The sequence below is a fragment of the Sphingobacterium kyonggiense genome (genome assembly GCF_039536825.1).
Classification (GTDB): Bacteria; Bacteroidota; Bacteroidia; order Sphingobacteriales; family Sphingobacteriaceae; genus Sphingobacterium; species Sphingobacterium kyonggiense.
In genome coordinates, this window is record NZ_BAAAZI010000006.1 from 783851 (window position 1) to 841521 (window position 57671).

Sequence of the window (57671 nt, forward strand, 5' to 3'; positions counted from 1 at the left end):
TGAATTTGCTGCAGGTACTGCTGAAGCAAAACGTATTCAAGATTTCCTAAAAGAAGATCTTTCAGTAGATTATAACTTTAATAATACCACCGGTGTCGGTGTTAAATTGGTTTCAGAAGAAGGCTCTAAACGTCTTATTCGCGCTGCTATTGAGCATGCTCTAGCAGAGAAGAGGAAATCCGTGACTATTGTTCATAAAGGCAATATCATGAAGTTTACCGAAGGAGCATTTAAGAACTGGGGCTATCAGGTAGCAGAAACTGAATTTGGAGATAGAGTTTATACCTGGAATCAATGGGAAAATACCAAAGCTTCTAAAGGTCAGGATGCAGCAAATGATGAACAGAAAGCTGCAGAGCAAGCAGGTAAACTAATCATCAAAGATATCATTGCCGATAACTTTTTACAGCAGATTCTATTGGCACCACAAGATTACGATGTCGTAGCGACTTTGAATCTGAATGGCGATTATATTTCCGATGCATTGGCAGCAATGGTAGGAGGGATTGGTATTGCTCCAGGTGCGAATATTAACTTTAAAACTGGACATGCCATCTTTGAAGCAACTCATGGTACAGCACCTCGATTTGCAAATACAGATACTATGAATCCTTGTTCTGTGATTCTAAGCGGTGTGATGATGTTGGATTATATGGGTTGGCATGAAGCCGCTCAAGCTATTGTAAATGCTGTAGCTGAAACAATTCAACAGAAAACAGTAACCGTCGATTTCTATAATCTTATGACTGATGCGACATTATTGAAGACAAGTGAATTCGCAGATAAAATAATCGAAAAATTATAAATCCTTAGGGATTATCATGAACTTAGCTGAACAATTTGTTCAGCTTTTTTTATACGTATGGTAAACATTCCAGCTTTCATTAAACAATCGGGAGTATTCACAGAAGAGGATTTAATTCAATTAGCAAATGCTGAAGCTCTTCCTTCAGAAGATGAAATTGATGCCTTTCAATATGATTCGGAAATTCAGGAACTACTGAATGCCTTCATTGGTGATGATACTACTCGATTGACACATCAATTACTCAAAGCAAAAGAGTTTATCGCGAATGGAGAAATTAACAAAGCTTGGAAAATAGCTTTGTTTTAAATAAATACTACATTTAGAAATTATAAACACCTAATATGTTCAGTTTACAACAGATACACCACGCTCATGATCAAGTGAAAACAGGAGCGGACTTCCCCAAATATATTCATGATTTAAAAAATCTAGGAGTGCTATCTTTCCGATTTCAAGTTTTAGATGGAATTGAATTATACCAAGGAAAAGATGGTTTCGAGCAGCAGACTGAACCGAAATACGAAGCATTGAACTTGGTCCAAGAAGTTGATTTGGCAAGTTTCAGTAAGGAATTGATTGATCATCAACAAGGGAAAACAGATTTTCCTCATTTCATTAAAATCTGTGCGGATACAGGTGTAAATTATTGGATAGTAGATTTAGTAGGACTTACTTGCACTTACTATGATGCATATGATGAGATCATTTTAAGTGAAGATATTCTTATGGATTCAATTTAAAATCAAATTAGAAGGAAAAACAAAGGCTGGTCGATCGACCAGCCTTTGTTTATATTTTATTTAAGATCAAATCGATCAGCATCCATGATTTTCGACCATGCTTTGGCAAAATCATGTACAAATTTATCTTGAGCATCCGCAGCAGCATATACTTCTGCAACTGCTCGTAATTCTGCATTAGAACCAAATACCAAGTCTGCTCTGCTACCAGTCCATTTTGGTTGTCCAGTTTTACGATCAGAGCCAATATATAGTTCCTTATCCTCAGAAGTTGCTTTCCATGCGGTATTCATGTCTAGCAAGTTCACTAAGAAATCATTGGTTAATTGACCTGGTCTATTCGTCCAAACACCATTTTTAGAACCATCAAAATTGGTATCCAATACGCGCATACCAGCTAATAGAACAGTCAATTCAGGTGCTGAAAGATTTAGCAACTGTGCTTTATCAATCAATAACTCTTCAGTAGAAGATGTATATCTTGCTTTTTTGTAATTTCTGAATCCATCAGCTATTGGCTCTAAATAACCCACAGATTCAACATCAGTTTCTTCTTGTGAAGCATCCATTCGTCCAACAGTATAAGAGATTTGAACCGGAGTTCCTGCATCTTGGGCTGCCTTTTCGATTGCAGCATTACCAGCTAATACTATTAGGTCTGCAATTGATACTTGCTTATTACCAGATTGACTTTGGTTAAAGTCGGATTGAATATTTTCTAAAACACGAAGTACTTTTTGTAATTGACTAGGATTGTTTACTGCCCAATCCTTTTGAGGAGCTAAGCGCACGCGAGCGCCATTAGCACCACCACGTTTATCAGAACCACGGAATGTAGAAGCAGAAGCCCAAGCTGTTGATACCAATTCGGAAATACTTAGGCCTGATGAAAGAATCTTAGATTTCAATTGGTCTACATCCGAAGCGTCAATTACCTCATGATTTAATTCTGGAATAGGATCTTGCCAGATCAATATCTCTTCAGGAATTTCTGGACCTAAATAACGAGATCTTGGTCCCATATCTCTATGCGTTAGCTTGAACCATGCACGCGCAAAGGCATCAGCAAATGCATCTGGATTTTCAAAGAAATGTCTAGAGATCTTGCCATACTCGGGATCAAAACGTAAGGAAAGGTCCGTAGTCAACATGGTCGGCTTACGCTTTTTATTAGGGTCAAATGGATCAGGGATAACATCATCAGCATCCTTAGCTACCCATTGATGAGCACCCGCTGGACTTTTTGTCAATTCCCATTCGTAGTTGAATAGGTTTTCAAAGAAGTTGTTACTCCATTGCGTAGGTGTAGTCGTCCAGATTACTTCTAATCCAGATGTTATGGCATCTTTTCCAACACCAGAATTGTAGCTGCTTTTCCAACCTAATCCTTGTTCTTCTAACCCTGCTGCTTCAGGTTCTTTACCCACATTATCTGCAGGTCCAGCACCATGTGTTTTTCCGAAACTGTGACCACCAGCAATTAGAGCTACTGTTTCTTCGTCATCCATAGCCATACGACCGAATGTATCACGAATATCTTTAGCAGCTAATATCGGATCAGGATTGCCATCAGGACCCTCAGGATTCACATATATTAAACCCATTTGCACTGCTGCTAAAGGATTTTCTAAATTTCTAGAATGTACATCGCCATCCGCATCATCATCTGCAGATAAAACTCCATGTTTCTCTACGACACCTTCAGATCCATGTGCATAACGAACATCTCCACCTAGCCAAGTAGTCTCAGAACCCCAATAAACATCTTGATCAGGTTCAAATGCATCTTCACGACCACCAGCAAATCCAAAAGTTTTAAAGCCCATAGACTCTAATGCCACATTACCTGTTAGTACCAATAAATCTGCCCAAGATAATTTACGTCCGTATTTCTGTTTGATTGGCCACAATAAACGTCTCGCTTTGTCCAAGCTAACATTATCAGGCCAGCTGTTTAGAGGCGCAAATCTTTGCTGCCCAGTACCAGCACCACCACGACCATCACCTACACGGTAAGTACCTGCAGAATGCCAAGCCATACGAATAAATAAACCACCATAGTGACCAAAATCTGCAGGCCACCAATCTTGAGAATCAGTCATTAAAGCATGTAAATCTGCTTTTACTGCTGCTAAATCAAGTTTTTTAAATTCTTCAGCATAATTGAAATCCTTATCCATTGGGTTGGATAAAGAGGAGTGTTGTCTAAGTAATCCAACTTTTAAGTGTTTTGGCCACCAGTCTTGAATGGTGGTACCTCCACCTGCAACGGTTAAATTCTTCTTCCCATTACCGTTGTGAAATGGGCATTTGCTGATGTCGTTCGATCCGTTTTCCATACTTGTTAATCTTTGAATGAATGGGAACTTATTTTCCTTGATGCTCCCTGAATTAATATTATCTCTCTTGTTAATTGTGGTAAGAGGAAAGTACCCTCTCTTTAATTTTACTGAAAGTTAGATAATAAAAATTGAATACGAGATTTATTTTAGATAGATTTTATCTATACTACATCAGCATATTTAATCAGTTTTTTTTAGTCTTTTACAGAAATATGTATATGAATTACAATTGGTTCCTATTGGGTTTAGGACCCTGTCGATTGAAAAAGGAAGCTCGACTTTAGCGGTTACTTGTCATGATTTTTTTGGATAACCAAAAAAGTAGATTATTTTGAATCTTTACGATTTTGAAGTAGCAGATTCTTTAGATATTTAAATAAAGAACGGTGCCCCTTTTCATTAAATTTTTCCATTTTAATGTTTGGGGATTTATATTCTTTTTTTAAAGAAATTTCAATTAGATCTTTCATAATTTAGTTGGCTTGTGCGATTTGCTATATTATTGATGAAATATAGATTTCTATGTTCTAAGGTAAAAAAATAATCTTAAAATTTTACGAATTAATAGGGGACAATTGGTGGACACTTCGAAATTTTAAAGCAGAAGAAAGCTCTTCGACTTATTTCGATTTAATTTTGTTGTTTCTTACTTGGATGATTCCCTTTAAAATAACCGGATCATTTAAATTTTCAATTAAATCAATTGGAATTATTAGCTCAACCATATCAATTTTTGGTGCTGCATAATCCTTCTTTGGTTTCTTTTCTTGCAATACTGGCATTAAATACGCTTCTAGTTAAAGATTGGTTTTTACATCCAATATGATTTTTTAGATGTTGCAACAAACATCTGTATTTTAAAGCGAACAAAATGTAATCAAAATCATATTTCTGCTGATTTATACTCCGACTATTTATATTTCAGTATCAAAATTCAGAAAATCTAAAATTAATGACTGTAGTAATAGTTTTTATTGCGTAGATAGTACTCATCATGTGAATATTACTGTAAGCTTATAATTTGAATTCTTTCGACAACAAATTTGATATTCATCTGTTATTCATTTGAACAACAAAAACAATAGTATAATATGCCTTGGAACCCTGAAACGTATAATGAATTTAAAGAGATAAGATATCAACCTTTCTATGATCTTATGGAAATGATAGATGATAGTTCGGAATTACAAGCTGTCGACTTAGGTTGTGGTACAGGTGAACAAACAGCTTTGCTAGCAGAGCGATTTCCAAATTCTACTTTTTTAGGTATAGATTCTTCAAAAGAGATGTTGCAAGGTTTGGAGGAGCAGGGAACTGACAGATTATATTATAAAGTTGAGAGCTTTGATGATTTTATTGAACGTTTGAGCCGTTGGGATTTAATCTTCAGTAATGCAGCCTTGCAATGGACAGATAACCATAAAGAATTAATACCAGCATTGATTAAAAAACTCAATCCTTCAGGTCAGTTGGCAATTCAAATGCCTTGTCAGACGGAAAACGAATTAAATCAAATACTTTATGATTTAGCCAATGAAGCTCCTTTCTCCGAATATCTTCATGGATGGAATAGAAAATCATCAGTTTTAACGATGGAAGAATATGCCGATATTTTCTTCCAGGAAGGATTAGTAAATATTAAGATTTCCAAAAGGATATATCCAATTATTGCGGAAGATGGGGAGACCTTTTTGAAATTTATTTCCGGATCTGCATTAATACCTTATATGGAACGATTGACAGATGCCCAGCAAGTCGTGTTTAAAAATGTTTTTCAAGAACGGATTAAAGAAAGATTCCCCAGCTATCCTGTTTTATATCCATTCCGAAGATTATTGTTATATGGAAGAAAAGCTTAGTTTTTATTAGGCTGTCATAATTAAAAAGACGTCATATTATTCATTTTCGAATATATGACGTCTTTTTTGTTAGGGGCAATTTATACGAAGGGCTCTACTTCGACAAGTAAATTATCATGAATTGCATCCCATAAAGCAATTCTTTTTTGCAAAGCCTCTTTAGCGACTATTTTCATGTCAGTCCACTTAGAGTCTTCATCCGATCCTAATTCTTGAATCATTTGCATCGCCAATGGCCCATGTTCATCGCCATCCAATTCGATATGTCGTTGGAAATAATAGATAAACTTAGATAAATCCGTTTCCGGAAAATTGTGCTGAATCTCCTTTAGAATAGAAGTAAACATAGCAGGTATTAAATCCTCTCTACCAAAAGTAAAAGCTGATGCTATTTTATGAGGTTCCTTAGTTGCTATAATATCAAAAGAAAACTTAAGGAAAGCTTTAATCCGATCATCTTCTTTAAGGGCATTAATAGCTTTGAATATCTCTTGATGCTGTTTAATGCTATCTAGGAAATCAAATATCTTCGAACAATCAGCTCCCATTGTTGACATGGCGTCGATATACATTTCAAAATGACTTAACCTGGACCCATCGATGTACTCATCGGACTCTTCAGCAAGGACAATCTCATTAATAAGATAACGCGTATTCGGGTAATCGGAAGCAAACCAAGGTGTACTAACACATGTTAATTCAATCTGCAATGCCTTTAATAAGGACATGAAATCCCACACAGCATATACATGGCCTTCGGTAAAACAGTTTAGGTCTTCAATACTTTTGATTTTCGCATAAAGAGGATGCTTTAAAAGCTCCTCTCGCTCCGGCAGAATATATTCGTTAATTTGATCTATGTAATTCATGGAGCAAAGATAAGGCAGGGGAATGTATAAATGGAAAGGCTAAATAGAAATAATTATTGTAAACCAATGTTAAGGTGAAATCCTTCTCAATTCAATATAATAGTTTTGTATCGCGGAAGTTAATATTAAAACAGGCTCTTTAAAACTTACTACATTATTATCCGCATATTAATAATTGGTATTATTTTGGTATTCATTAGGTGCTTTGTAAACTAAAACTTATCAAATTATGAATTCAGAATATTTGCAAAAATTAATGGGAGAGCAAGAGTGGAAGAAATTTGTTTCAAAATCAATAGATGATAAAAATGAATTAATTCAATACTTGCTAGAAAATGAAATACTGTTAATGGTTGATTGGAAAGGAGAGGAACAAGATGGGAATATTGGTGATTTCTTTAAATATCGTAATAATATTCTTGATTCAAATACTATGGTAGACTTTAGTTCAGTATACGATAAATTACAAGAAACAATAAGCAGAAATAATCTACAAACCGGTGATGCTGTCCCCTTTTTACTTAAAGAGTTTCAAAAACAATTAAAGCCTATAAAGCAAGTAGTTATATTACTGAATGTAGGTAATGATAATTATTACATAGGTTTGGCAAGACAGAAAGATTTAAAAGTCATAACTACTCCTTCATCTGATTTTTGGCAATTTTTGTCGTTTGGCTCAAAAACAGGTGAAGTGCTTTATACGGTAAAATGCGATTGCGGTAGTATGAATGTTTGGCAGCTTAAAAGAGGTGAGGTTCTCACAGACGATGTTTGCCAGGATTGTGGAAAGATTTTAGTAGATAAGGAAGGCAACTTTACCTTGCCAGTAGAAAAGGATTATATTTAAAAATTAACTCAATCTGCGATGCCTTTAATAAGGACATAAAATCCCACACAGCATATACATGGCCTTCGGTAAAACAGTTTAGGTCTTCAATACTTTTGATTTCGCATAAAGAGGATGCTTTAAAAGCTCCTCACGCTCCGGCTGAATATATTCGTTAAAATGATCTATGTAATTCATGGCGCAAAGATAAGGCAGGAGAGGGGGATATTCCAGCTTGTATTTTTGAATATGAAATAACGGTTGAGATTAAAATTAAATAGTTTCCAATTAATAATCTGTTGAATATTAGCGTAATATTCATGTATTTTCCTAACTTTCCATAAAATATAGAAATAAGAAATACAAGTATAAATTATGAAAGTTATAGGTAGATTATTCGGAATATTGGCCTTAATAGGTATGTTTTTAGGTATGTTCCCTTTTTTAGGTTGGTTAAATTGGTTTAATATTCCATTGGCAATTATTGGATTGTTATTATCCATAGTCGGTAAATCCAGAGGTGGAATTATTATTTGTACTATTGCTATATTTTTTGGGCTATTCCGATTATTACTTGGCGGGGGGATATTTTAACTTGAAATAACTTTTCAGATAGTTATTCCATATACTTCTTGAGATTAATTTGAGCTAAGGATTTTTAATGACTCAACATTGAAAATTAAGGTGTATTTTGCTTTTTTAACCTCCGATTCAGAAATATTGAAAACAAGTAGTGCTTTGTAATATTTCATACCATTTGACGCTCCAATGTCATATTGAAATTATATGGAATATTTATGGAAGTTGAAATGAAACTCATATTGGTTCAAATAAGCAATAGCTTATTTCAACAATTCGGTTATATTGTTTTCAAGTAATCGTTCTGTGTTTTGAGAAAATCCCGTTAGTATTTCTACAATCTTTCCATTTTTGTCAATAAGGAATGACTTAGGAATCGATCTAATTTTATATGCGGCTGCTTGCTTGCTATAAAGCCCTTTTAAGTCTGAAATATTTGTCCATGTAATATTATCTTCCATGGATATGGATTTCCAATTGTTATTATCTGTATCAATGGAGAAACTCAATATTATTAAACCCTCGTCCTTGAATTTTTGATATAGATTAGCTAAAGATTTATTGCTATATCTACATGGACCACACCAAGAAGCCCAAAAGTCCAAGAGGATAACTTTACCTTTATAATCAGAAAGATTCACTTTATTATTATCTAAGGATAAACCAGAAATATCTGGGGCAAACGAACCAACTTTTAGATCATTTGTAATGAGGTATTGGTTTATTACTTCACCATATTTGGTCTTTTTAAGTTTTTGCGGAAACATGTCAAAGAACATTTTCAGACTGTCTGTCGTAAGATCATTTCTTAGAAAATATAATTCATTTATTGTGATAAGTGAAGGTTTAAAAGAACTTATACTTTCAAGTCTAATTTTAAGTGTCTCATCATCTATTTTGTTTATTTCTTTCCAAATTATTCTAGATTTAGCATTATCAGTTTCCTTAATAGCTTGGTCCGTAAGACTATCTCTTAACTTGTCTAAGTGTGCATGTTTTTTTAAAACAGAAAAGTATATTTTATTTAGGGGAGAGCCTTTTACTTGTAAGTCTGAAAAGTTGTTTCTATCCCCCTTTACAGTGATTTTTTTGTTTTCAATCCATAAATTGAAATAAACATCATCATTTTCGGGATAGAGTCTAAAAGTAACTGGCTCTGATACACTACCATTAAAGACTAATTTTCCTTGGTTTAAATAGGTAGAATCAATGTTTTTTGTTGAATCAAGATTTACAAGATAAAACTTTGTATTATTTTTAAATCCAGTCAAACTAACATTTATAGAATATTTGTTTTGATTCTCCTGACCGAATATTTTTAAAAATATCAAGCATAATAATAAAGTAGTTGAAGTTTTTATTATTCTCATATTTATGGTTTATAATGTTTGGGGGCTAAGACTCAGTGGCGAAAATTAAAGCAAAGAGCTTTAAATTGTGCAACACACTAAGAAAAATGTTAGTTCATCCAATGAATTTAAGAAAAATAGTTAATGTAGATGAAATTAAGCTAATTTAATCGCTTTTACAATCTAAAAAGCCAAAACTTTAATTTTTACACTTAATCTGCCATTACACCAAAGCACCTAGTTATAAACAGTTATATATTATTTTTTTAGGAGGAAAAAAGTTTCCCCTTTTTCTTTATCATCATAAGTAACCATTCCCCTATTAGATGCCAAATAATTTAACAATGTGAAATCTCCACTACAGAAAATATTATGAATAAATAAAAAGATCATAGCTGTTAATTGAAATTCTACCGTTAAGAATGGAAATGTTATTATGGTACCTAATAATACGATTGTAAATGGTAAAAGAGCTATAAAAGTAAATTCAGATAAATTAGTTACAAATTTGTTAGCTATTGTTGCGAAATAGAATTTTTTAAAATTTGAAAAGAAAGACACCGATTTAGCTCCACAAATTCTATAAGCAAAATAGTGTATTATTTCGTGTATAGGAATAAAAACAATTGCTAATACAATACCTAAAAACACGGAAATTATACAATTAGTAATAGTAAGTTCTTTGGTGATTAAATTCTTAGTTATGGAATATGAAATTAGACCTAATGGACTTATTAAAAGTACCATATACATGTAGAAAAACCACTTTTTGCTAAGTTTTAATTTATCATTCAGGAAATGATGTAATTCGGAGTGCGTTAATTTGTCTTTTATTAAATAGTTATTTTTTTCTAATGCAGAAGTTTCAATATTCATAAATCTAATTTATTATAGGCTCAGAGTGATTTTAAATTGCAAACATTAAAAATACAAAAAGCTTCAATTAAGCAACTCGTTAAGCAAATGGCAATTCATTGATTAAAATTAAGAAAATATGAATGCTTTGGGAATAAAATTGATCTTATTGGTTTATTTCAATACAAAAGATGAATCCTCTTGATAAAATAAACCTATTCTTTCACAAAATTCTTTTCACGCCCCCAGGTCTATCTACTAAATACTATATACTAAAAAAGCTCGACTACTGTCGAGCTTTTTTCCGTACCTAGGGCGGGAATCGAACCCGCACTCCCTTAACGGGAACAGGATTTTAAGTCCTGCGTGTCTACCAGTTCCACCACCTAGGCAACTGAGCGAAAGACGAGATTCGAACTCGCGACCCCAACCTTGGCAAGGTTGTGCTCTACCAACTGAGCTACTTTCGCTTGACGTGCTGCAAATATAGAGAGAAAACTCATTCTCTGGAAATAATTCTAACCAAAATTCTGCAATGTGCTTTATATCTGCGTAATAATTTTATCACGAAGCTTTAAAAACGCTTAATTCATGGCTTTTGGCACGAATTTTCCCTACTTTTGCAGTAAAATGCTTTGATATGCAACTTAGACTTTTATGCCTGCTGGTATTATCTTGCTTTTTCTCTAAATCATACGCCGAATCCTATCCTGAGGTAGTTTTTGACAATAGCTTGGTTAAAGGGAGCTATGCCCGAAGCTTCGTCGATTATTCTGGACAAAGTTGGGTGGAGAATGTACATCGGAATCTATTGGTTTCCGACTCCCTATATTTCACACCAGGGAATGCCCTCTCGTTAAAATACATCTCCAATGATAATGGAGATTGGAATGTCAATATCCGTTATAGTCGACAGAAGTTCCTTTACCGCGTATCATCAAATGATGTATTGACCCTTAAGGTCTATGTTGGATCTGCTGAGACATCCCAAAAATTATTGCCTTCCATTTCGATACAGCAGGGAATGAATCAGACCATTAGCCTTTCTCTAGGAGATTATATTGAAGATTATAACCTCAATACTTGGCTTAATGTGCGGATTCCCGTAAAAGATTTCGCTGGATTTAATCCCGAGAAGTTAATTTCCGGAATTATTCTGAGACAACAAAATGGTAGCCCTGCGGTTCATCAGTTGTTCTTAGATCAAATAGAATTCCTCCCAGAAAAATATTCAACCGCTGCATTAACATCATCTGCTGTTCTTTCAAAAGCCACAGCTTATGGAAAGCATATTGACCTACAATGGCAGGTACCTTTATCGCCTAATATTCGATATGTCAAAGTATATCGTTCCTTAGATAATAAAGAATTTACACCGGTCGCAATTCGACCGACTTACATGTTGCGTTACTTGGATTTTGTACCGACGCTGGATAAAAAATATTACTATAAAATTGCCTGGGTAGATTACGATTATCGCGAGTCTCCTTTTTCCGATGTCAAAGAGGTGGAATCTAAGGCAATTAGCGAGAATCAATTATTGGATTTGGTGGAATTGGCACATGTCAATTACTTCGTGGAGAATTTTGATATTAATTCCGGTATGTACACGCCATTCCGCATGAAAGAAAAAGCAACTGTCTCTGTTCGAGAGACCGGTTCTGCTCTGTTGAGTTTATTGGTGGGTGTAGAGAAAGGATTTATCAGCAAACCTTTATTCATCAGTCGCGTTAAGCGTGTGGTTGAGTTTTTAGGCAAGGCTCAAAATAATAAAGGATTTTATCCGGCATTCTTTGATGGACGTAAAGGTTTACCGGAATACTTGAATGAACCACCAAAGTACGATGTACAAGCTACAACATCCATTATTGAGGCCTTGTTGATTGTTCGCCAATACTTAAAAGGCGATTCTCCTGAAGAGGCAAACTTACGATCTGAAATCACTAAACTATGGGATAGGGTAGATTGGACAGCTGCTGCTATGGCGGATGATCCTTTAGTGCTAAAGTCGGCCATTGGGATGATTGATGGTTATATCAAAAAGGATCCTTTGACCGGTATTAATACAGGCCTAAACAGCTATATGTTAGCTGTGGCATCTAAAAAATACAGTATTCCTGCTGTTGCTTTTTCCAATGCATTAGCCTATACCTATAAACCCCTTAAAACAACATCTACTATACAGAACCCAACCGATTCTGTTCAGCAAGTTGATTCTGTTCAACATGTGGGAATCAAAGAATTTGGATCAATGCGAAGAAATGAAGCTGATTCCATAATCAAGGTCTCTAGCCAATTTGATACCGTCATGTATGCGGTAAAAGTTCCATTTGGACCAATAAATTCCAGCTTGCTAGAGCTTTATCGGCCGTTTCTGACCATTAACCCTTCCTTGGCAAAAGTCGGAGGATACCAACTGAAACAAATCGCAGAAAACTATACCCAAGTGGTCAAACGCAGAGATAATGAAATAGGGGTAGGAACGACCAATTCTGACATCTGGGGATTTTATCAGCACTTTAATTCAGAGGGAAATTATCGTATGAATCCGGCAATTTCCATTAGTAGTATATTCTTAGACCAAGCAAGAGCAAAGCGATCTATCAATGCCTTGTATAACCTTTATTCGGAGACATTATTTTCGGAATACGGTTTTAGATCTTGGATGGATTTACGCAGCGATGACGTTTCAGATGAATATTTGGCCATGAACCAGGCAAGTGTAGCCATTATGCTTGAAAATGTCCGTTCCGGACTTATTTGGAAGCTTTATCAAGGTATTCCTGAGATTCAGGCTGCAGAACAAAGAATTTTTAAGAAATAATAATCCCTTATAATATCTTATATTTACGACAATTAACGAAACAAGCAATCTACAGAAAATATGAAGCAAATTAACTTTTTGACCCTTATTCTTTTAGCAAGTTTAACGTTGTTTTCTTGTAAACAACAGTCTATGGTAGTAAACCCAGGAGCTGTCGTTTCAAAAGATGGAACCAAAGATGGTCTAAAGAATGTTAAACGTGAATTTGAAACGGCAACAGAAACCAATGAAGGTATAGTGGTTTCCTTATCTTCCGATTTATTGTTCAATATCAATTCATCTTATTTGACCGAAGGGGCAAAAAAAGAGTTGAGCAAATTAGTGAAGGTATTAAAAGCCGATAAAGCAAATGCCAAAGTGCGTGTTGATGGCCATACTGATGCGACTGGTGAAGCAAATTACAACCAATGGCTTTCGGATAAACGTGCTGCTTCCGTGAAAACATTCTTAGTAGATGCGGGTATCTCAGAATCAAGAATCTCAACAAGAGGTTTAGGCTTGACTAAACCTATTGCAGATAACAAAACACCAGAAGGTCGTCAGAAAAATAGACGTGTAGAAGTGGTGATTTTGAATTAAGATAAATGTGTTTGAATATTTTGAGACGCGCAGTTGGTTAAGACCAGTTGCGCGTTTCTCTTTCTTCCAGATGGTTGCGAACAAAGAAAATATAAATTAAGGAACCAATTACGGGTAGCAACCACACGATAACTAAGTTGATCAATAAGTGGTTTCTATTATTGAATTGTTTATGATAAATGTCGAATAAGCAGAACAAAGGTAGTAAGGAAAAAATAACGCCAAAAGCTAAGACTAGTATAACTTCCAGCCCACCTAGATTTAAAAGTGCTAAATTCATCTGATATATTGGTTTTAATAATTGGTTGTTCTTTAAGCAAAACTAATAAAAATTTAATAGAATTAATCCAAAGGAATATTTTTTTCCAAAATAAGGTTGGTAGAGACTTTAGCTGTAAATCTATCCATGTTGTCCAGTACTTTTTCTAATCTACTCCCTTTAGTCTATCCACCATTCTATTTCTGATGTCTTTTGTCTGTTGTCTCATCGTATCTCAAAGGGGTTTGATTCGATACTCATACGGATCTCCTTCGGAACTTGTTCGGAACTCCTTCGGATCTCGTTCGGTTCCGACCGAACGAGATCCGAACAAGATCCCTATCAGATCCTTAGAAATTCCCTAAGAGTATCAAAGGAAATAAGGAGTAAATAGGGAGAATAGATGAGGAATAACTATGCTGCAACCCTACAGAATTAGTATTCATTAAGATTGCTAACCTTTAGTGTATATAAAGATCCATATTCCATGGAAATTTTTATTAATATTGATTTAGGCTGAAGATTAAAAACAAATCAAAATTTGATTTATAGGCTTTTAAAAAAGGATTTGCTTCATAATGATTGTGGTAGGTTGCAAGCTTGTCAAAAAATGCAGGATTGGGTTTCTCTTAAGGAATTATTAAGTAAATTTGTTAGTTCAGAAGGGAAAGTATATGTATATAATTTTTGATACGGAGACTACGGGATTACCAAAGCGATGGGATGCACCAATTACGGATACAGATAACTGGCCGCGGTGTATTCAGATTGCTTGGCAATTGCATGACGAGCAGGGGAAATTGATTGAGCATCAAGATTATCTGATTAAACCGGATGGATTTAACATCCCTTATGATTCTGAGAAAATTCACGGTATATCGACAGAGTTGGCAACCGAGAAAGGGGTGCCGTTGCAAGATGTATTGCACAAATTTAACGAGGCATTAGGCAAGGCTAAATTTGTGGTAGGTCAAAATATTGGTTTTGACCTTAATATCATGGGTAGTGAGTTTTATCGGTATGGGGTGGATAGTCCGATGGGTAATATGCCGATATTGGATACCTGTACGGAAGTTACTGCTGAACTATTAAAATTGCCTGGAGGTCGAGGTGGAAAATTTAAACTGCCTAACCTAACAGAATTACACAGCTATCTATTCGGTGTTCCTTTTGCCGAAGCGCATAATGCGACCGCCGATGTGGAAGCTACAACACGCTGTTTCTTTGAGTTAATCCGTCGAGAGGTTTTTACTCCAGCAGAACTTCAGGTTGACACCGGTTATTTTGTTGATTTTAAACAAGCTAATCCTGGCGTCATAGAGACTGTTGGATTAAAGCACATTAACTTAAAAGCTGCTTCTGATCGATTACGAAATAAGGAGGCTGTTGATGAGGATGATTTTGAAATTGACCCGGAGACGCTGATAAAATTCCAAGAAGCGGAGTTTGCGCATTTACATAACCACACGCAGTTCTCGGTTCTTCAATCTACTATTTCCATTGATAATTTGGTACAAGCAGCAGCAAAGCAAAAAATGCCTGCAGTAGCCATGACCGACCATGGGAATATGATGGGAGCCTTCCACTTTGTAAGTAAAGTGTTGGGTTACAATAAAGAACAAGACGGAAAGGTAGAAGAAGCAAAGGAAAAAGGCGAGGAGTTTACTCCGCAGCACATCAAGCCTATAGTTGGTTGTGAATTTTTCATTTGTGAAGATCGAAAGGATAAAAGCAGAAAAGATAATGGCTATCAGGTTGTCTTTTTAGCAAAAAATAAGGCAGGGTATCATAATATGGCCAAAATGGCATCTATTGCCTATACAGAAGGGTTTTACTATGTGCCTCGTATTGATCGTTCCGTTGTAGAGCAATATAAAGAGAACCTTATTGTACTAACCGGAAACTTAAACGGTGAAGTACCCAGCAAGGTGTTGAACATTGGTGAATCACAAGCTGAGGAAGCATTAATCTGGTGGAAGGAATTATTTGCAGATGACCTTTATGTGGAAATCATGCGTCATGGCCAAGAAGATGAGAATCGGGTCAATCAAACGCTGGTTGAATTGGCTAAAAAGCATAACGTCAAGCTTGTTGCTACTAATAACACGTATTACGTCAATAAGACAGATGCCCATGCCCATGACATTTTATTATGTGTAAAGGATGGGGAGAAGCTATCTACACCAAAGGGTAGAGGACGTGGTTTCCGTTTCGGAATGCCAAATCAAGAGTATTATTTCAAGTCGACGGAAGAAATGAAAGAGGCTTTCGCCAATCTTCCGGAGGCAATTATCAATATTCAAGAGGTTCTGGATAAGATAGAACCTTACTCTCTAAATCGGGACGTATTACTCCCGAAGTTTGAGATTCCTGAAGAGTTTCAATCGGAAGAGGATTTGGTAGATGGAGGTAAGCGCGGTGAGAATGCTTTTTTAAAGCATTTAACCTATGTTGGAGCTGAAAAGCGTTATGAAGAAGTTGATGATTCAATCAAGGAGCGCTTAGACTTTGAATTGGCGACTATTGAGAAAACAGGTTACCCTGGTTATTTCTTGATTGTACAAGATTTCATTGCGGAGGCAAGAAAGATGGGGGTTTCAGTAGGTCCGGGACGTGGTTCGGCGGCTGGATCAGCGGTAGCTTACTGCTTAGGGATCACCAATATTGACCCTATTAAGTACGATTTGCTATTTGAGCGTTTCTTGAATCCTGACCGTGTTTCCATGCCCGATATTGATATTGACTTTGATGATGAGGGTCGTGGTCGTGTCATGCAATATGTAATTGATAAATATGGTGCTTCACAGGTTGCTCAGATTATCACTTATGGTACCATGGCCGCTAAATCTTCGATTAAAGATACAGCACGTGTATTGGATTTGCCATTGTCAGACGCAAATGAGATCGCTAAGTTAATTCCGAACCTCAAGTTGAGCAAGATCTTCAATATGGAAGAGAAGGCTTTAAAAGAGGCTTTGAGAAGTGAGGAGTTAGAGGCTGTCAACAAGCTGAAGAACTTGGCGGACGGTGCAGGCTTAGAAGCTGAAACCATTAAGCAAGCTCGTGTATTGGAAGGGTCTATGCGTAATACGGGGATCCATGCCTGTGGTGTGATTATCACGCCAGATGATATTACGAATTTCGTTCCGGTTTCCTTAGCCAAGGATTCCGATTTATATGTTACCCAATTTGATAACTCCGTAGTAGAAAGTGCCGGATTACTTAAGATGGACTTTTTAGGCCTTAAGACCTTAACCCTGATTAAGGATACGGTTACCAATGTGAAACTACGCCATAATATTGATCTGGATCCAGATCATTTCCCTATTGATGATGAGAAGACGTATGAGCTTTTCCAACGTGGGGAAACTGTAGGTATCTTCCAATATGAGTCGCCGGGTATGCAGAAATACATGAAGGAGTTGAAACCTACTGTATTCGCCGACTTAATTGCGATGAACGCACTTTATCGTCCGGGACCTATGGATTATATCCCTGCCTTCGTAAAACGTAAGCATGGAATAGAGCCTATCACGTATGACCTGGATGCATGTGAGGAATACCTAAGTGAAACTTATGGAATTACCGTTTACCAGGAGCAGGTAATGCTTTTATCGCAGAAGTTAGCTGGATTCTCTAAGGGTGATGCCGACGTACTACGTAAGGCCATGGGTAAGAAGCAAAAGGCCGTTCTAGATAAGATGAAGCCAAAATTTGTTTCTCAAGCTGAGGCGAATGGTCACAATGCAAAGGTACTCGAGAAGATTTGGACCGACTGGGAGGCATTTGCAAGTTATGCGTTTAACAAGTCGCACTCTACTTGTTATGCTTGGATTGCCTATCAAACGGCATATTTAAAAGCACATTACCCAGCAGAGTATATGGCTGCGGTATTGTCCAACAACATGAACGACATCAAGCAGGTAACTTTCTTCATGGAAGAATGTCGCCGAATGGGATTGCCAGTATTGGGTCCAGATGTCAATGAGTCACATTATAAGTTTACGGTAAATGACGAGGGGGCAGTACGATTTGGAATGGGTGCTGTGAAAGGTGTAGGCGCAGGTGCCGTCGAGACCATTGTGCAAAGCCGTGCAGATGGACCTTACAAATCTATCTTTGATCTTGCAAAACGTGTAGACTTAAGGATGATCAATAAGAAGGCATTTGAGAGTTTGGCATATGCTGGTGGGTTCGATTCTTTTAAGGATACACATCGAGCGCAATATTTCAGTTCAGATACCGATAACAGTACCGGACTAGAGAAGGCAATAAAGTTTGCACATAAATTCCGTGAGAATGAGAATTCCGCTCAGGCAAGCTTATTTGGCTCAGGTGGAGCCGCAGAATTACCAGAACCAGTATTGTCGCCTACAACCCCATGGGGCTTAATTGAGAAATTGAAATACGAAAAGGATGTCATTGGTATTTATTTAACCAGTCACCCTTTGGATAACTATAAGTTTGAAATCAAGCATTTTTGCGCCAATAAGGTCAGCGAGCTGCAGATGATCAATAAGATGAAGGCCTCTGAGGTTGATCCTGAAGTAGCCTTAGCGTTTAATCGCATCAAGAATAAGGAAGTGGTTATTGGAGGTATTGTACAGTCTGCAAATCATCGAGTGGCAAAATCCGGAAAACCATTTGGGTCATTTATTATTGAAGATTATTCAGACTCCTATGAGATCATGGTTTTTGGTGAGGATTATGTGAAGTTTAAGGGCTATTTGCAGGAAGGATATTTTGTACAGATTCGTGGATTGGTTCAAGAGCGCTTTAAGCAAGTTGGCAACTGGGGCTTTGAATTAAAGAATATACAGCTACTTTCTGATTTACGGGAAAAGATGGCAAAGAGCTTCACGATTCAGTTCCCATTGCATGTTTTGGATGCTGATTTTATTCAGGAATTAGAACGATTGATCAATTGTACTTCGGTGGAAGGACAAGAGGCAAATTGTCAATTGAAATTCAAAATAATGGATGTTCAGGACGAATTAAGTATAGAAATGCCGGTTAAAAGACGCAAGATATTCATTACAAATGAGTTTTTGGATGGACTAGAGGAAATGGACGGTGTGAATTATAGATTAAATTGATAAGCTATAGAAATTTTGTTAAGTTCGTATAAATTGTAAAAGGTTTGTATTGTTTATATTTGTAAATACATACTTTTAATAAATCAAAAAATAAAGAGAATATGGCATTAGAAATTACAGACAGCAACTTTGAAGAAGTTGTATTAAAATCAGATAAACCAGTTTTAATTGATTTTTGGGCAGAGTGGTGTGGTCCTTGTCGTATGGTTGGACCATTGGTAGATGAAATTGCAACAGAATATGAAGGTAAAGCAGTTGTTGGAAAAGTAAATGTGGATAACAATCCAGATATTTCTGTTCGTTATGGTATCCGTAACATCCCTGCTTTGTTATTCTTCAAAAACGGTGAAATCGTAGACAAACAAATTGGTGCGGTGCCAAAATCCGTTTTAACTGAAAAATTAGAAAAACAAATGTAATCTCTCTAGGAGATAAAATAAAAAAGCTCGAATCACAAGATTCGAGCTTTTTTATTTTCTATGTAGGAGTTATATCTTAGGGATGGCGTAGTGGATACCCAAGCTAGACCATCTGCCAGGAAGTGGCACTGCACCAACTTCAATGTATTCGGCATCAAATGCATTTTGTAAATCAGCAAAGATGGATAGGTTATTCCGTTTATAGGCCAGTCTAAAGTCGGATATGAAATATGGCTTTCCTTTAGAGCGTTCTTGATAGCGATTTGCAGTACTAATTGACCATTCCTTGATTTGGTATTGCAATGTTCCAATAACTTGATGTTTCAAGCTTTCAATGCCATACTTAATGATCGTATTTGGATAATCATTGATGATGGAGGGGTTTAAGTAGGTATAATCTACTCTTACTTGAAAATGCTGCTGATTTTGAAAAGCTGTCTGGAATTGGAAATTTGCTAACAAACCATGCGTTTTGTTGTTACCAAGATTGGTTGCCTGATAAGGAACGTCTGTACTTTCACGGATCCAATCAATAAAATTCTTAATATCTCTGAAGAAGTAACCAGCTTTTGCGCTAAAATGTTGGTTCTTGAAATTTACGCTAAAGTCATGTTGCCACGAGTTCTCCGATATTAAATCAGGATTACCAATATTACCAGGCTTCTGGTTAAGGTATAAGTCTGTGAAAGTTGGAATACGCTGACTAGAACCTGAGCTGGCAGCTAAATGCCAATTTGGATTGATAATATAGCTTACATCAATTCCTGGGAAAATCTGCCAATCATAATCTGTATTGTAATTGATATAAGCACCTGCATTAATGATGAAGTTTTCTAGTTGCGTGGTACGGAATTCCGTATAAGCACCAAAGTTATTGCGGTCATGCTTGCCAATATTAGAACTGCTAATCTTTTCATGACGGCTTTCCAATCCCAAACCAAGATCACCAAATTTACTTTGGTATCGAGCATTTAATTCGGCAGATAGTGTATGTGTATAGTGTCTACTTCTAGCTTTGCTTAGATCGTTTCGGAAGTATCGGTAATCGTCCTCATTATAGCGGTGGCTCAAGCGGGGACTCAAGTACCAGTTTGAACCCAAATCATGACTTGATGCTAAACTATAGTGTACTGTTTCTACATGTTCTTCCGATTCTTTATCTCCAGGGGCAGCATAATATCCGTTTGCACCAAATTTATTGTTGATATAACCAGCCATCATTTGCAAACGATTATGCGCGTTGAGGTTGATTTGGTTCTGATAAAATACTTTAGCGTTGTCACTGGCTGTATTATAGCGTTGGCCATTACTCTTTTCCTTGGTTAGGTAAAGTTGGTGCTGTTGGCTTTGTGAACTAAATGCACCGCCAACTTGAATTCCCTGACCGTAATAGATTCCATCCTTATCTTCTTCTTTTCTGTCTTTGAATGAAGAACCAGCATATACCTGCGCATAGGCATTGGAATGCTCGGCTTTTTTAGTGACAATATTAATTGCTCCAGTTAAACCATTGATTCCATAGATTCGCGATGCAGGACCACGAAGGATTTCAATACGTTCAATTGCTTCCAGAGGCACTGGAATGTTCAACATGTGGTGACCTGTTTGAGGATCTGAAAACTTAATTCCGTTGACCAACAATATGGTTTGATCAAAACTTCCACCATCAATTCCAATATCGGCTTGTGTGCCAAAAGGTCCGCGCTGACGAATATCAACTCCTGCTGCATAACGCAGGACTTCATTAATGCTCGTGCTTGGAAGCGCTTTAATGTCCTTTTGAGATAAAATCTGAATATTTCTGCTGGATTGGCTAACCGGAATTTGAAGTCTGTTTTCTTGAATAAGAACTTCTTGAATTCTCGTGCTATCACTAATGGATTGTTGGGCTAATAATACATTTGGAATACTGCTAAGAGCAAGCAATATCTTTATTGTAGGCTTCATATATGTTATAAATTTGCCAAATGTATGGAAATATATTTAATTAATAGGTTTGAATTATTCGTGCCATTCTTCACGACCTAAACTGGTTTTCCCTTTGTAGGGAATCGTATCTTGGAGGACAGAAATAGGTTTGCTTTTGGTTAAATCAGGTTGTCCTGCATCAATCCAAGCACTAAGCCATATGGAACCTATTGCCTGAATGGACATTCTTAGTCTATTTTCGACCATTCCATCTAATAAGTTATGGTAATGATCAACATAGGTTTCGGAATAATTGTGTAGCGTTTGATTTCCTCTTACGATATAGGTCTTGTGTTGAATGGCTGGGATATCCTGCCGTGTTTGCATTTCCATTTTGAAGACAGAATCCAAAAGATTATGACTTTTATTAATTGTCTTCCAGGCAAATGCCAAGACATCGGGTATATAGGCTGCTTTTCCAACAAAAAGATTATAGGTTGGAATATATTTTTCTGGGATACGAGTTTCCCATAAGGCATGAATGCCCATTTGGTTGGTAAATTGACCATTATAATTGCTACTACTGTGCAAGGGAACATGCGCATCCGCAAGGTAATGCCCAATATCGGCTGAATGTTTAATAATCTTTTCGCTGTCGTGGTTATAAAATGCTTTTACTAATTTTCTGTAGGTTATATCAATTTGCCAAGGAATGATCCCAAAAGACCATTTACGCATGAGGCTTTGTTTTTTTTCTAGCTTATACCAAGGAACCATGAGGGAGTCTTGTGGTAATTCCACTTTATCTAAATCCAGGTAATGCCTTTTACTTTCAGCAGTATCAATATAGACCCGTTTATCTGCATTCACCGCCATTTCGCGGATGTAATGTAGGTTGTTTTTGTAAAAAGGGATTAGATCCATTGGGAGGGTGTATATGGCAAATTCGTTAATTAGCTTATGTGCATGAAAGCCCCAGTTAGGAATATGGCCACAATTCAATAAAATTATAAATAGGAGTAGGCTGTGTTTCATGTTGAATTACAATATATTAACGGAAAATAGGCAATTAATTCATGGAATGTTAATATTTAAACGTTTACTTATTCGTTGAATATTGTTAATTTGGGGTATCAATTTATTGCGTTCAATGAAGATTCTATACGCTGTTCAAGGCACAGGAAATGGGCATTTATGTCGCGCCATTGATATTATTCCGAGCTTACGTAAGCATGCGGAAGTGGATGTAATAGTCAGCGGTATTCAGGCTGATATCAACTTGCCATTCGAGGTTAAATACCGTTATCATGGATTAAGTTTTATTTTTGGGAAAACCGGTGGGGTGGATTTGTGGCGAACTTTTATGAGTTCAACAGTTCGTAAATTCGTTAAAGAGGTAAATTCGGTTCCTGTCGATCAATATGATTTGGTGATTAATGATTTCGAGCCCATTTCAGCATGGGGTTGTTATTTCAAGGAGAAGCCATGTATAGGTTTAAGCCATCAGATAGGTGCATTTGATCCTGCGAGCCCTAAGCCTGAGGAAACGGATATGTTGGGTAAATTTATCATGAAGAATTATGCGCCAGCTACACATTCTTACGGCTTTCATTTTAAATCTTATGCGTCCAATATCTTTACACCTGTAATTCGTCAGGCAGTTCGGGAGTTAGAGCCAAAGGATCTTGGACATTATACTGTTTACTTGCCATCTTATGATGATGCGCACTTGTTGAAGCACTTATCTCGTTTTCCGGATGTGAAATGGGAGGTGTTTTCCAAGCATAATAAAAAACCTTTTAAACTGAAGAACGTATCGATTAATCCCATTAATTCCGATGCTTTTGTACAGTCTATGGCTACCTCATCGGGCGTTTTATGTGGTGCGGGTTTTGAAACTCCCGCAGAAGCCTTATTTTTGCAGAAGAAGTTATTGGTTATACCTATGAAGAATCAATATGAGCAGCATTTGAATGCTGCATCTTTAGAGGAGATAGGTGTACCAGTAATCAAAAGTTTAAAAAAGAAATCTGAGCTGGAAATCGAATCTTGGTTAAATGCCAAGGCGAGCGTGCGAGTAGATTATCCAGATTGTACAGATGATATTGTTGAGAAAATAATTGAAAATCATAAATCCTAATGAAAGTATACCTAAGCTTATTTGTATTATTTTTTGCTACTTCCTATTGCCATGCACAGGGACTAAAAACCACTAATGATTCCTTATCCTATGCATTAGGGCAAGACTTAGCCTCTTACCTTAAGCGGATGGAAATCCCGATCAATTCAACTATTCTCAGCCAAGCAATAAAGGATGTTTTAGATGGGAAGTCATTGGCTTTTACTGAATCTCAAAAAGAGGAAGTTATTCGCAGCGGGATGGAACGTGTGACAAAAGAAAAAAATGATAAGCTGATTAAAGCCAGTGCAGATTTTTTACAAAAGAATAAGCAAGTGGCAGGAATTAAAGAAACACCTGAGGGAATACAATATCAAGTCATTAAAGCAGGAATTGGTCCACAACCATCATTGGAAGACACCATTACTGTTCACTATAAAGGCATGTTAACGGATGGTACCACATTCGATAGTTCTTATGATCGAGGAGAGCCAATAGAAATTACCTTGAATGAAATGATCGAAGGTTGGAAAATTGCTGTTCCTTTAATGAAGGAAGGTGCTAAATATAAATTCTTTATCCCCCATAAATTGGGTTACGGAGAACGCGCAAGCGGTCCTATACCTGCTTACAGTACCTTGGTTTTTGAAGTGGAACTGTTAAAAGTGAAGAAAGTTGCTGCTAATGAAACAAAACAAACTCTTTAAGGGTGATTTAACCGTCTCTGAAGTTGGTCTTGGTGCGATGTCCCTTATGCAAGGGCATGATCGTACCAATACCTATATTTTAGATAAAGCCTTGGAACTGGGTGTTAATTACCTGGATACTTCGGATCTGTATGATAAGGGAGAAAATGAAGCTTTATTAGGAAGGTTGATTCAATCCAATAGAAAGGAATGGACGCTAGCTTCTAAAGTTGGTAATCGTTGGAAAGATGATGGTTCAGGTTGGGATTGGGTTCCATCCAAAGACTATATCATAAAAGCTGTTGAAGGTAGCTTGAGGCGTTTGAATACGGATTATCTCGACTTGTATCAACTACATGGTGGTACCATAGAAGATCCTTATGATGAAATTGTAGAGGCTTTCGATCTTCTAAAGCAAGAAGGGAAGATCTTAAATTATGGGATTTCTTCCATTCGTCCTAATGTGTTTTTAAAATACGCTGCAGCGAGTCAAATGGTTTCCAATATGATGCAGTATAGCCTCTTGGATCGTCGACCAGAAGCTTATTTTAAGCAATTGGAGCAATACGCTATTTCTATCTTTGCACGTGGCACCGTTGCTCAAGGTTTAATGTTGACAAAGGCTGCGCAAAAATACCTCAGCATTTCCATTCATGACGTGGTTAAAATACAGAAGGTACTAAAAGAAACAGCAAAAGATTTAGAAGTTTCTACTTTGGCTATGGCCTTAAAATATCCCTTATTGAATAAACCCGTAGTTTGTTCGGTTTTGGGTATACGTAGTCGAGAGCAAATCAATGATTTAGCTGAGGCTATAGAAGATATGAATAGACTTAGTTTGTCAGATTATCAGCCGATTATGGATTTATTGCCGGAAGTGAATTATCACGATCACCTTTTACCTTAGGAAAAGTATTTCTTTAAGATATATTGTAAGTCTTCAGGCGTATCTATTGCTTCGTTCAGATGATTGGAAATGGCTGTCTTAATTTGATAACCATTATCTATCCACCTAAGTTGTTCCAAAGATTCTGCTAATTCAAGTTTAGAAACGGGTAGTTTGCTGATTTCTTTTAGGATTTCAGTGCGATATCCATAAATGCCAATGTGGTTATAATAGTCCATTTCCTTTAACCAATCGCGCATATCTTTTCCTCGGAAATAGGGGATAGCTTGTCTGGAGAAATAAACAGCTTCTTGTTTGTTGTTTATAACGACCTTAGGTTTATTCGTGTTTTCAAGGTCTTGGAGCTGCTCAATTTTACGGATTAAGGTCGCTATCTGTGTATCTTCTTGTTGAAAGCAAGAAACCAGAAGGTCAATCTGCTGCGGATCTATGAAAGGTTCATCACCTTGGATATTAATAGCAACATCAAAGCCCGATACCTTGTTAATAATCTCGGCACAACGGTCAGTTCCAGATTGATGCTCTTTACTGGTCATCAGAACATTTCCAGCAAAGCTTTGTACGTGGTCGAAAATTCTTTGATCATCGGTAGCCACGACCACTTCAGAAAGCGACGTAGCATGTTTTACTTGGTTGTAAACCCTTTGTATCATAGTCATTCCATTGATGTCTACTAAAGGTTTTCCAGGGAAACGAGTTGAATCGTAGCGCGCTGGTATAATTCCAATTACTTTCATAGTATAAAAATAAAAAAAGCCGATGAAATCGGCTTTGGAGTTTCTTTAAAAAAGTCCGAATAATTCGGCTTCTATTTTCTGGATGATTGTTCCTAAGTCTTCTTTGTTATTAGCAAAATCTAAATTGTCTTTGTCTAGGACTAGAAGTTTACCATCCGTATAATTACCAATCCATTTCTCATACTTTTCATTCAATTTGGATAAGTAATCTAAGCGGATTCCAGATTCATAATCACGACCACGTTTTTGGATATTGTTTACCAAAGTAGGTACAGATGCTTTTAAGTAAATAAGCAAGTCTGGTGGTTTAATATAATGAATGATGCTTTGGAAAATGTCACTGTAATTTTCGAAGTCACGGGCACTCATAAGTCCCATATCATACAAGTTTTCTGCAAATATATAAGCATCCTCATAGATAGTACGATCTTGGATCATATTGATGCCTCTATTCTGAAGGTCTACGATATGACGGAACCTGCTGTTTAAAAAGAATATTTGTAGGTTAAATGCCCAGCGTTTCATGTCACTATAGAAATCTTCCAAATAGGGGTTGTTTTCTACGGCTTCAAATTGAGGTTCAAAGTTTAAATGTTTGGCCAACATTTCCGTTAATGTGGTCTTCCCAGCACCGATATTTCCAACAATTGCTATATGCATATTTGATTAGTATAGTTTGTTTAGACCAATGATCTCTCTTACTTCTTTAATGGTTTTCTGTGCACTTGCTTCTGCTTTTTCAGCACCAAGTTTCAATGCCTTAGCAATATAGGCATCATCCTTATTGATCTCTTCGATTCTTGAACGAACATCGTTTGTCGCTAATACCATATCTTCTGCTAATTGCTTCTTAAAATCACCATAACGGATTTCACATTTGTTGTAAAGTTCGTCAAAGTGTGTTAAAGTATCTGCAGTTGATACGACTTTCATCAAATCAAACAGGTTTTGTACAGCTTCAGGTTTTTCCTGGTTTTGTTCAGTTGGCCCTGCATCAGTAACAGCACGCATAATCTTTTTACGGATTACATCTGCCGGATCGGCTAAATAAATACAATCTGCCTCACCATTAGATTTCCCCATTTTCCCTTGACCGCTAAGACCCGGAATCTTAATCAATTTGTCAGAATACGTAAATGCAAAAGACTCCTTGAAGTAGTCTACATTGTATAATCTGTTAAAACGATTACCAAAGGTTCTAGTCATCTCCAAGTGCTGTTCTTGATCTTTACCAACAGGAACTTTAGTTCCATGGTGAATCAAGATATCACATGCCATCAATACAGGATATGTTAATAGACCTGCATTAACGTTATCTGGGTTTGCACGTACTTTGTCCTTAAAAGCAGTTGAACGTTCAAGCTCGCCCAAGTAAGCATTCATGTTCATGTACAAGTATAGTTCAGCAACTTCTGGAACATCAGATTGCACATAAATAGTTGACTTTTCTGGGTCTAAACCAGCAGCTAAATATTCTACGACTACATTCCGAACCGTATGGGTTAAATCCTGTGGGGTCGGGTGTGTCGTTAAGGAGTGAAGGTCGGCTATAAAAAAGAAGCAATTATACTCGTCTTGCATTTTGACGAAGTTTTTTAATGCTCCATAATAGTTTCCAAGGTGTAATTTTCCGGTACTTCTAATACCACTAACAACGGTTTCCATATAAGGGCAAAGATAGCAAATATTAGGAAAAAACGATGCTGATAACCTTTAGAATTATCCGCTTTAGCAGGTTTAGATGAACAAATAGTTCAATATGGATATTAGTAGATTTGTGGATGCTCCAACAGGTCTGTTACATAGCCTAATACTTCGGCTTCCGAATTGCCATCCTCTAACATCGAAAAGGTCAAATATGCAGCATAGATTTCTGAAGAAAACAATACATGTTTGTCCGATACAATAGTGTCAATTACGCCTTCACGAACATCTATACCTAAATGTTCAATTTCATTGTGCAGATTTATAGCAATAGTATCATGGTCTTCTCCAGAAGCAAATCCTACAATGATGTGCAAAATCAACTTATCAAATAGTTCAGGATTCATGTTTTTGAACTTATTGGCATAAAGTTCTGCGTCAAAACGACCCTTAGCACTACAGACAATTTTGTCCCATATCAGGTACTCTGTTTTCGTTTGCATAATAAGAAGTTTATAATTTGTTAAAGTAAATATAACGTATTTTTTTTATAAAAGGTATAAGGCTTTTCCTTGATTTTTAGCCTTTTTAACAAAACTTTCTCCGTTCTATTGGGTTTTTAGAGTAGTAATTGATTTAAAAAACAAGAACATGAACACATCCACAAATAACGAAGACAAAAACAAAAAAGAAGACGACAAAACTAGAAATAGAACCGGTTCTATTGATGATCACTCCCCAATTGATGATCAAGAATCTGTCGATGAGCAAGGACCAAGTGATCCACAAGATTTAGCTTATAATGAGGAAGAAGATAGCTTTGAATTGGACGTACAGGATAATGATCCTGATTGGGATCACCCAATGGACTATGATACGATAAGTGAAGGGGCGCAGGACGATGACTCTACTTATGATGATTCGAATCCTTATGTAGGAGAGGAATATGCCGATAAAGAAGAGCTTGCAGATGAGGAATTAGGGGATAATAACATGCATATAAGCGATGGGCGAATTCTAAAGGTTTCCAAATTGGATGAAGATCTTTCGCATAATGCGGAAGATGATCGTGATGACTTAGACGAAGAGGGCTATCCTAAAAATGACGAAGGATAGGTTTATTCTAGGTTTTTCTTGTGCTTAATACTGCTTATCTTTAAGGCTTAAACTGGAAATTTATGTTAATTGATCTAAGCGGAAAAAAGGCTTTAGTTGGAGGTGCTAGTGATGGCATTGGTAAAGGTATTGCCATGGAGTTGGCATCTGCAGGAGCAGAGGTTTATTTGATGTCTCGGAATGAAGAAAAGTTAATTGCGGCATTGCAAGAATTGGATACATCCAAAGGGCAGAAGCATGGTTATTTAACAACTGATTTCACTGATTTCTCTCTTCATCATCAAAAATTATCAGAATTCTTCAAACAGCATCAAATAGACATTCTGGTCAACAATACGAATGGTCCTCAAGCTGGCAATGTATTGTCTAAAGGAATAGCTGATTATCAAATGGCCTTCGATCTTTTATTTAAGAATGCAGTGATGGCTACTGAGCTATGCTTAGAGCATATGAAATCTCAAGGATTTGGACGCATTATCAACGTTTCTTCATTAACAGTCAAGGAACCTCAGGATAATCTGGCTTTATCAAATAGTATGCGAATAGCCTTGGTGAGTTGGAGTAAATCGCTTTCCGTTGCTGTGGCCCCTTATGGTATCACCGTTAATACGGTATTAACCGGCTACTTTGATACTGCAAGATTGCGGAGTTTAATGGAAATGCAAAGTAAATCTGAAGGAGTGTCTATTTCAGATATAGAAGAGAGAAGGAAAGCAAGCATTCCTGTTAAGCGTTTGGGACTTCCAGCGGAATATGGTTTTCTTGTTACGTTTTTAGCTTCAGATTATGCTGCTTATTTGAATGGAGCAAGTATTCCACTAGATGGAGGTTTATCCAAGGTGGTTTTTTAATATCAGTTAATATAGAGAAGAGCAGTTGGAGTTTATTCAGACTCCAACTGTTCTTTGTATTTTCGCTTATGTTCTTCGATTTCTTCGGGCATTTCTGGATATTGGATATCCTTGTATTGCGATAAAATCTCCAATATGATATTAGCTACCAAATATCGACTAACGGCTTTACTGTCTGATGGGATTATATACCAAGGAGCATGTTTTTTATTGGTGTTTAGAATGGCATCTTCATAGCAGTCCATGTATTGTGACCATAATGCTCTTTCTTTTAAGTCGCCCGGTGAGAACTTCCAATTCTTTTTGTCTTCCTCCAATCTACTCAATAATCTGTTTCTTTGTTCGTCTTTGCCTAAATGAAGGAAGAATTTCATAAGGATCATTCCATTCTCTGTGATTCTTTTTTCAAAATTATTGATCTGCTCAAATCGCATCTTCCAAAAATCCTTCGGTAAGTTATTTGGGTCTTCAACAGCAGGGATATGTTCATTGAGTAAATATTCTGGATGGACACGGGTGACTAATACATTTTCGTAATGAGTTCTGTTAAATACTGTGAATTTCCCCTTTTCAGGAAGTTTTATCTCATGTCGCCAAAGATAATCGTGCTGTAACTCTTCCTCTGAAGGGGTCTTGAAACTTTCTACAACCACACCACGTACATTGACTGCTTTAAATACTTCTCGAATTAAGGAGTCTTTGCCTGATGTGTCCATACCTTGCAAACAGATTAATACACTGTAGCGGTCATGAGCATACATTTTATCTTGTAGGTCTGCAATCTTTTTTCGGATATCCTTCAATGCTTTCTTAGCCTCATCATCACTGATGTTTCCATTATAGCTTGTAGAATATTCGGAAAGTTTGAATTTATTTTTTGCAGTTAGCTTTTTAGAATAATTTGTCATATTGATTACTTTTCTATTCCCAATTTACTTATTTTTCGATTTGATTCAAATTTCCTACTGTTCTGTATGCTATTTCAGAGTAGGGTGGGTTTTTGCTTATCACTTGAATTATATGCTGGTTTGATATGTGATTATCACTGTTTCTTGTGATATTTAGAAATATAATCGTTTTCTGTTATATTCTAAAATATCACTGTTTTTGGTTATATTTCGAATTATCATTGTTTTCAATTATATTTGATAATACATTAAATCTATAACAATTGTTTTATTGTAGTCAAGGGTTTTATCAGATTAAAATAAGTTCTGACAAGACTAGGGGATATAACTATAAGAAAGAAGCCTTATGAAAAATCATGTAATCATAACAGGAGATGTGATCAACTCCAGGGCACAAGATATCGATAATTGGATGCCGAGATTAGAGGCAAGTTTAAAAAGATATTCCATTCGATACGACATTTATCGGGGGGATAGCTTTCAAGCGGAAATGAAATTGGAGGATGTGTTTCAAGCTATTTTTCATTTGAAAGCCTCCTTAAGGGTGTTTGAGCAAAATGATGTTCGAGTAGGGATTGGTTTTGGAGATATCAGCTATGAGGATCCAGATATCAAGAAATCATCAGGGGCGGCATTTGTTTATTCGGGTGAATCGTTTGATCAATTAGGTAGAGAAACACTCTCATTTAAATCTGATTATCCTGAATTAGATGCGCAATTAAACTTGATTTTAAGTCTAGCAAGTACCATAACTGACCAGTGGAAAGTAGGAGCAGCTGAGATTGTTCAAGTGGCACTAGAAAATCCTAATGCGACACAAAAGGAATTATTGGAGATTTCGGGAAGAAAACATCAAAGTCAGGTTAGTTTATATCTTACCAAAGCGCATTATACTAAAATCCTTCAAGTAATTCAGTACTGTACTAAAGAACTCAAGAAATATGCTTAGTCTATTGTTAATGATATTGGCTCATATATTGGGCGATTTTGTTTTTCAGCCCAAGTCTTGGGTGGAAAAAAGAAAGGACCATATCCAATATCTATTTTATCACATTGCAGTTCATGCTGGTTTATTAATTTTATTCTTCAGTACGGACTTGGCCAATAATTGGAAAAATATACTTTTTCTAACTGCAATACATCTGGCATTGGATGCAGGTAAAATATTTTGGGAGAAGAGATGGAAAGTTAATCCAGTTCGCATATTTTTAATTGATCAGGCGCTGCATTTGGCGAGTATCTTTGGTTTATTCTTTTTCCTTAATCCGGAAGTGTTTGAACAGCTAAAGGCGAGTCTATCTAGCCAACATTTATTAGTTTATTTAATAGCAATAATTCTTCAAATATTCGTAGTTCCCATTGTAATTCGAGTATATTTTACGAAATGGAACGGAGAGGTAGAATTCAATAATAAGCGAAAAGACAGCTTATTTGATGCTGGGACATTAATCGGTATCTTGGAACGAATCATGATTTTAAGTTTTGTTATGCTTAACTTTATGGAAGGGATAGGCTTTTTATTAGCTGCAAAGTCCATTTTTAGATTTGGTGATTTAAGTAATGCCAGGGATACGAAATTTACAGAATATGTCCTTATCGGGACCTTGTTAAGTTTTGTCTTGGGTACTTTAGTTGCCTTAGCCTTGAAGTATAGTTTAACCTTAATAACCTAAAAACAATCAACCATGAAATATAGAATACAATACCTAAAACCATTTTATTTGCTACTTCTTAGTCTATTTTCCATACAATTGGGGGTAGCACAAAAGCGTGTTTTTGAACAAGAACTAAAGGCTTTAGCAGAAAAGCATGAGGCGGTGGGTTTAACTGTCCTGGTGGTGAAAAATGGCAAGCCAATCTATGAGAAAGCCATTGGATATAAAGATTTAGAAAGTAAAACGCCTTTGAGCACAAAGGATTTGTTTCGAATTGCCTCCATTTCCAAATCATTTAGTGCTACAGCGATTATGCAGTTGGTCGAACAAGGTAAAATTAACCTAGATGACGATTTTAGTGATTTGATAGGTTTTAAAGTGAGAAATCCTAAATTCCCTGATACGAAGATTACCCTAGAGATGGTATTGTCACATCGTTCCAGTATTAACGATAGTAATGGTTACTTCAGTTTAGACGTATTAGACCCATCTAAAAATGAAAAATGGGAAAAGTCTTATAATAATTACGAGCCAGGCAAAGGATATGCTTACTGTAATTTGAACTTCAACATGGTGGGAGCTGTATTGGAAAGATTGACAAACGTTCGATTTGACAGCTATATTAATCAGCAAATCCTTAATCCATTGAAGTTGGATGCAGGTTATTGCATCGATTCTTTGGATAATAGACGGTTTGTAAAACTATATGAACTCGAAAATGGTTCTTTTAAGGAGCAACCATCAGCTTATAATCCACGTTCGGAAGAAATCAAAAATTATGTAATGGGGGAGAGTACCCCTATTTTTTCTCCAACAGGAGGGATGAAGATTTCGACCAAAGATTTAGCGAGATATATGATGATGCATATGAATTATGGTCGTTTAGGAAAAGTGAAGATATTAGAAGAAGCGAGTGCTAGACGTATGCAGAAAGGATTGACAGAGAAAGAGAAATATGGATTGGCCTTGTTGGAAAATACAAATTTAATTGCTGGAGAGCATATGGTTGGTCATACCGGATCTGCCTATGGACTTTATAGCAATATGTTTTTTGAGCCTGAAAAGAAATTTGGTTTTATTGTGATCACAAATGGTTGTCGCCCAACTTATGTGGCAGATGGGGATACCTTAAATTTCTCAAAAGAGGTTATCAATTTGTTATACAGGAACTTCATTAAAAAATAGACTTCCTTCAATAAATAGGAATGTTAGAGGTAAAGAAGGGGGAACAATCATAGGGATTGACCTATATTTCTAAAAAATCAAGGTAAAAGTGGTTTCCTTGAAAAATTAACTACTTTTGTAGAAATTATTCAACTTTGAAATTATATAAAGATGATTATACAACCAAGAACTAGAGGTTTTATCTGTTTGACTGCACATCCAGAAGGGACAGCAGCGCATATCAAACAACAGATTGACTATGTGAAATCAAAAGGCAAGATTGCCAATGGTCCTAAGAAAGTATTAGTAATCGGTGCATCTACCGGATTTGGTATTGCTTCCCGCATTACTGCAGCGTTTGGATCTGATGCTGCAACCATTGGGGTGTTTTTTGAAAAGCCTGCCTCAGAGGGTAAATTGGGTACTGCTGGTTGGTATAATTCTGCAGCTTTCGAAAATGAAGCACATGCAGCTGGCCTTTATGCAAAAAGTATAAATGGTGATGCATTCTCTGATGAGATTAAAAAACAAACTATTGAGTTAATCAAGAAAGATTTAGGACAAGTAGATCTAGTGGTTTATTCATTAGCATCGCCAAGAAGAACACATCCTAAAACTGGCGTTCAATATGCTTCAGTATTGAAGCCAATTGATCAGCCTTTCACAGATAAGACCGTTGATTTCCATACAGGAGTGGTGTCTGATATCACCATTAATCCTGTAGAGAACCAGGAAGACATCGATAATACTGTTGCGGTCATGGGAGGTGAAGATTGGAAATTTTGGATTGAGGATTTAAAGGCAGCTGGTGTATTAGCTGATGGAGTAAAAACGGTAGCTTATTCGTATATCGGCCCTGAATTAACTTATCCTATTTATAGAAATGGAACAATTGGTCGTGCTAAAGATGATTTGGAAGCAACTGTACCTGCATTAAATGAGCTTTTGAGTGATATTGATGGAGTTTCATATGTTTCTGTAAATAAAGCATTAGTAACACAATCAAGCTCTGCTATCCCTGTAGTACCCCTTTATATTTCTTTGCTATACAAAGTGATGAAAGAAAAAGGAATTCATGAAGGAACGATTGAGCAAATGCAACGCCTTTTTGCGGAAAGATTATATACTGGTTCTGCTCCTGCATTGGATGAAAAGGGTAGAATTCGTGTGGATGACTTAGAAATGCGTGATGATGTTCAACAAGCGGTTGCTGAACTGTGGAAACAAACTACGACTGAAAACTTGGAAAATATTTCTGATATTAAAGGATATCGTGATGATTTTTTCAATCTTTTTGGATTTAATTTTGATCAAATCGATTACGAAAAAGATACGAACGAAGTGGTACCAGTTCCGAGTATCGAAAATTAATAAGGATATATCTATAAAGATGAGAAGCACTGCAAAATAATGCAGTGCTTTTTTTATTTGACTCCTAATCAATTTTTATTTATTCAAGTATTTGTAGAATACGTTTTTCTAAAATCTTGTTTTTCAGTTTTATTATGGGTCATTATTGTATGTTTTTTATTTATTGATTATCAAAAAAAATATATTGCTGAAATTATAACTTTTATTAAATTTATAATGAATTAACCCTTAGATTTGCAGGACAAGCTTTATGTAAAATAAGGGCGAATAACTAACTATTATTAATTCATGGATAATCAGACATTTTCTGAGGATAATGCACATTATCTTACTGATTGTATTCAATCGTATGGATATCTTCTGATCGTTGATCGAGATCTAACCTTAGTTAGTATCAGTGAAAATTGTAGCTCATGGTTAACTGAACAAGTTAGTTCATTTTTAGGAACTAACCTAAATGATCTTATCAGTCAGCACCTTCCTGGAAATTATCAAAACGTTCAGAAAGGTATAGAACAAGTTATATCGGATTACAAAGAACGTGTTTGGTTAGAGGTTATAGTTAAAGAGGAAGAATGCTACCTGAATATCTATAATTTTGAAGATTATATTTATTTGGAGTTTGAAAAGAAGTCTTTAGATAATAGTGTTTTCTTCCCAAAATTCGAGAGTTTTAATAGACTTTTGAATGAGAATAAAGATCATATTTGGGAGGTTGTTTGTGGATATATTGCAAAAATAAGTGGATTTGATCGAGTGCGTGTATTTCAGTACGATGAAGATGAGAATGGAATTGTTATTTCAGAGTATATTGGAAATGATGCACTAAAAGGAATTAAGGATTGTTATTATCCAAATATTGATGTTTTTAAATACGCGAAGCAGGTTCATTTAGTCAATGCGAGTCGTTATTCGGCACAGGTGGATGGACCTACAGTTCACATGCTGTCACAGGTTGGGATTTCACCTAGTTTGCAGCAAACAGGGATACGAGCCGTACTTCCATTACATGCTGAATACCTTATTCGGGACGGGGTGAATTCCAATATGAGTATGGGGATAACTGTCAAAGGTAAGTTGTGGGGTTATATTTTCTGTCAAAGCCAAGAAGCAAAAAGAGTTTCCTTATTGAAACGTGAGGCCATGCTAAGTTTTATCCAAATGGCGATGAATGCTTATGAGGATACCCAACGAATATTGGAAAGGAAGTGGTATGAGGAAATCAAGAATTTTGAGTTGCTGTTAAAAGAGCAATTAATCTTAAACCGAGATCTTTCAGAAGTATTAAAACAGTTAGGAGAAAAGCTTTGCGAATTTGCAGATGCTGATGCTATGGTTATTCTTAGCGAAGGCAATATGTTCACTTATAAAATTGAAATAGGTAAAATTAAAGCCAATGCTATTGTAGATCAAATAGCAAGCCTCACGAAAGGACATTATTTTGCTGATCATGAATTTGTTCTAAAATATGGCAAGAAATTGGGTTTGAATTTCGAACGCTTTGCTGGAGTAGCGGGGATCGATGTATTGCCAGAAAGAGGATTTACGATCCTATTTTTCAAACGAGAGGTTATTCAGAAAAGAAAATGGGTTGAAAAGCCAGAGGAGTTGATGAATGAGCTTAATCCTTATATGGAGTTTGAAAATGAACCTCATCCTAAATTTCAGATTTGGCATCAAACTACCTATAAGCGTTCGACAAAATGGACCAAAAATGAAATGTTCTTTTTCGAAAGGTTAAGAAACATTATCACGGATAGTTTTAAACGATTGGCTCAAGAGATCAGTTTGTTGAATAACGAAGTACTCAACTTAAATAAAGCATTAGATGATTATGCCAATACAGTAAGTCATGATTTGAAAAATCCACTTTCTGCGATTAATCTTTCCACTCAAATGATGATGCAGAAACTGGATATGAATGAGGATTTGAGGCATAAAATGCTTAAAAACAGCAAAGATGCTGTCAAGGTTATTACCGACATGCTAACCTCTATTCATGAGTTTTCTAAAGTAAAAGGTTATGATTATAAAATGGAGCCGGTGTATCCAGTAGAATTTATCCCTCAAATCGTTGAATTTAGTAAAATCAGATATGGTTCTGAACTGTTGTCAAGTAATTTTGGGAATCTCCTTCCGATTTACGGAGAGAAAACCATTATTTATCAATTATTTCAGAATTTCATAGGCAATGCTGTCAAATATAGTGCTAAATCAATAGCACCTAAGGTTTCTATCCATTCAGAATTAGATCATGAATTTGTTCGCTATATTATTGAGGATAATGGGATTGGAATTGCAAAGGAGGAATTAAACAATATATTTGATTCATTTAAACGACTGTCTAATGCAGTAGATTATGAAGGTACCGGTTTGGGGCTTTCCATTGCACGTAGAATTGCAGATCGACTGAATGTACAGATCAATATTGATAGTGAATTAGGAGAGGGGACAAAAATTATCCTTTTATTTCCCAACGAAAACTAATTAGCACTGTGACAAAAAATTAATCTCTCGTATTTCTTGTTATATAATTGAAAGATATTAGCTTTTATTCTTAAAATGCTTCATTTAAAACGGGGAAAGCTCGTTTAAAAAAATTATATTTGCGAATTAATTTGAAGGCATAAAAACCTATATGAAGCATATACGCAATTTTTGTATCATCGCGCACATTGACCACGGTAAAAGTACATTGGCCGATAGATTGTTAGAGTTTACCAATACCATTACCCAACGTGAGGCACAAGCTCAGTTGTTGGACAATATGGACTTGGAACGTGAAAGAGGGATTACGATCAAGAGCCACGCTATCCAGATGGAATATGTGAAAGATGGACAGAAATACATCCTTAATCTTATTGACACCCCAGGACACGTGGATTTCTCGTACGAGGTTTCTAGATCCATTGCTGCCTGTGAAGGTGCTTTGCTTATCGTCGATGCTTCTCAAGGTATTCAAGCCCAGACTATTTCAAACCTTTATTTAGCTTTAGAGCATGATCTAGAAATTATTCCAATCTTAAATAAGATGGACCTTCCTGGAGCAATGCCTGAAGAAGTTAAAGATCAAATTGTTGATTTAATCGGTGGTAAACGTGAGGAAATCATTCCGGCCTCTGGTAAGACAGGAATGGGAATTCCAGACATCTTAAATGCGATCGTAGAGCGCGTTCCTGCACCGGTTGGTGATCCTGATGCTCCCTTACAAGCTTTGATCTTTGACTCAGTATTTAATTCCTTCCGTGGAATTATGGCCTATTTCAAAGTTGAAAATGGCGAAATCCGTAAAGGAGATAAAGTGAAATTCGTCGCTACAGGCAAAGAATACTATGCAGACGAAGTAGGAACCTTGAAGTTAAATCAAGTGCCTAAAGAAGTCATTAAGACTGGTGATGTAGGGTATATTATTTCAGGTATCAAGGAAGCTCGTGAGGTAAAGGTAGGTGATACCATTACCCATAAGGAAAGACCATGTGCCTCGGCTATTCAAGGTTTTGAAGAAGTTAAGCCCATGGTATTTGCTGGTATTTATCCTGTAGATACGGAAGATTACGAAGAGCTGCGTGAATCGATGCACCGATTGCAATTAAATGATGCTTCTTTGGTTTTTGAACCTGAGTCTTCTGCTGCATTAGGTTTTGGATTCCGTTGTGGTTTCTTGGGAATGCTTCATATGGAGATTATCCAAGAACGTTTAGAGCGTGAATTCGACATGACTGTTATTACAACAGTTCCCAACGTATCCTATAAAGCTTTCTTGACAAAGGATAATGAGGAGGTGGTTGTTCACAATCCATCAGATCTTCCAGATCCAAGTAAATTGGATAGTATTGAAGAGCCTTATATCAAAGCGAATATCATTACTAAAGCTGAATTCGTAGGACCAGTAATGTCTCTATGTATTCAAAAGCGTGGTACCATTATTAATCAATCTTACTTAACTTCTGACCGTGTTGAATTGGTGTTTGAAATGCCAATGGGTGAAATCGTATTTGACTTCTACGATAAGTTGAAAACTATTTCCAAAGGATATGCATCCTTTGATTATCATCAGATTGGATACAGAACTTCAGATTTGGTTAAATTGGATATTCGTTTGAACGATGAACCGGTAGATGCTTTGTCATCCTTAATTCACCGTAGTAATGCTTATGATTTTGGTAAAAAGATCTGTGAAAAGTTAAAAGAGCTTTTACCACGTCAGCAGTTTGAAATTCGAATTCAAGCATCTATTGGAGCTAAGATTATTGCAAGAGAGACCATTTCAGCTTTACGTAAAGATGTTACTGCGAAATGTTATGGTGGAGATATTTCTCGTAAGCGTAAATTGTTAGAAAAACAGAAGAAAGGTAAAAAACGCATGCGTCAGGTTGGAAACGTAGAGATTCCACAGTCAGCGTTTATGGCAGTATTAAAACTTGATTAAACATAGGATAAATCAACCTTTTACATAAAATATGAAGTTACTAGACGGAAAAGAAGTTTCTGCAAAACTAAAAGAAGACATTAAGCGCGAGGCTGCTGAACTAACCGAAAAGTTAGGTCGTAAGCCGCACTTGGTTGCTATTTTAGTAGGACATGATGGTGGAAGTGAAACTTACGTTGCCAGCAAAATGCGCAACTGTGAACAAGTAGGTTTTGATTCGACAAATCTACACTATGAAGACGATATCACAGAAGAAGCATTATTAGCAAAAATTGCTGAAATCAATGCGGATGATGAGATTGATGGTTTAATTGTTCAACTTCCTTTGCCGAAACATATCGATCCAGAGAAAGTAACAGAAGCTATTGATTATAGAAAAGATGTGGATGGTTTTCATCCTATCAATCTTGGTCGCATGCAACGAAATTTACCAAGTTTTATTCCTGCTACGCCATATGGAATTATGTTGATGTTGGATCATTATAAATTGGATATTTCAGGTAAAAAGGCGGTTGTTGTTGGTCGTAGTAATATCGTTGGTTCACCGATGAGTATTTTATTGGCGCGTAATAGTAACCCTGGTAATTGTACTGTAACATTGACGCATAGCCGCACCCAAAACTTAAAAGAAGAGGTTTTGCAAGCTGATGTTGTTGTTGCTGCAATTGGTAGAAAAAACTTTGTGACTGCCGATATGGTTAAAGAAGGCGCTATTGTTATTGATGTTGGTATCAATAGAGAAACTTCAACCGAAACCAAATCAGGTTATAAGCTTTATGGAGATGTGGATTTCAATGAAGTTTCCAAAAAAGCTTCTTGGATTACTCCTGTTCCAGGAGGAGTTGGTTTGATGACCATTATTGGTTTATTAAAAAACACACTTGAGGCTGCAAAGGGTACTGTTTATCCTAAATGATTTGTGGTATAAATTTTGCGAATAACCCAATGATTAACTCGTAAACATATAAACAAAAATTACAGATTAACATGAAAAAAATTGGATTATTAGCTGCTGTTGCTTGTGCTATCGTAGTATCATCATGCAACAATAACACTTCTACAGTTGACAAAAACCACGATGGTGATACGACAGTAGGCGAACATTTAGACCACTCTGTTGAAACAGCTGAAGAGCATGCTGCACATTTAAAAGCTGATGCTGACAAAGCAGTAGCTGATGCAGAGGCAGACATGAAAAAAGCACAGGCTGATTTAGATGCAGCTGTGAAAAGTGGTGATAAGCAAGCCCAAAATGCAGCACAAAAAGCATTAGATAACGCGAAGACAGCATGGGAAAAAACAAAAGATGCTGCTAAGGCTGCCGGAGAAGCTGTTGAAAAAGGAGTAAACAATGCTGTCGATGCAACAAAAGATGCAGCACACAAAACCGGTGATGCAATCGATAAAGCTGCAGAAAAAACAGCTGATAAAGCAAAAGAATTATCTAACGAAGCTGAGCGTAAAGCTAAGAACGTTAAAGAAGCATTAGAAAACTAATTAAATATTTTATTTTAATTGGTTATTAGGTTTTTAATTGAAGCGCCAAATCACATTTGGCGCTTTTTTATGGACTAATATTTATATTGAAAAATGAAAATTGATAAATCACGTTGGATTCAAGAGATTACCTTACGAACTGAAGCTAGGTTGAATGAAATCTTAGCTGCAATGGAATTGGCGAATGATAGTTTAGTTAATGACACCAAAAGTAGTATGGGCGATAAATATGAAACCTCCCGTGAAATGGCACAACAAGAACTGACCAGATTACAACAACAGTTAAAGCAGGTTGAAAATGATTTGGCAACTTTACAGCTTCTTCCTACTGAAAGCAATAACATTGTCGCAATGGGAAGTCTCGTTGTTACAAATCAATTTAATTACCTTATTTCCATATCAATTGGTCAAGTAAAATTTGAGGAGGAGGTTCTTATGGTTATTTCTAAAGAATCACCCATAGGCAAGCTTTTACTCGGAAAATCTAGAGGGGATCAAATTACGTTTAATGGAAATGAGATCAATATAATAGATTTATTATAATACGATAATACTTTCTTAAAACCATCTTACTGTTTTTTTGTTTAGATTTAAGTATACATTACTAACATAAAAATATAATTTATGAATCTTAAGAAATTCTTATCAGTAGCGATGGTTTCTGCAGTATTATTGTCAGGAACAGTTGCTTGTAAGTCCAAGATCTCAGATGCGGACTTAAAGACAAAGGTTGAAACGGCTATTCAATCAAATCCAAATGTTCAAGTGGATGTAAAAGAGGGTGTTGTTACCCTTAATGGTACAGCCGCTTCTGAAGAGGAAAAGATTAAAATGGAGGATGCCGCAAAAGCAGCTGATGCTAAAGGTGTAAAATCTGTAGTTAACAATATTGTGGTAAATGTTCCGCAAATCGAAGTTAACACCAATACAGATGATTTAACTGCTAAGGTTAATGAGTTTACGAAGGATTTTCCTACCGTAAAAACTACAGTAGCAGAAGGCGTAATTACAGTGACGGGCGAGTTGGAACAAGCTCGTGTACAAGCCTTGAAAATGGGATTAGATGCATTAAATCCTAAAAAAGTGGATATGTCTGGTCTTAAGGTTAAATAAGGAGGAAAATTATGAGTTTACAAAGCAAATATCAAGTATTGATCGATACAGCTAAATCATCAGGAATTAATGATTTACAAATTGCTGAACAAGATGGCGTTTTACAAGTTCGTGGAACTGCACCAAACGCAGATGTGAAAAACAAATTGTGGGATGTTTATAATCAAATTGACCCTAATTTCTTATCTGGTGATGTGGTAATGAATGTAGATGTTTCTACGTCAGTTGCAGGTTCTCAGGTTCGCGTAATCACAGAGAGCAGTAATTTAAATATCCGTAAAGGTCCAGGTACTGACCAACCGATTGTTGGCAAGGCTGCTAAAGATGAAGTAATTACATTGATTAGCCGTGCTAATGACCAATGGTGGTTAGTAAGAACTAAAGATGGCGAAGAAGGCTATTGTTATGCACAATACCTTGAGCCCATTGGATAAATATTATATGTCAATTTATATTTGACAATTATTAAATAGGTATAAGAGATTGAGGATTGTCCTCAATCTCTTTTTTTATTATTCCTTATAATGTAAGTAAATAGCAAGTAGCCTTTTGTTTTCATCTTTGTCCAATACAATTTTCAAATCTTGATATTCATTACTGAAATTCATATTATCGCCTTCAGAATGGTCTAAAATGTATCTTTCCTTAAAAAATGTCCTTATGGTATGCTCTTTTTGAACATCAACCACGCCAAATATTATTCCTGAATTTGAAACTCTTTGATTTGAAAAGGTGTAAAATATTGTCTTTCCATAAGCACTTGGACTTTCATATTCTGATACCATAAATGTTTTATTGATTAGCTTCCGCTTTTCCTTGGATTCTATTTCTAAAATTTCTGCATCAGCTATCAAAATTGGTTCTTGTATATCTTCTACATAAGGAGTGACTGTAATTTCTTTTTCAATGACTTGTTCATTAAATCTCGCTTTAATTATTGTTTTTCCAATATGCATTGCAGTTACAAGTCCATTTTGGTTAATCTCTGCAACATAGGGATTGCTAGAATGCCAATTAATTGAATTTTCAGTGTGATTTGTTTTTAAAACGATCGTTTCATCATATTTTAATGAGCTTAAATCGTTCATAAACTTAAAAGGAACTGAATTATTATTTTTCTTACAGGATCCTTGAACTAGAAGAATAAGGATTAGGAGAAAAAATAAATGGAAAGAATGGCGGTTTTGCATGCTGTATAGTTTTTTTTACTAAATTAAACTTAAAATATTAGCGTATTGAATATATTGTGTTAACAATAAGTAAAAATACACCTTTATATTTAAATTAATTGTTAATTACAATTTTTGTCTATATTGCATTGTTGTAAACACGGCATTATAAATGAGATTGCTTTAGAAAGGTGCACTATTTCAAATTATTAGTTTCTAAATCATTTACAGTTGCTGTAGTTACCTCAACAGGCATATATTTTGTTCTGGAAAATTACCTGTTGCAGGCCGACCCAATAACTTGTAAGTTCCTTGAGGTATAATTGGGAAATAGAATTGTCCTGCTTCATTAACTAGTGATCCCAAAGAATTTTGTCCATTAATTAGTAATTTGTGAAAGTATGCATCTTTTGGAAATAGCATTCCTATTACAGTCAATGTTTATAGCTTTAAGAATTTGAAATCCTGTCAAATTAATGCAGAAAACAGATAAATATAACTTTCTTAAATGATTTCAATCATAAATCAAATTATAATAAAGTATCTTTTATTATAATTATTATATTTGTTATAGATAAATTAATTTAATAAATAGGTTAAGAGGTAAAAAGATAGAAGTTAAGCCTTAAAGATTTTAAAAATTGTGGAAATTGTACATCTCATTTTTCATAAAGAGAAAATTATACTACAATAAAGTTCTATTGATTTATTCTAATTTGTTGAAAATTTATCAATGCTACCATTGAAAATTAACCGATGTTAACAATTAAATCTCCATAAAAGGGAGAGCTTATAAATGAATCCTAAACATTCATTTACTAGTCTAGTTCAGTTTTTCTTAGTTTTCAATGCTGATGTTTAACAGTATTAATTTGTTATCTGGGAATTCTCAGGTATACTTAACTATTTACTTATGAGTATTAAATGTCTTATAGATATCTTATAGTATTCCTGGTTTTGTTACAATGTTATTTAGGAGTATCTAAGTGGTAGAATTTGAATGCGTTTTTAAAATATTGAAAAATTAACATATCCTACAATGTTCAATAAAAACAATAGATTTAATCTGTTGATTTCAATCTTTTTTTTGTTATTGATAGTCCATGTTCCACTAATGATCAACAAGTTTGATCTTCAAATAGGTTTATTATATGGTCCAATATTGCTTTTTGCGTATTACTCCTTAAATAAATTACCGGAGAATAAGTCAATTACTATTCTACATTTTTTACCCTTCTTTTTCTTCAGCATAACATATTTAACAGCTTTAAATAGGCTTACAATATCTTATGTAGTCATGTTTGATGCTGTGAATTTAATTTCATTGTTGAGCTATTCGGTTTATATTTTATGGAGGGCAGTTCGAGAAATTAAATTAAATGATAAGCTGAAAATGCTTTTGTTAGAAATACTCTGTCTTTTTGGATTAGCAGTTAGTTTTTTTCTATCAATAGGTATTGCCAATAGGTTTTATAAATTCAATTCTGGTGTAAATACCGAATTTATTATAATTTCGATTTCTGTTTTTTCTATTGTCATTCTAATTGGTTATTTCATTTCCAAATACACGAATGTAAATACTCAAGTTTACTATAATCTATCTGAATCTAGTGTAACCCTAACAGATGAGCTGACCATTACTCAGAAGAATTATTGTATTGAACGTTTCACTAATTCCATGGAAAAGGACCGGTTATTTCTTGATGCAAAACTGACAGAGGAAAAGCTTCTTAAGTTTACGGGGATGACCGTTAAGTGCCTAGACTTTTTTTTAATGCAACATTTAGAGTTGGATTTTGAGGATTGGGTAGCGAAATATCGTGTCAATCATGCCTTGGCATTACTTAATTCGGATAATCAAGATGTAAAAGTTGAATTCTTATCCAACTTATCTGGATTTCCTTCAAAGACAGAATTCAATAAATATTTTAAATTATATACAGGATTTTCCGCATCGGAATATCGAAGTAGAAAAATAATCAAATCATGATTTTAGTATTTATTTACGGTCTCATTATAACGGTTTGTTTAATGGGTTTACAAATTTATTATTTACTACCTGAGAAAAATAGCTTTGATAAGGTAATCATGAGTCTGTTTATACTCGTTTTGATCCATATTAGTTTTGCTGCAGTATTTCGGGATGTTGTGAAGGGCTATCAATTTGTCGATAGAGGAGCCCCGTTTGGTATGTTATATGGTCCATTGCTTTTTTTCGCTTTTAAGGCGTCTCAAGGAAAGCTGATACGACCAATACAGATCTTTCAGCATCTATTACCATTTTTAATATTACTTACTGTATTTGTCTATTTTTTGGCATCTCCTACTTTTAGATTGAATAATAGTAGAGACTATTATCTTGCCTTGTATTCGCTATTTGGTATTTCTTGGTTATTTTATCCAATTTTGTTGCTTTTCCAAGGATCAAGGTTAGACCTGTCACTTTTTAATATTAAAAGGATATTCTATTATTCTATTATTCTTTTATTAATTCTTTCGGCTATCATTTTACCAATAATTTTTTCCAGCTTTCTAAATCAAGAATCGGCAGATACCCCAATTTCTGGGGCCACTATTTATTTAATCATGCTATTTGGGGCAGTTCTAACCTATAATTATATGTTGAAGGAATTGGCTCAACGTAAAATTTTACCTACGAAGATTCTATTAAATGAGTTAGTATCTAAAGAAATCCAAAATGAATCGGTTATTGAAGAAGGGTTTAGCCACCTTTTATACGAAGAAAGAGTATTGGACTATTTAAAACAAGAAACCTATTTAGATCCAGAGTTTACCATTGAAAAAATGCAAAAGGATTTAAAGATGAGTAGAAGCCAATTGTCTCAATTTTTTAAGGAGTATTATAAGCAAAATGTTTTAAAAACTATTAATTCCTTACGAATCCAGGCAGTTTGTAGTGCATTAGAGGAGGAGGATTTTGACATGAATATTGAGGAATTAGCCCTTCGGTGTGGATTCAGTTCAAGAGCATCATTTTATAGAAATTTTAGCTTTGAAAAAGACTGCACACCATTTGAATATAGAGATCGCGTTATAAAAAAAGACACCTACCTATGAAATATTTTGTATTTATACTAGTTTTTTTCACCTTTTCATTGAAAATAGCTCTCTGTCAAGAAATGAAGTTTGATGAGTTATTAAAATTAGTTGAAACTAAATATTTTTGGACTGATCTTAATAAGGCTGAAAAAATCACTGATTCATTAATAAATTCGACTAGCAGTTCCGAGCAAGAGATTGGAGCATTATTATTAGGTGCTAAAATTTCGAGAAGGAATGGGGATTTTTTTCTAGCAATTCAAAGAACTCGAATTGCTGAAAGGAAGGCCGAACTATCTGGATATTATGAATTGGCATGTAAGGCGTCTTGGTTTCTAAGTGAAAGTTTTTTAGAAACCGGTTTGATTGGTGAAGCAAATCGATATTTATTGCGGGCAAAGAGAAATGCTGAATTAATTCGAGAACCCTCAAAAATGAAATCTATTCAAACCCATCTTCTTCAAGAAGAAGCAAGAGGGTTAATGGCAAAATCTGATTATGTTGCTGCGATTAAATTGCTGGAAAGTAGCGCGTTTCAAGTGAAAAGCAATTCAAGTAACTTCTCTTTAAATGTTGAACAGCATATAAATTTTCAACATTTAATGGGGGTATGCTATCTCGAATTGGGTAAATTAAACCTCTCAGGGAAATATTTGTATGAAGCTCTTCAGCATGCAGGTTCTTTAAAAGATGAAACAAAACTTGCGATTTACCAAGCACAAGCAGAGCGTTTATATAAATTAGGAGAATTGGATTCTTGTAAGTATTTTTTGGATAAAGCCTATCCATATGTTGAGAAAGTTGATCCCATTCGTTTAAAAGAACGTTTGTATTGGACCTTTGCACGGTATTTTGCCAGTAAAGCTGATTATATAAATTCCAATAAATATTTTGAGTTCTTTAATCAAGCAGTATTAGAACGCGTAGACCTTGCAGGTCAAATTGCAGATGAACTTATAATAGAGTTTAATAAAGAGCAGCTCAGTATCAAAAAAAGAAATCTAATCCTTCTATGGACGCTTATTGCTGTTATCGTGTCGGCAGTATCCTATTATATTGTGAAAAAACAAGGTGCTAAAGTATATCTCCCACTAGTTGAACCTGATCAGGATAATTCATTACGAATGGATTTGATGGAGTTAGATATTCCTGCTAAACTTCATGTTAAAGAGCATCCTGTAGAGAATGATCTTAATATATCATTAGATACCGAGAATAGATTAGTTAGAGATTTAAATGTTTTAGAAACCGATATGTTTTTCTTGGATAAGAATATTACTTTAACTAATCTGGCAAATAAACTACAGTCGAATCAGAAATATGTATCTTATGTTATCCGAAAATATAGGAGTCAGAACTTTAATGATTATGTTCTAAATCTTCGAATTCATTATCTTATTGATCAATTAAAAGAGAATGAGATTATGTTGGATTATAAATTGTCTTATTTAGCTGATTTAGCAGGGTTTTCTTCGCATAGTAAATTCACCATGGCATTCAAATCAGTGGTGGGTATGCCTCCTTCTCAATATATGGAGGACTTGCGAGATTTAATTATGAAAAGAAGTAATCGATAATACCTGATTGCATTCCATTAAAAGCAATTAACAGTATTATTTTTATTTAAAGTTCACTAATGTGGTGAGATTTTAATTTCTAAAATGTCCACCTTTTCCGTTTTACCACCTTCTGTTTTAACAATTTTGTGGAATTCTCAAAGTGGACAATCTCAATTTTGATTTCCGTTTTTTTAAAATCGGAAATGAGATTTAAACTCATTTTACGCTAATTACCTCAAAAAATGAAATTATTCCTGTTATTGAGTTAAATCTTCTTTTTGGTCCTTTGGTTACTTTTTCATAAAGAAGAATATTAATCTCACTTTTACTTAAAAAAAATAAATAAGTATGCGTTTTTATGACTAAAATGAGATGTCCACCCCCTTAAACAGGCATTTCTTTGTCTAAAAAACATATCTTCCTTTCAATTTCAGGAATTTTAAAACATATATTTTCTTTATATTATTTAAAAAATTAAAGCCTTAATAATCAATTGGTTTTGGTGTTAAAGCAGTGTCTTGAAAATGAACTTTTTAGTTAAAATTAATTAATGAGACATGCTTTCTTTGTGATTCATGGTAGTTTTGAAGTGTCGAATTAGCCGATAGTTTTTATAAACACGCATAAAAACGCTTATTAATTTTTCGGTAATAAATTTTTCAAAATCAATAATATCAAAACAAACTACGATTATGGATTTGAGTTTTTATTTTAAATATTACCTCCTTTATTTAGAGAATAAATTCATGGGGTATCCAATTGTTATTCGATTGACTGTATTAATTGTCATGGCATTAATATGCATCTATTTATTCAGCCTTGTAAGGTTTGTTTGGATAAATAGACGAATACGCAAAAAAGAAAAGATCAAAGAGCGTCTAATAAATCGATTGGATGGAAGAATTCATTCCATTCTGTCAAATAGTGATAATCTTTCTGAAAAGCATATTCAAGAAAAACTTTCAGATGTGTTTTCGATTATAAAATCAAAGAGAAAAGATTTAATAACTGACTTATTAATTGACATTAGTGATGAACTAAAGAAAGGCAATGCCCATTGGAATGAAGAAAACTACAAAACGCTTATTTATTCCTTAGAAATACCTATGTTTTGGGAGTCTGAGCTGATGTCAAATAGTTCAAATAGAAGACATGAGGCTTTGCGCAAGCTTGATGATTTGGGAAAGGGGTTTACTAGTTCGATTTTAATGCGTTCTACGAACCATAAAAATAAAGAACTACGAAAACAAGCTCGAGCAGCAGTACTTAAATACGATAATATTGATCCTTATAAGTTTTTAGATGACAGTTTTGATCAAGATTTTAATGCTTTAGATGAAATATTAATACACCGATTTTTAGCTGAAAAATCAAATAATGGTCGTTTGCCTGTTCTATCTCGCTGGGTAATTAATGCCAAAAACGTGAACTTTAAAGCGTTTATGATTAGAGAAATTGGAAAGTTTAAACAAACGGAATGTAGTACCTTCCTTGTTTCCTTATTGCAAGATGAACTTCCTCCGATATTAAAATCCGCAATTATTTATTCACTTGGAGAATTGAATTGTTTTGAACAAGAGGAAAGATTTATTCAAATGTATCCTATTGCAAATTCTGAAGTTCAAAAGTCAATTATTGATGCCTTGGTAAATTTCAATACGCAGACAGGGCTTGACTTTTTAACTAAACAATTCTTTAAATCTACTGATAACGAACAGAAAGTTCATTTAGCTTATTCCATAAAAAAGTTTGGGGAACAGGGTAGAATAAGCTTAGAAAACCTATCTGCACGTTCAAATGATTTTGAGCGTAAAATATTTGATCAAGTAAAATATCAATTAAGCTAAATTAAACTGACCAATTATGTTTGACTTTCTTTTTAATTTTTATGGTTATGTCATATTCTTTTATGCCACCACCATTACCATAATTTACATTGGGTTAGCAGTTTTAGGCTATTTTAATATTCTTCGAAATCGGGTGAAATATACCAAACGTGAAGAGCAAATTCTGATTGATTATCCTGAAACAGCTCCTGGTATATCAATTGTTGCCCCAGCGTTTAATGAAGAAGTAATTATTGTAGATTCTGTGAATTCCTTGCTTTCATTGGAATATCCTACCTATGAAATTATCATTGTAAATGATGGCAGTGAGGACAGTACTTTAGATTTATTGGTATCACGCTTTGATCTTATTGAAGTTCCTTATGCTTATTTGGAAAAAGTAGCTTGCAAACCTTTTAAACGCATATTTAAATCTACGAATCCTTTATATGAAAAATTAATTGTTGTCGATAAGGTAAATGGAGGGACAAAGGCTGATGCAATGAATGCTGGTGTAAATGTCGCGAAGTATGATTACTTCATCAATACGGATGTTGACTGTATTCTAGCCACAGATACACTAACTAAAGTTATTTTACCAGTACTAGATTCGGATGTCCCTGTGATTGCTGTAGGCGCTACGATGCGTATGGCTAATGGTTGTGAATATAAGGATGGAAAGATTACACGTGTAAGACCCCCAGCTGACTTTGTTCCAACCTTCCAAGAAACAGAATATTTAAGATCTTATCTTGTAGCTAAGATGGGTTGGTCATCTTTAAATGCAATTCCAAATGTGTCTGGTGGTTTCGGTTTATTTGAAAAAAACATCGTTATTGCCTGTGGTGGGTTTGATACCAAATCCCATGCGGAAGATATGGACATGACACTTAGGATGATTGCACATAAACGAGAGAATCAGCTTCCATATAAAATTGTACAAGTTCCACATTCACTTTGTTGGACTGAAGGACCGCCAAACTTAAAAGTCTTAGCTAGACAGAGAACCCGATGGGGTAGAGGATTATTACAAATCTTTTTTGTCCATAAAAAATTCCTATTCAATCGTAAGTATGGTAGAATGGGTTGGTTGATCATGCCGTATGCTTTCTTTTTTGAACTCTTGGCTCCAGTCATCGAAATATCCGGATTCTTATTTCTATTATTTCAATTATATACGGAACAAATCAATTTCAATACTTTCTGGTTGATGCTAGCCTATGTTTATCTTATTGGTATAAGTATTTCGACAATTACTATCATGTTTGATATTTCTATTAATAAACTCTATAGGAACTTAAACGAATACATGAGATTAGTTTTATTTTCCGCTTTTGAGGCTATGATGTATCATCCATTTGTCGTCATTTTTACTATCCGTGGTTACTTTCAGTTTTTAACCAAAAAAAGTTTTAAATGGGGTAATATGACAAGACAGGGATTTAATTCACCAAAAGATCCCATCAACACAACGTCCAAAGCAGCCTAGTTTATTTATTGTTTTTTAACGACATGAATCTTCTACAAAATAAATTGAAACGAAGAACCATTTTTTATGCCTTATTTACTTCATTATTTGTTGTAAATCAGTGTCCTCATGAACTAATGGCTCAACAAAAACTGCATATTTCTGATAAAAATAATGTAGTAAAAGAAATATCTGCTCTTTTTAAAAAGGGTGACCTTGAAGGTGCAAAACAAGTTATTGATAGGAACCTGGCAAAAACACCTAAGGATTCTGATCTTCGAATGTTCTTAGGAAAATATTACCTGCTTCGTAAGCATTATGATATGGCTAGGTATGAACTAAATAAAGCCGTAGAATATAATCCAGGAAATGTCGATGCCAAACAATTGCTTGTAACTGTAGAAACAGAGACGAAACGTTACTCTAGTGCCATTTGTTATGTCAATGAATTATTAGAAGTAAATCCTTATTGGCGAGGTCTATGGCGCAAAAAAATCGAATTATATAGGTTGCAAGGTAATAAGGTTGAAGCTGACAGGTTGCTTAAAAGGATTTCTCAGATTTTTCCTGATGATAGTGAAATTCAAACTGACATCGTTTACCAAGCGGAACTTTCGGCAAATACATTACGTAAGAACGGAAAAATTGATGATGCTATTGAAATTAATAAGCTATTGCTTCAAGAAAGACCTAATCAATTAGCTACATACCTTGATTTAATTAATTCTTACATTAAAACTGGTGATTATCCTGCTGCTCTGGCAACAACAGAAAGAGGATTGAATCATTTCCCTAATAATGGAGCTTTAATCGATAAAAAAATAAGCATACTTGATCATGAGAACCGTTATGATGAGATCTTGAGCCTCCTTCAACAGCATATGAAAATTGGGGGTTCTGCAGCATATAGTAGAAAATACAACTATTTTTTGGTTGAAGCTGCTCGATATGCCAAAGCAAATGATCCTGCGGTTCTATATGGCAAGATATTGGCCAATGATGCAGGAAACGAGGAAGCATTTCAATATGTCTTTAATTCTACTGTTGCTCAACAGCAGTATGATGAAGCCTTAGACATTTTACATCGATTTATGACTGTCCGAGGTAATAGTAAAGTCTTGTCATTAAAAGAATTGGATGTTTATAAGCTAAAAGGCGATAAAAATAAGATTAATCAAATTACGAAGTCCTTATTCCAAAGTTATCCTACTGATTCCGATATAAAAGCGGCCTATTTAAATGTTTTAACTGGTGAAATCCGTGATCATATGGCAAGCCAAGAGTATAAAGCAGCTTTTCCTAAATTGAATGAGGTTTTAAGACATGGTGATCCAGAGCAACAAGCATTTGCTTTGAATGGCTTGTACAATGCGTATTTCCAAACTGGTCAATTCTCCGATGCCCTAATTCTATTAAAGGAAAAAATTACACAAGATCCTTCCAATGACGACCTATACATCAAGTTAGCCGGAATTTATGAAAGACAACAACAATATGAGCAAGCTGCTGAAATATATGAACAATTATTTCTGAAGGTAGCTGAAGATAAGAAATCAAATTATTTGTCAGGATATCATGTATTGGTTCAGAAGATCATCAAGGAGGCAAATGAAGCTGGGCAATATGCATTAGCCTATGTTTGGTCGGAGCGATGGTTAAAACACGATCCAGCAAATAAAGATGCTTTAATGTATGCGGTTAATCTTTCATACCATTTGAAAGAATATTCTAAAATGTTAAACTACGCAAGGCACGCAAATAAAGTATATCCTAATGATATCCAATTTAAACTGAAATTATTAACAGCAAATATGCTAAATGGAGCAGCTGTTAAGGAAATGTATCATGCAGTTCAACAAGAAATAAACTTATATCCATTTAATGAACAGGTTCAACTTAGTTTTGTCCAATTTTCAAAGGATTATGCGCAACAGTTATTAAAAGAACGTTCAAATACGGAGTTAATCCAAGTCATGAACAGTGCATTGGTTTATCAACCTGCCGATAAGGAGATGAAGTATCTGAAAGGCCTAGCCTATGAAAATTTGCATCAATTCGATTCAGCCTATTTTTACCAACGTTATTATGAGCCTACCTACTTAGAGCAAGAGGATTTTAAAGCCCATTTGAATTACTTAAGCCAACGAGGATTGAAAAACCAAGTTGGATTATATCACCTTAGGACACGTTTTGGTGATATGAGCAATATACAGACTATTTCAACCTTTGAGTACAGTAGGTTATCTTCAACAGACACTTATACGGCTCGCTTTAATTATACAGGACGTGAGGAAGGAAAGGGAGTACAGGCACAATTAGAGTGGGGAAGAAACTGGTCGCCTAAATGGTCAAGCAGGCTAGACTTAGCTTACTCTAAGATGTTTTTTCCAAAGTTTGCTGCTCAAATTGCTTTATCGAGAACCCTAGAAAAGGAATGGGAAACTGAAGTGGCAGTAGGCTATCGTAAATTATATACGGAAGAAACGATGTTGAATGCAACCTTTGGAGTAACCAAAGAAATCAATTCCTTCCGACTAAATGCAAAATATACACAGTTTCTATTAGACGATATTATGTTATTTAATTTCGGTATTCAAGCTCGATATGCATTAAACTCACCAAAGAATTACGTAGTGGGAATGGCCAATATTGGTAATAGTCCTGATGTGGATATTATAAATTATCAATTCGTTAATTCATACTCCGTATTAAATGCAATGGTTGGTGCTGGTGCAGGTCGAATGATCTCTAAAAACCTTTCAATAGGCGTTTTAGGCACTTGGTATAACTTTGAGACCAATCCTTCTTATTCCCTTTATAGAAATTTATACAACCTGTATTTACAAGTCCATGTATCGTTTTAATTTCATATTGTCAATGTTGTTTCTCCTGCTATTAAGCTGTACTAATAGCTACAGCCAATTGGCTGCTGATGGCTATGTGATCCAAAATGAAGGTGATGCTAAAAGTGAGAAATGGGCTTCCTATTTATTTAATCATTTAAAGAAGAGAACTAAAGATAAATCAATATTGCAGCTAGCAGATACTGATGCAAATATTCCAAAAGGATATAAAAGCATTTATATTCATTTTGATGAAGATCTAGTTCATGACTATAGTATATCAAATTCAGGACAACGAATGATTATTACTGTAAAAAGTGATCAAGTTGCTATTTGGATGGTTTACCAATTAATTGATCGGATTGCTGAAGTTAATTCTAAATTCAATGCTTCGGATATTTCACCAGCATGGATAAATTTCCATGATCATCAGAAATCTTTTGATTTTTCTTATAGAGAACCGCATTACCAACCCAATACTGATTTGGATATAGCGGCTATATGGAATACAAATAACGTGGATGTCGATTGGGGAATCTGGGGTCATAATCTTTCTAGAATCATCAAAGATGATAAAGATGTATATGCCACCTACCAAGAGAAGTTAAATAAGAATCAATTTTGCTTTTCTAGTGATGGGTTATTTCATCAGTTGGAACACTATATTTTAAATGCTTATGGAAAAGGAAGGCATGATAAACCTACCTATTTCATGATTGCACCAAATGATAATCAAATAGCTTGTACATGTGACCGATGTACTGAATTAGGAAATAAGGAAGGTAATAGTACAGCAACGGTAGTCCATTTAATAAATAAATTAAGCGAGAAGTTTCCATTACATAAGTTTTTTACCATAGTATATGGACCTGTTAAAGAAGCTCCTGAACATGGATTAGCTGATAATGCTGGTGTATTTATCAGTACGATCGATATTCCAAAAGGCAAGCCACTTTCGGATGGGAAAGCCTTTAAAAGTTTTCAAAATTTATTGTATCAATGGAAGGGCAAGACAGACAATATCTTTCTTTGGGATTATGCATCTAATTTTGATGATTACTTAAGTCCTCAGCCTTCTTTACTTGCTTTGCAAAGCCAATTGAAAACCTATAAGTCTTTGGGAATAAATGGTCTTTTTTTAAATGCCAGTGGATATGATTACAGTAGTTTTGATGATGTGAAAAATTATGTTTCAGCAGCCTTGATGTTTGATTCAGAGCTATCTGTGAATGATCTTGTTAGAAGATATTTTAAACGCTTCTATCCAAAAACACATGAAGTATTATCGGAGTATTATCTACAATTGGAAAATCAGTCATTTAGTAATAAAAAAGGATATGAACTTTATGCAGCATTTTCTCAAATAGCAAAGACCTATTTAAGTATTGCTTCCTTTCAAGATTTTAACAAACATTTGGAGTCGATATATAAATCTGCAGGTGAAGATGAGCAATCTCGTCTTAGAAAATTACGTTTAGCACTACTTTATACTAATCTACAAATTGCATACTTCAACGGCCTTCAGAAAGATGGGGCATTTATGAAAAAAGGTAATCGAATTTCTGTTAAACAAGAAATTAACCAATTGCTTGATCGATTTGAAAGTGAGGCGAAAGCTACTGAAATTACGATTTACAAAGAGTCTGAAGGTTACATTTCAAATTATCTAAAAGATTGGCGATCATATTCTATCATAAATTCTAAAGTCAATCTGCTTAACCCTAAAACTTTAAAAGCAATTGGGCAAGTCCCTGTTTCGGCATCTGAAATAGAACAATTATCAAATAATATTTTGGGCTTTCCATCAGATTTTAATCAAGGCTGGGTTATTCGAAATCAAGAGACACATCTGCAGTTTAATGTGACTGATACTCATCCTAAAGAATTAGTTATTCGGCAATTAATCCATGAAAAACATCGATTTAGTACTATACAATCCATAATAGTTAAGCAGGATAATAAGATTCTACTTAAAAAAGAGTTCAAAACTGTTTCTAGTTCTCATGAAGTCATAGAAACAAGATTAAAACTACCAATCCTCCAAAAGGACCATGCTGTTGAATTAATCCTTATTCCAGCGAAAAATGAGAATCAGCGTATAGCTATCGATGAAATTCAAATCCTTAATTTATAAAAACAGCTTATGAAAAAGATACATATTTTGATTTGTTTATTAAGTGTTTCTCTTTTTGCATCATGTTTTGATCCAAAGAATGAAAAGACTCAAATTGAGGTGATTGATAATGATAGGCACTATTATCCAATTCAAACTGGACAACCATTAGATGTTGTGTTTAAGGTCAAAAATATCGGTTCACATCCCTTGATTATGACGGATATTATTACTTCTTGTGGTTGTTTGTTGATTAATAAATCGACAACTATGAATATTCCAGCGGGGGAAGAGGGGCTTGTTAGTTTAACATACAATAGCACTAAAAATGTAGGCTATGTAAAACATTGGATTGAAGTTTACGGAAATTTTAAAACTGCTGCAAAGGTAGAGCTTATTTTCGATGTCAATGTAGTACCAGATGCACTTTATAGCAAGGACTATGAAGAACTGCATCAGATGGAAAAAGAAAAAAATGGAAATATAAAAGACCTGGTTGATGGCAAAGCCAATAACAAAGGATATTATATGAGTTTTAGTGAATAACCTAATAATTAACAGATAAATAATCATTAATATTTTAAATTATGGAAAATATTATGCTAAGAGTGCCAAAAAAAGATTATATGAATCTTGAAACAGAAAAGAAAATTTTAAGAGCATTAGCAAATTGGGAGAATCAATTAGCTTATCTTAATCCTGCCTGCTCTATTGTGTCAACCGCAAAGGATATTGGTTGTAACTCAAAGTACCTTTCTTTTGTGGTTAATAAAAACAAAAATCTAGATTTCCCTAATTACATTAACAAATTACGATTAGCCTATTTAGATAATTATTTGAAAACGACGGAAGAGGCAAGGAATTTTAAATTAACGTATTTAGCTGCCATCTCTGGTTTTTCTTCATATGGTAAATTCGCTAAATCAATAAAAGATCATAAAGGATTGAATCCAACGCAATATATTGTGTTCTTCGATTCTCAAATTGCATAGCCATCGGGATATATATGCATTTAAATAAATCAATACCTTTAATGAGAGGTTGCATCGTATTATTATTTGCAGCCTCTTTTTATTTGGCTATATTGTTACATGCTTAATAATAATGCGTAATTTTCATTAATTGAATATTAAATGTCAATTTTATTAATTTAGTTATAATCACATAGTTACTATAAATTTTATTTTGATCCTTATGGAAATTATCAAAGCTCCAACGCAACCTGAAGATATGAACAATACATTTGCCAAGGCCTATAATTCAGGAAATGTTGACAATATAGATTTATTGTTTGAAATGGATGCTAAAGTTGTAACATATGATAAATCCATTATTTCAGGTCGAAATGAATATCATAAGGAACATCTTAACTTGTTGAAACTAGGAGGGAAGATGACCTCTGTTAATCAATCCTGTATCATATTTGAAGATATTGCCTTATTAAGTGCTGAATGGAAAATAAATACAAGGAATGAAGATGGTAGACCTATGGAGATTTCTGGGAAAAGTACTGAAGTGATTAGAAAGCAAAAGGATGGTACTTGGTTATATGTGATAGATAATCCTTTTGGGAATTAATTGGAAATTATAAATATTTGATAGATCCAAGTCTAGAGATTCTTTCCATTCTCTAATTCTTGAATCTGTTCGTTCATCAAATGCAACGCCTATCTAAATCTTCGTCCGTTTTCCAAATAAATATTGATAAGTATCATCATAGGCATAGCCCAGATTATCGATAACTTTAAAATGGAACTTATCTATGTTTTTGGTTTTAATAACTTTAAAATCTTTGCTGATGGTATTTACATAATATGCTTGATTTTTATCTATTGCATAAAAAGTATGATCTTGTTCCTGGTAATACTGATCAGTAAAGCATGCTTCTAAAAATTGGAATGACTCAGCATCAGCTTCTGGGACAATTTTATCCCTGAAATAGATATGGTTTTTATCTTTTGCAACGATTTTAACTTCTTCAGGATGAAGTACCTCGAATGTTTGTATATCAACGTCAGGAATTCGCTTATTGTAGCCAAAATAAACCTCATTTCCGACAGACTGATAATTGTATGATAATTCAATATATTCATTAAAATCATGAGGTAATTTCTCGTCATATAA

General features: G+C 35.0%; 51 protein-coding genes and 2 tRNA genes (2 of these 53 running past the window's edge). 36 read left to right on the forward strand and 17 right to left on the reverse strand.

Features of this window, described 5'->3' with window-relative positions:
- The 3 genes in view from icd to ABD676_RS08260 are tightly spaced (at most 57 nt apart) and all read left to right on the forward strand, a layout consistent with a single transcriptional unit that may run on beyond the window.
- A protein-coding gene (icd, locus tag ABD676_RS08250) for an NADP-dependent isocitrate dehydrogenase (protein WP_344674135.1) crosses the window boundary here: on the forward strand, window positions 1-805 show its 3' portion. Its footprint begins 458 nt before the window's first position; 805 of the gene's 1263 nt are visible here — the last part of the coding sequence; the start codon falls outside the window, past its left edge; its stop codon occupies window positions 803-805.
- Between the two features lie 57 nt (window positions 806-862).
- On the forward strand, window positions 863-1114 hold the full coding sequence (locus tag ABD676_RS08255) for a hypothetical protein (RefSeq protein WP_344674137.1): 252 nt from the start codon (window positions 863-865) through the stop codon (window positions 1112-1114).
- A 35-nt stretch (window positions 1115-1149) separates the two neighbouring features.
- On the forward strand, window positions 1150-1548 hold the full coding sequence (locus ABD676_RS08260; protein ID WP_344674138.1) for a DUF1398 domain-containing protein: 399 nt from the start codon (window positions 1150-1152) through the stop codon (window positions 1546-1548).
- A gap of 56 nt (window positions 1549-1604) precedes the next feature.
- Here ABD676_RS08260 and katG read toward each other — a convergent pair whose 3' ends face one another.
- Together katG and ABD676_RS08270 are read right to left on the reverse strand one after the other, a co-directional pair.
- Window positions 1605-3887: a catalase/peroxidase HPI gene (katG, locus tag ABD676_RS08265; protein WP_344674139.1), complete on the reverse strand. Its 2283-nt coding sequence runs from the start codon at window positions 3885-3887 to the stop codon at window positions 1605-1607.
- 623 nt (window positions 3888-4510) lie between these two features.
- Window positions 4511-4672, reverse strand: a complete 162-nt coding sequence (locus tag ABD676_RS08270; RefSeq protein ID WP_344674140.1) for a hypothetical protein — start codon at window positions 4670-4672, stop codon at window positions 4511-4513.
- A gap of 375 nt (window positions 4673-5047) precedes the next feature.
- Between ABD676_RS08270 and ABD676_RS08275 the strand changes: the two genes are divergently transcribed.
- Window positions 5048-5749: a methyltransferase domain-containing protein gene (locus ABD676_RS08275; RefSeq protein WP_344674141.1), complete on the forward strand. Its 702-nt coding sequence runs from the start codon at window positions 5048-5050 to the stop codon at window positions 5747-5749.
- Between the two features lie 80 nt (window positions 5750-5829).
- Here ABD676_RS08275 and ABD676_RS08280 read toward each other — a convergent pair whose 3' ends face one another.
- Window positions 5830-6618, reverse strand: coding sequence for a DUF3050 domain-containing protein (locus ABD676_RS08280; RefSeq protein WP_344674142.1), 789 nt, complete (start codon window positions 6616-6618; stop codon window positions 5830-5832).
- A 229-nt stretch (window positions 6619-6847) separates the two neighbouring features.
- On the opposite strand from ABD676_RS08280, the gene ABD676_RS08285 reads away from it, so the two are divergent.
- Window positions 6848-7465, forward strand: a complete 618-nt coding sequence (locus ABD676_RS08285) for a DUF6630 family protein (RefSeq protein ID WP_344674143.1) — start codon at window positions 6848-6850, stop codon at window positions 7463-7465.
- Here the strand turns inward: ABD676_RS08285 and ABD676_RS18220 are convergent.
- The gene (locus tag ABD676_RS18220; protein WP_425565282.1) at window positions 7434-7514 is read right to left on the reverse strand and encodes a hypothetical protein; all 81 of its coding nucleotides are present in this window, start codon (window positions 7512-7514) and stop codon (window positions 7434-7436) included. The two genes, ABD676_RS08285 and ABD676_RS18220, sit on opposite strands and share 32 nt — an antisense overlap.
- Before the next feature lie 305 nt (window positions 7515-7819).
- On the opposite strand from ABD676_RS18220, the gene ABD676_RS08290 reads away from it, so the two are divergent.
- The gene (locus tag ABD676_RS08290; RefSeq protein WP_344674144.1) at window positions 7820-8038 is read left to right on the forward strand and encodes a hypothetical protein; all 219 of its coding nucleotides are present in this window, start codon (window positions 7820-7822) and stop codon (window positions 8036-8038) included.
- A 248-nt stretch (window positions 8039-8286) separates the two neighbouring features.
- Here ABD676_RS08290 and ABD676_RS08295 read toward each other — a convergent pair whose 3' ends face one another.
- The 4 genes from ABD676_RS08295 to ABD676_RS08310 all read right to left on the reverse strand — a co-directional run bounded on the left by ABD676_RS08295 (window position 8287) and on the right by ABD676_RS08310 (window position 10697).
- The gene (locus ABD676_RS08295) at window positions 8287-9393 is read right to left on the reverse strand and encodes a redoxin domain-containing protein (protein WP_344674145.1); all 1107 of its coding nucleotides are present in this window, start codon (window positions 9391-9393) and stop codon (window positions 8287-8289) included.
- A gap of 237 nt (window positions 9394-9630) precedes the next feature.
- Complete coding sequence (locus tag ABD676_RS08300; RefSeq protein ID WP_344674146.1) at window positions 9631-10248, reverse strand: DUF3267 domain-containing protein; 618 nt, start codon at window positions 10246-10248, stop codon at window positions 9631-9633.
- Window positions 10249-10534: 286 nt separating this feature from the next.
- A tRNA-Leu gene (locus tag ABD676_RS08305) sits at window positions 10535-10619 on the reverse strand.
- 5 nt (window positions 10620-10624) lie between these two features.
- Window positions 10625-10697: transfer RNA gene (locus tag ABD676_RS08310), tRNA-Gly, on the reverse strand.
- Between the two features lie 170 nt (window positions 10698-10867).
- Between ABD676_RS08310 and ABD676_RS08315 the strand changes: the two genes are divergently transcribed.
- The 4 genes from ABD676_RS08315 (at window position 10868) to trxA (ending at window position 19404) form a co-directional block, all read left to right on the forward strand.
- The gene (locus ABD676_RS08315; protein ID WP_344674147.1) at window positions 10868-13051 is read left to right on the forward strand and encodes a glucoamylase family protein; all 2184 of its coding nucleotides are present in this window, start codon (window positions 10868-10870) and stop codon (window positions 13049-13051) included.
- Window positions 13052-13111: 60 nt separating this feature from the next.
- Window positions 13112-13630 (forward strand): OmpA family protein, encoded by a 519-nt coding sequence (locus ABD676_RS08320; protein WP_344674148.1) that lies wholly within the window; start codon window positions 13112-13114, stop codon window positions 13628-13630.
- Window positions 13631-14563: 933 nt separating this feature from the next.
- Window positions 14564-18985, forward strand: coding sequence for a DNA polymerase III subunit alpha (gene dnaE, locus ABD676_RS08325; RefSeq protein ID WP_344674149.1), 4422 nt, complete (start codon window positions 14564-14566; stop codon window positions 18983-18985).
- Between the two features lie 101 nt (window positions 18986-19086).
- Window positions 19087-19404: a thioredoxin gene (gene trxA / locus ABD676_RS08330; RefSeq protein WP_344674150.1), complete on the forward strand. Its 318-nt coding sequence runs from the start codon at window positions 19087-19089 to the stop codon at window positions 19402-19404.
- Between the two features lie 69 nt (window positions 19405-19473).
- On the opposite strand, the gene ABD676_RS08335 is transcribed toward trxA, so the two are convergent.
- A complete protein-coding gene (locus ABD676_RS08335; RefSeq protein WP_344674151.1) occupies window positions 19474-21351 on the reverse strand; it encodes a TonB-dependent receptor plug domain-containing protein in 1878 nt (625 codons plus the stop codon).
- Window positions 21352-21405: 54 nt separating this feature from the next.
- On the reverse strand, window positions 21406-22347 hold the full coding sequence (locus ABD676_RS08340) for a zinc dependent phospholipase C family protein (protein WP_344674152.1): 942 nt from the start codon (window positions 22345-22347) through the stop codon (window positions 21406-21408).
- A gap of 115 nt (window positions 22348-22462) precedes the next feature.
- Here ABD676_RS08340 and ABD676_RS08345 point away from each other — a divergent pair, with 115 nt between their 5' ends.
- The 3 genes from ABD676_RS08345 to ABD676_RS08355 are packed head-to-tail and all read left to right on the forward strand — an operon-like array spanning window position 22463 to window position 25024.
- Complete coding sequence (locus ABD676_RS08345; protein ID WP_344674153.1) at window positions 22463-23452, forward strand: glycosyltransferase family protein; 990 nt, start codon at window positions 22463-22465, stop codon at window positions 23450-23452.
- Window positions 23452-24138, forward strand: a complete 687-nt coding sequence (gene bamJ / locus ABD676_RS08350; protein ID WP_344674154.1) for a BamJ family beta-barrel-assembly machinery protein — start codon at window positions 23452-23454, stop codon at window positions 24136-24138. Before ABD676_RS08345 ends, bamJ begins: the two co-directional genes overlap by 1 nt.
- A complete protein-coding gene (locus ABD676_RS08355) occupies window positions 24116-25024 on the forward strand; it encodes an aldo/keto reductase (RefSeq protein WP_344674156.1) in 909 nt (302 codons plus the stop codon). Before bamJ ends, ABD676_RS08355 begins: the two co-directional genes overlap by 23 nt.
- On the opposite strand, the gene kdsB is transcribed toward ABD676_RS08355, so the two are convergent.
- The 4 genes from kdsB to ABD676_RS08375 all read right to left on the reverse strand — a co-directional run bounded on the left by kdsB (window position 25021) and on the right by ABD676_RS08375 (window position 27908).
- Window positions 25021-25761, reverse strand: coding sequence for a 3-deoxy-manno-octulosonate cytidylyltransferase (kdsB, locus tag ABD676_RS08360; RefSeq protein ID WP_344674158.1), 741 nt, complete (start codon window positions 25759-25761; stop codon window positions 25021-25023). The genes ABD676_RS08355 and kdsB overlap by 4 nt on opposite strands.
- Window positions 25762-25806: 45 nt before the next feature.
- Entirely contained in the window at window positions 25807-26421 is a 615-nt protein-coding gene (locus tag ABD676_RS08365) for a deoxynucleoside kinase (RefSeq protein WP_344674159.1), read from the reverse strand.
- A gap of 6 nt (window positions 26422-26427) precedes the next feature.
- Complete coding sequence (trpS, locus tag ABD676_RS08370; protein ID WP_344674161.1) at window positions 26428-27426, reverse strand: tryptophan--tRNA ligase; 999 nt, start codon at window positions 27424-27426, stop codon at window positions 26428-26430.
- Window positions 27427-27527: 101 nt separating this feature from the next.
- Window positions 27528-27908 (reverse strand): hypothetical protein, encoded by a 381-nt coding sequence (locus tag ABD676_RS08375; protein ID WP_344674162.1) that lies wholly within the window; start codon window positions 27906-27908, stop codon window positions 27528-27530.
- A 148-nt stretch (window positions 27909-28056) separates the two neighbouring features.
- Between ABD676_RS08375 and ABD676_RS08380 the strand changes: the two genes are divergently transcribed.
- Together ABD676_RS08380 and ABD676_RS08385 are read left to right on the forward strand one after the other, a co-directional pair.
- Window positions 28057-28521, forward strand: coding sequence for a hypothetical protein (locus ABD676_RS08380; RefSeq protein WP_344674164.1), 465 nt, complete (start codon window positions 28057-28059; stop codon window positions 28519-28521).
- A gap of 62 nt (window positions 28522-28583) precedes the next feature.
- Window positions 28584-29372, forward strand: a complete 789-nt coding sequence (locus ABD676_RS08385; protein ID WP_344674165.1) for an SDR family oxidoreductase — start codon at window positions 28584-28586, stop codon at window positions 29370-29372.
- 32 nt (window positions 29373-29404) lie between these two features.
- On the opposite strand, the gene ABD676_RS08390 is transcribed toward ABD676_RS08385, so the two are convergent.
- Window positions 29405-30280, reverse strand: a complete 876-nt coding sequence (locus ABD676_RS08390) for a PPK2 family polyphosphate kinase (RefSeq protein WP_344674167.1) — start codon at window positions 30278-30280, stop codon at window positions 29405-29407.
- Between the two features lie 346 nt (window positions 30281-30626).
- Between ABD676_RS08390 and ABD676_RS08395 the strand changes: the two genes are divergently transcribed.
- The 11 genes from ABD676_RS08395 to ABD676_RS08445 all read left to right on the forward strand — a co-directional run bounded on the left by ABD676_RS08395 (window position 30627) and on the right by ABD676_RS08445 (window position 41943).
- Complete coding sequence (locus tag ABD676_RS08395) at window positions 30627-31229, forward strand: SatD family protein (RefSeq protein WP_344674169.1); 603 nt, start codon at window positions 30627-30629, stop codon at window positions 31227-31229.
- Window positions 31222-31953 (forward strand): DUF3307 domain-containing protein, encoded by a 732-nt coding sequence (locus ABD676_RS08400; RefSeq protein WP_344674171.1) that lies wholly within the window; start codon window positions 31222-31224, stop codon window positions 31951-31953. Before ABD676_RS08395 ends, ABD676_RS08400 begins: the two co-directional genes overlap by 8 nt.
- Window positions 31954-31965: 12 nt before the next feature.
- Complete coding sequence (locus ABD676_RS08405; protein ID WP_344674173.1) at window positions 31966-33120, forward strand: serine hydrolase domain-containing protein; 1155 nt, start codon at window positions 31966-31968, stop codon at window positions 33118-33120.
- Window positions 33121-33270: 150 nt separating this feature from the next.
- Complete coding sequence (gene fabV / locus ABD676_RS08410; RefSeq protein ID WP_344674175.1) at window positions 33271-34470, forward strand: enoyl-ACP reductase FabV; 1200 nt, start codon at window positions 33271-33273, stop codon at window positions 34468-34470.
- 288 nt (window positions 34471-34758) lie between these two features.
- A complete protein-coding gene (locus ABD676_RS08415; protein WP_344674177.1) occupies window positions 34759-36957 on the forward strand; it encodes an ATP-binding protein in 2199 nt (732 codons plus the stop codon).
- A gap of 151 nt (window positions 36958-37108) precedes the next feature.
- On the forward strand, window positions 37109-38899 hold the full coding sequence (gene lepA / locus ABD676_RS08420; RefSeq protein WP_344674179.1) for a translation elongation factor 4: 1791 nt from the start codon (window positions 37109-37111) through the stop codon (window positions 38897-38899).
- A 31-nt stretch (window positions 38900-38930) separates the two neighbouring features.
- Window positions 38931-39815, forward strand: a complete 885-nt coding sequence (locus tag ABD676_RS08425) for a bifunctional 5,10-methylenetetrahydrofolate dehydrogenase/5,10-methenyltetrahydrofolate cyclohydrolase (protein WP_344674181.1) — start codon at window positions 38931-38933, stop codon at window positions 39813-39815.
- A gap of 71 nt (window positions 39816-39886) precedes the next feature.
- Window positions 39887-40396, forward strand: a complete 510-nt coding sequence (locus tag ABD676_RS08430) for a hypothetical protein (RefSeq protein WP_344674182.1) — start codon at window positions 39887-39889, stop codon at window positions 40394-40396.
- Between the two features lie 93 nt (window positions 40397-40489).
- Window positions 40490-40939 carry a hypothetical protein gene (locus ABD676_RS08435; RefSeq protein ID WP_344674183.1) on the forward strand — a complete coding sequence of 150 codons (450 nt, stop codon included), beginning with the start codon at window positions 40490-40492 and terminating at the stop codon, window positions 40937-40939.
- An 81-nt stretch (window positions 40940-41020) separates the two neighbouring features.
- A complete protein-coding gene (locus tag ABD676_RS08440) occupies window positions 41021-41509 on the forward strand; it encodes a BON domain-containing protein (RefSeq protein WP_344674184.1) in 489 nt (162 codons plus the stop codon).
- An 11-nt stretch (window positions 41510-41520) separates the two neighbouring features.
- Window positions 41521-41943, forward strand: coding sequence for an SH3 domain-containing protein (locus ABD676_RS08445; RefSeq protein WP_344674185.1), 423 nt, complete (start codon window positions 41521-41523; stop codon window positions 41941-41943).
- Window positions 41944-42021: 78 nt separating this feature from the next.
- On the opposite strand, the gene ABD676_RS08450 is transcribed toward ABD676_RS08445, so the two are convergent.
- Window positions 42022-42597, reverse strand: coding sequence for an Ig-like domain-containing protein (locus tag ABD676_RS08450; RefSeq protein ID WP_344674186.1), 576 nt, complete (start codon window positions 42595-42597; stop codon window positions 42022-42024).
- A gap of 1195 nt (window positions 42598-43792) precedes the next feature.
- Here ABD676_RS08450 and ABD676_RS08455 point away from each other — a divergent pair.
- The 10 genes from ABD676_RS08455 to ABD676_RS08500 all read left to right on the forward strand — a co-directional run bounded on the left by ABD676_RS08455 (window position 43793) and on the right by ABD676_RS08500 (window position 57125).
- A complete protein-coding gene (locus tag ABD676_RS08455) occupies window positions 43793-44668 on the forward strand; it encodes a helix-turn-helix domain-containing protein (protein WP_344674187.1) in 876 nt (291 codons plus the stop codon).
- Between the two features lie 41 nt (window positions 44669-44709).
- The gene (locus ABD676_RS08460; protein ID WP_344674189.1) at window positions 44710-45756 is read left to right on the forward strand and encodes a helix-turn-helix domain-containing protein; all 1047 of its coding nucleotides are present in this window, start codon (window positions 44710-44712) and stop codon (window positions 45754-45756) included.
- On the forward strand, window positions 45753-47315 hold the full coding sequence (locus tag ABD676_RS08465; protein WP_344674190.1) for a helix-turn-helix domain-containing protein: 1563 nt from the start codon (window positions 45753-45755) through the stop codon (window positions 47313-47315). Before ABD676_RS08460 ends, ABD676_RS08465 begins: the two co-directional genes overlap by 4 nt.
- A gap of 728 nt (window positions 47316-48043) precedes the next feature.
- Window positions 48044-49144, forward strand: coding sequence for a HEAT repeat domain-containing protein (locus ABD676_RS08470; protein ID WP_344674191.1), 1101 nt, complete (start codon window positions 48044-48046; stop codon window positions 49142-49144).
- A gap of 16 nt (window positions 49145-49160) precedes the next feature.
- A complete protein-coding gene (locus tag ABD676_RS08475) occupies window positions 49161-50612 on the forward strand; it encodes a glycosyltransferase family 2 protein (RefSeq protein WP_344674192.1) in 1452 nt (483 codons plus the stop codon).
- A 23-nt stretch (window positions 50613-50635) separates the two neighbouring features.
- Window positions 50636-53455, forward strand: coding sequence for a tetratricopeptide repeat protein (locus ABD676_RS08480; protein WP_344674194.1), 2820 nt, complete (start codon window positions 50636-50638; stop codon window positions 53453-53455).
- A 58-nt stretch (window positions 53456-53513) separates the two neighbouring features.
- Window positions 53514-55568: a DUF4838 domain-containing protein gene (locus tag ABD676_RS08485; RefSeq protein ID WP_344674195.1), complete on the forward strand. Its 2055-nt coding sequence runs from the start codon at window positions 53514-53516 to the stop codon at window positions 55566-55568.
- A gap of 9 nt (window positions 55569-55577) precedes the next feature.
- The gene (locus tag ABD676_RS08490) at window positions 55578-56093 is read left to right on the forward strand and encodes a DUF1573 domain-containing protein (protein WP_344674197.1); all 516 of its coding nucleotides are present in this window, start codon (window positions 55578-55580) and stop codon (window positions 56091-56093) included.
- A 41-nt stretch (window positions 56094-56134) separates the two neighbouring features.
- Window positions 56135-56539, forward strand: coding sequence for a helix-turn-helix domain-containing protein (locus tag ABD676_RS08495; protein ID WP_344674199.1), 405 nt, complete (start codon window positions 56135-56137; stop codon window positions 56537-56539).
- A 202-nt stretch (window positions 56540-56741) separates the two neighbouring features.
- Window positions 56742-57125 carry a YybH family protein gene (locus ABD676_RS08500; RefSeq protein WP_344674201.1) on the forward strand — a complete coding sequence of 128 codons (384 nt, stop codon included), beginning with the start codon at window positions 56742-56744 and terminating at the stop codon, window positions 57123-57125.
- Between the two features lie 93 nt (window positions 57126-57218).
- Here the strand turns inward: ABD676_RS08500 and ABD676_RS08505 are convergent, their stop codons facing one another.
- Window positions 57219-57671 carry the 3' portion of a DKNYY domain-containing protein gene (locus ABD676_RS08505; RefSeq protein ID WP_344674203.1) on the reverse strand. 282 nt of this gene lie beyond the right edge of the window, so 453 of the gene's 735 nt are visible here — the last part of the coding sequence; its start codon lies beyond the right edge, outside the window; the stop codon is at window positions 57219-57221.

Coding starts and splice junctions, on each gene's coding strand:
- ABD676_RS08405 (WP_344674173.1), top strand. CDS start 31,966: ATGAAATATAGAATACAATACCTAAAACCATTTTATTTGCTACTTCTT.
- ABD676_RS08445 (WP_344674185.1), top strand. CDS start 41,521: ATGAGTTTACAAAGCAAATATCAAGTATTGATCGATACAGCTAAATCA.
- ABD676_RS08380 (WP_344674164.1), top strand. CDS start 28,057: ATGAACACATCCACAAATAACGAAGACAAAAACAAAAAAGAAGACGAC.
- ABD676_RS08465 (WP_344674190.1), top strand. CDS start 45,753: ATGAAATATTTTGTATTTATACTAGTTTTTTTCACCTTTTCATTGAAA.
- ABD676_RS08390 (WP_344674167.1), bottom strand. CDS start 30,280: ATGACAAATTATTCTAAAAAGCTAACTGCAAAAAATAAATTCAAACTT.
- ABD676_RS08395 (WP_344674169.1), top strand. CDS start 30,627: ATGAAAAATCATGTAATCATAACAGGAGATGTGATCAACTCCAGGGCA.
- ABD676_RS08280 (WP_344674142.1), bottom strand. CDS start 6,618: ATGAATTACATAGATCAAATTAACGAATATATTCTGCCGGAGCGAGAG.
- ABD676_RS08260 (WP_344674138.1), top strand. CDS start 1,150: ATGTTCAGTTTACAACAGATACACCACGCTCATGATCAAGTGAAAACA.
- ABD676_RS08255 (WP_344674137.1), top strand. CDS start 863: ATGGTAAACATTCCAGCTTTCATTAAACAATCGGGAGTATTCACAGAA.
- lepA (WP_344674179.1), top strand. CDS start 37,109: ATGAAGCATATACGCAATTTTTGTATCATCGCGCACATTGACCACGGT.
- ABD676_RS08450 (WP_344674186.1), bottom strand. CDS start 42,597: ATGAACGATTTAAGCTCATTAAAATATGATGAAACGATCGTTTTAAAA.
- ABD676_RS08365 (WP_344674159.1), bottom strand. CDS start 26,421: ATGCATATAGCAATTGTTGGAAATATCGGTGCTGGGAAGACCACATTA.
- katG (WP_344674139.1), bottom strand. CDS start 3,887: ATGGAAAACGGATCGAACGACATCAGCAAATGCCCATTTCACAACGGT.
- ABD676_RS08415 (WP_344674177.1), top strand. CDS start 34,759: ATGGATAATCAGACATTTTCTGAGGATAATGCACATTATCTTACTGAT.
- ABD676_RS08285 (WP_344674143.1), top strand. CDS start 6,848: ATGAATTCAGAATATTTGCAAAAATTAATGGGAGAGCAAGAGTGGAAG.
- ABD676_RS08475 (WP_344674192.1), top strand. CDS start 49,161: ATGTTTGACTTTCTTTTTAATTTTTATGGTTATGTCATATTCTTTTAT.
- ABD676_RS08340 (WP_344674152.1), bottom strand. CDS start 22,347: ATGAAACACAGCCTACTCCTATTTATAATTTTATTGAATTGTGGCCAT.
- ABD676_RS08335 (WP_344674151.1), bottom strand. CDS start 21,351: ATGAAGCCTACAATAAAGATATTGCTTGCTCTTAGCAGTATTCCAAAT.
- ABD676_RS08295 (WP_344674145.1), bottom strand. CDS start 9,393: ATGAGAATAATAAAAACTTCAACTACTTTATTATTATGCTTGATATTT.
- ABD676_RS08500 (WP_344674201.1), top strand. CDS start 56,742: ATGGAAATTATCAAAGCTCCAACGCAACCTGAAGATATGAACAATACA.
- ABD676_RS08490 (WP_344674197.1), top strand. CDS start 55,578: ATGAAAAAGATACATATTTTGATTTGTTTATTAAGTGTTTCTCTTTTT.
- ABD676_RS08455 (WP_344674187.1), top strand. CDS start 43,793: ATGATCAACAAGTTTGATCTTCAAATAGGTTTATTATATGGTCCAATA.
- ABD676_RS08355 (WP_344674156.1), top strand. CDS start 24,116: ATGAAACAAAACAAACTCTTTAAGGGTGATTTAACCGTCTCTGAAGTT.
- trpS (WP_344674161.1), bottom strand. CDS start 27,426: ATGGAAACCGTTGTTAGTGGTATTAGAAGTACCGGAAAATTACACCTT.
- ABD676_RS08345 (WP_344674153.1), top strand. CDS start 22,463: ATGAAGATTCTATACGCTGTTCAAGGCACAGGAAATGGGCATTTATGT.
- ABD676_RS08435 (WP_344674183.1), top strand. CDS start 40,490: ATGAAAATTGATAAATCACGTTGGATTCAAGAGATTACCTTACGAACT.
- ABD676_RS08270 (WP_344674140.1), bottom strand. CDS start 4,672: ATGCCAGTATTGCAAGAAAAGAAACCAAAGAAGGATTATGCAGCACCA.
- ABD676_RS08315 (WP_344674147.1), top strand. CDS start 10,868: ATGCAACTTAGACTTTTATGCCTGCTGGTATTATCTTGCTTTTTCTCT.
- ABD676_RS08400 (WP_344674171.1), top strand. CDS start 31,222: ATGCTTAGTCTATTGTTAATGATATTGGCTCATATATTGGGCGATTTT.
- ABD676_RS08470 (WP_344674191.1), top strand. CDS start 48,044: ATGGGGTATCCAATTGTTATTCGATTGACTGTATTAATTGTCATGGCA.
- dnaE (WP_344674149.1), top strand. CDS start 14,564: ATGTATATAATTTTTGATACGGAGACTACGGGATTACCAAAGCGATGG.
- ABD676_RS08440 (WP_344674184.1), top strand. CDS start 41,021: ATGAATCTTAAGAAATTCTTATCAGTAGCGATGGTTTCTGCAGTATTA.
- ABD676_RS08290 (WP_344674144.1), top strand. CDS start 7,820: ATGAAAGTTATAGGTAGATTATTCGGAATATTGGCCTTAATAGGTATG.
- kdsB (WP_344674158.1), bottom strand. CDS start 25,761: ATGAAAGTAATTGGAATTATACCAGCGCGCTACGATTCAACTCGTTTC.
- ABD676_RS08460 (WP_344674189.1), top strand. CDS start 44,710: ATGGGTTTACAAATTTATTATTTACTACCTGAGAAAAATAGCTTTGAT.
- ABD676_RS08425 (WP_344674181.1), top strand. CDS start 38,931: ATGAAGTTACTAGACGGAAAAGAAGTTTCTGCAAAACTAAAAGAAGAC.
- bamJ (WP_344674154.1), top strand. CDS start 23,452: ATGAAAGTATACCTAAGCTTATTTGTATTATTTTTTGCTACTTCCTAT.
- ABD676_RS08300 (WP_344674146.1), bottom strand. CDS start 10,248: ATGAATATTGAAACTTCTGCATTAGAAAAAAATAACTATTTAATAAAA.
- ABD676_RS08375 (WP_344674162.1), bottom strand. CDS start 27,908: ATGCAAACGAAAACAGAGTACCTGATATGGGACAAAATTGTCTGTAGT.
- ABD676_RS08275 (WP_344674141.1), top strand. CDS start 5,048: ATGGAAATGATAGATGATAGTTCGGAATTACAAGCTGTCGACTTAGGT.
- ABD676_RS08480 (WP_344674194.1), top strand. CDS start 50,636: ATGAATCTTCTACAAAATAAATTGAAACGAAGAACCATTTTTTATGCC.
- ABD676_RS08320 (WP_344674148.1), top strand. CDS start 13,112: ATGAAGCAAATTAACTTTTTGACCCTTATTCTTTTAGCAAGTTTAACG.
- ABD676_RS08430 (WP_344674182.1), top strand. CDS start 39,887: ATGAAAAAAATTGGATTATTAGCTGCTGTTGCTTGTGCTATCGTAGTA.
- fabV (WP_344674175.1), top strand. CDS start 33,271: ATGATTATACAACCAAGAACTAGAGGTTTTATCTGTTTGACTGCACAT.
- ABD676_RS08385 (WP_344674165.1), top strand. CDS start 28,584: ATGTTAATTGATCTAAGCGGAAAAAAGGCTTTAGTTGGAGGTGCTAGT.
- ABD676_RS08495 (WP_344674199.1), top strand. CDS start 56,135: ATGGAAAATATTATGCTAAGAGTGCCAAAAAAAGATTATATGAATCTT.
- trxA (WP_344674150.1), top strand. CDS start 19,087: ATGGCATTAGAAATTACAGACAGCAACTTTGAAGAAGTTGTATTAAAA.